The 55,081-nt window shown below is 51.1% G+C and carries 54 protein-coding genes; 24 read left to right on the top strand and 30 right to left on the bottom strand.

Annotated elements, in window-relative coordinates:
- The coding region (locus tag HN413_01280) for a sortase (protein ID MBT3389022.1) at positions 1–682 on the top strand (682 nt) is incomplete at its 5' end.
- Between the two features lie 60 nt (positions 683–742).
- On the opposite strand, the gene HN413_01275 is transcribed toward HN413_01280, so the two are convergent.
- Positions 743–919 carry a hypothetical protein gene (locus tag HN413_01275; protein ID MBT3389021.1) on the bottom strand — a complete coding sequence of 59 codons (177 nt, stop codon included), beginning with the start codon at positions 917–919 and terminating at the stop codon, positions 743–745.
- Positions 920–2,435: 1,516 nt separating this feature from the next.
- Between HN413_01275 and gndA the strand changes: the two genes are divergently transcribed.
- Positions 2,436–3,830 carry an NADP-dependent phosphogluconate dehydrogenase gene (gene gndA, locus HN413_01270; GenBank protein MBT3389020.1) on the top strand — a complete coding sequence of 465 codons (1,395 nt, stop codon included), beginning with the start codon at positions 2,436–2,438 and terminating at the stop codon, positions 3,828–3,830.
- A gap of 25 nt (positions 3,831–3,855) precedes the next feature.
- Positions 3,856–4,368 carry a gluconokinase gene (locus HN413_01265; protein MBT3389019.1) on the top strand — a complete coding sequence of 171 codons (513 nt, stop codon included), beginning with the start codon at positions 3,856–3,858 and terminating at the stop codon, positions 4,366–4,368.
- Between the two features lie 584 nt (positions 4,369–4,952).
- Here HN413_01265 and HN413_01260 read toward each other — a convergent pair.
- From HN413_01260 to HN413_01210, 11 genes are all read right to left on the bottom strand, one after another.
- Entirely contained in the window at positions 4,953–6,185 is a 1,233-nt protein-coding gene (locus tag HN413_01260) for a family 1 glycosylhydrolase (protein MBT3389018.1), read from the bottom strand.
- Positions 6,186–6,202: 17 nt separating this feature from the next.
- Positions 6,203–6,412, bottom strand: coding sequence for a hypothetical protein (locus HN413_01255; GenBank protein ID MBT3389017.1), 210 nt, complete (start codon positions 6,410–6,412; stop codon positions 6,203–6,205).
- 27 nt (positions 6,413–6,439) lie between these two features.
- On the bottom strand, positions 6,440–9,220 hold the full coding sequence (locus HN413_01250) for a family 78 glycoside hydrolase catalytic domain (protein ID MBT3389016.1): 2,781 nt from the start codon (positions 9,218–9,220) through the stop codon (positions 6,440–6,442).
- 12 nt (positions 9,221–9,232) lie between these two features.
- Positions 9,233–12,037 (bottom strand): family 78 glycoside hydrolase catalytic domain, encoded by a 2,805-nt coding sequence (locus HN413_01245; protein MBT3389015.1) that lies wholly within the window; start codon positions 12,035–12,037, stop codon positions 9,233–9,235.
- 56 nt (positions 12,038–12,093) lie between these two features.
- Positions 12,094–12,924, bottom strand: coding sequence for a carbohydrate ABC transporter permease (locus HN413_01240; GenBank protein ID MBT3389014.1), 831 nt, complete (start codon positions 12,922–12,924; stop codon positions 12,094–12,096).
- A complete protein-coding gene (locus HN413_01235; GenBank protein ID MBT3389013.1) occupies positions 12,921–13,829 on the bottom strand; it encodes a sugar ABC transporter permease in 909 nt (302 codons plus the stop codon). The genes HN413_01240 and HN413_01235 overlap by 4 nt, the downstream gene beginning before the upstream one ends.
- Before the next feature lie 239 nt (positions 13,830–14,068).
- The gene (locus tag HN413_01230; GenBank protein ID MBT3389012.1) at positions 14,069–15,406 is read right to left on the bottom strand and encodes an extracellular solute-binding protein; all 1,338 of its coding nucleotides are present in this window, start codon (positions 15,404–15,406) and stop codon (positions 14,069–14,071) included.
- Between the two features lie 354 nt (positions 15,407–15,760).
- The gene (locus tag HN413_01225) at positions 15,761–16,822 is read right to left on the bottom strand and encodes a LacI family DNA-binding transcriptional regulator (GenBank protein MBT3389011.1); all 1,062 of its coding nucleotides are present in this window, start codon (positions 16,820–16,822) and stop codon (positions 15,761–15,763) included.
- A gap of 186 nt (positions 16,823–17,008) precedes the next feature.
- The gene (locus HN413_01220) at positions 17,009–17,224 is read right to left on the bottom strand and encodes a hypothetical protein (protein ID MBT3389010.1); all 216 of its coding nucleotides are present in this window, start codon (positions 17,222–17,224) and stop codon (positions 17,009–17,011) included.
- A 186-nt stretch (positions 17,225–17,410) separates the two neighbouring features.
- Positions 17,411–18,076 (bottom strand): sugar ABC transporter ATP-binding protein, encoded by a 666-nt coding sequence (locus HN413_01215; protein MBT3389009.1) that lies wholly within the window; start codon positions 18,074–18,076, stop codon positions 17,411–17,413.
- A gap of 67 nt (positions 18,077–18,143) precedes the next feature.
- Positions 18,144–18,845 carry a TetR/AcrR family transcriptional regulator gene (locus HN413_01210; protein MBT3389008.1) on the bottom strand — a complete coding sequence of 234 codons (702 nt, stop codon included), beginning with the start codon at positions 18,843–18,845 and terminating at the stop codon, positions 18,144–18,146.
- Positions 18,846–18,972: 127 nt separating this feature from the next.
- Between HN413_01210 and HN413_01205 the strand changes: the two genes are divergently transcribed.
- The 21 genes from HN413_01205 to HN413_01105 all read left to right on the top strand — a co-directional run bounded on the left by HN413_01205 (position 18,973) and on the right by HN413_01105 (position 40,365).
- Positions 18,973–19,746 carry a DeoR/GlpR transcriptional regulator gene (locus HN413_01205; GenBank protein ID MBT3389007.1) on the top strand — a complete coding sequence of 258 codons (774 nt, stop codon included), beginning with the start codon at positions 18,973–18,975 and terminating at the stop codon, positions 19,744–19,746.
- Positions 19,747–19,751: 5 nt separating this feature from the next.
- A complete protein-coding gene (locus HN413_01200) occupies positions 19,752–21,215 on the top strand; it encodes a rhamnulokinase (protein MBT3389006.1) in 1,464 nt (487 codons plus the stop codon).
- A gap of 15 nt (positions 21,216–21,230) precedes the next feature.
- Positions 21,231–22,052: a rhamnulose-1-phosphate aldolase gene (locus HN413_01195; protein MBT3389005.1), complete on the top strand. Its 822-nt coding sequence runs from the start codon at positions 21,231–21,233 to the stop codon at positions 22,050–22,052.
- Positions 22,053–22,251: 199 nt separating this feature from the next.
- The gene (locus tag HN413_01190; protein MBT3389004.1) at positions 22,252–23,523 is read left to right on the top strand and encodes an L-rhamnose isomerase; all 1,272 of its coding nucleotides are present in this window, start codon (positions 22,252–22,254) and stop codon (positions 23,521–23,523) included.
- Positions 23,477–24,199 (top strand): HAD-IA family hydrolase, encoded by a 723-nt coding sequence (locus HN413_01185; protein ID MBT3389003.1) that lies wholly within the window; start codon positions 23,477–23,479, stop codon positions 24,197–24,199. The genes HN413_01190 and HN413_01185 overlap by 47 nt, the downstream gene beginning before the upstream one ends.
- A 6-nt stretch (positions 24,200–24,205) precedes the next feature.
- Positions 24,206–24,463: a hypothetical protein gene (locus tag HN413_01180; GenBank protein MBT3389002.1), complete on the top strand. Its 258-nt coding sequence runs from the start codon at positions 24,206–24,208 to the stop codon at positions 24,461–24,463.
- A 13-nt stretch (positions 24,464–24,476) separates the two neighbouring features.
- Positions 24,477–26,270, top strand: coding sequence for an aldehyde ferredoxin oxidoreductase family protein (locus HN413_01175; GenBank protein ID MBT3389001.1), 1,794 nt, complete (start codon positions 24,477–24,479; stop codon positions 26,268–26,270).
- A gap of 29 nt (positions 26,271–26,299) precedes the next feature.
- Complete coding sequence (locus HN413_01170; GenBank protein ID MBT3389000.1) at positions 26,300–26,911, top strand: fuculose phosphate aldolase; 612 nt, start codon at positions 26,300–26,302, stop codon at positions 26,909–26,911.
- Positions 26,912–27,130: 219 nt separating this feature from the next.
- Positions 27,131–27,868, top strand: a complete 738-nt coding sequence (locus HN413_01165) for a (Fe-S)-binding protein (GenBank protein MBT3388999.1) — start codon at positions 27,131–27,133, stop codon at positions 27,866–27,868.
- On the top strand, positions 27,865–29,268 hold the full coding sequence (locus HN413_01160; protein MBT3388998.1) for an iron-sulfur cluster-binding protein: 1,404 nt from the start codon (positions 27,865–27,867) through the stop codon (positions 29,266–29,268). The genes HN413_01165 and HN413_01160 overlap by 4 nt, the downstream gene beginning before the upstream one ends.
- Positions 29,265–29,897 (top strand): LUD domain-containing protein, encoded by a 633-nt coding sequence (locus HN413_01155; GenBank protein ID MBT3388997.1) that lies wholly within the window; start codon positions 29,265–29,267, stop codon positions 29,895–29,897. The genes HN413_01160 and HN413_01155 overlap by 4 nt, the downstream gene beginning before the upstream one ends.
- Positions 29,898–30,286: 389 nt before the next feature.
- Complete coding sequence (locus HN413_01150; GenBank protein MBT3388996.1) at positions 30,287–30,763, top strand: Lrp/AsnC family transcriptional regulator; 477 nt, start codon at positions 30,287–30,289, stop codon at positions 30,761–30,763.
- Positions 30,764–31,660: a 4Fe-4S binding protein gene (locus HN413_01145; protein MBT3388995.1), complete on the top strand. Its 897-nt coding sequence runs from the start codon at positions 30,764–30,766 to the stop codon at positions 31,658–31,660.
- Between the two features lie 83 nt (positions 31,661–31,743).
- Positions 31,744–33,342, top strand: coding sequence for an ABC transporter substrate-binding protein (locus HN413_01140; GenBank protein ID MBT3388994.1), 1,599 nt, complete (start codon positions 31,744–31,746; stop codon positions 33,340–33,342).
- Between the two features lie 73 nt (positions 33,343–33,415).
- Positions 33,416–34,438, top strand: a complete 1,023-nt coding sequence (locus tag HN413_01135) for an ABC transporter permease (GenBank protein ID MBT3388993.1) — start codon at positions 33,416–33,418, stop codon at positions 34,436–34,438.
- 90 nt (positions 34,439–34,528) lie between these two features.
- Complete coding sequence (locus tag HN413_01130; protein ID MBT3388992.1) at positions 34,529–35,377, top strand: ABC transporter permease; 849 nt, start codon at positions 34,529–34,531, stop codon at positions 35,375–35,377.
- 13 nt (positions 35,378–35,390) lie between these two features.
- On the top strand, positions 35,391–36,374 hold the full coding sequence (locus HN413_01125) for an ABC transporter ATP-binding protein (GenBank protein MBT3388991.1): 984 nt from the start codon (positions 35,391–35,393) through the stop codon (positions 36,372–36,374).
- Positions 36,352–37,326 carry an ATP-binding cassette domain-containing protein gene (locus HN413_01120; protein ID MBT3388990.1) on the top strand — a complete coding sequence of 325 codons (975 nt, stop codon included), beginning with the start codon at positions 36,352–36,354 and terminating at the stop codon, positions 37,324–37,326. Before HN413_01125 ends, HN413_01120 begins: the two co-directional genes overlap by 23 nt.
- A gap of 13 nt (positions 37,327–37,339) precedes the next feature.
- Positions 37,340–38,488 carry a DUF917 domain-containing protein gene (locus HN413_01115; protein ID MBT3388989.1) on the top strand — a complete coding sequence of 383 codons (1,149 nt, stop codon included), beginning with the start codon at positions 37,340–37,342 and terminating at the stop codon, positions 38,486–38,488.
- A gap of 127 nt (positions 38,489–38,615) precedes the next feature.
- Entirely contained in the window at positions 38,616–39,812 is a 1,197-nt protein-coding gene (locus tag HN413_01110) for an ornithine--oxo-acid transaminase (protein MBT3388988.1), read from the top strand.
- Positions 39,813–39,816: 4 nt separating this feature from the next.
- On the top strand, positions 39,817–40,365 hold the full coding sequence (locus HN413_01105; protein ID MBT3388987.1) for an ATP-binding protein: 549 nt from the start codon (positions 39,817–39,819) through the stop codon (positions 40,363–40,365).
- Between the two features lie 461 nt (positions 40,366–40,826).
- On the opposite strand, the gene HN413_01100 is transcribed toward HN413_01105, so the two are convergent.
- The 18 genes from HN413_01100 to HN413_01015 form a co-directional block, all read right to left on the bottom strand.
- Entirely contained in the window at positions 40,827–41,570 is a 744-nt protein-coding gene (locus HN413_01100; protein MBT3388986.1) for a hypothetical protein, read from the bottom strand.
- Between the two features lie 100 nt (positions 41,571–41,670).
- Positions 41,671–41,871, bottom strand: a complete 201-nt coding sequence (locus tag HN413_01095) for a hypothetical protein (protein MBT3388985.1) — start codon at positions 41,869–41,871, stop codon at positions 41,671–41,673.
- 219 nt (positions 41,872–42,090) lie between these two features.
- Complete coding sequence (locus HN413_01090) at positions 42,091–43,095, bottom strand: hypothetical protein (GenBank protein ID MBT3388984.1); 1,005 nt, start codon at positions 43,093–43,095, stop codon at positions 42,091–42,093.
- 5 nt (positions 43,096–43,100) lie between these two features.
- Positions 43,101–43,415: a hypothetical protein gene (locus HN413_01085; protein MBT3388983.1), complete on the bottom strand. Its 315-nt coding sequence runs from the start codon at positions 43,413–43,415 to the stop codon at positions 43,101–43,103.
- Positions 43,416–43,812: 397 nt separating this feature from the next.
- Positions 43,813–44,223 carry a hypothetical protein gene (locus tag HN413_01080; protein ID MBT3388982.1) on the bottom strand — a complete coding sequence of 137 codons (411 nt, stop codon included), beginning with the start codon at positions 44,221–44,223 and terminating at the stop codon, positions 43,813–43,815.
- Positions 44,224–44,560: 337 nt separating this feature from the next.
- Entirely contained in the window at positions 44,561–44,800 is a 240-nt protein-coding gene (locus HN413_01075) for a helix-turn-helix domain-containing protein (protein MBT3388981.1), read from the bottom strand.
- Between the two features lie 20 nt (positions 44,801–44,820).
- Entirely contained in the window at positions 44,821–45,057 is a 237-nt protein-coding gene (locus HN413_01070; GenBank protein MBT3388980.1) for a hypothetical protein, read from the bottom strand.
- Between the two features lie 175 nt (positions 45,058–45,232).
- On the bottom strand, positions 45,233–46,162 hold the full coding sequence (locus tag HN413_01065) for a hypothetical protein (GenBank protein ID MBT3388979.1): 930 nt from the start codon (positions 46,160–46,162) through the stop codon (positions 45,233–45,235).
- A gap of 11 nt (positions 46,163–46,173) precedes the next feature.
- Positions 46,174–48,480, bottom strand: coding sequence for a hypothetical protein (locus tag HN413_01060; GenBank protein ID MBT3388978.1), 2,307 nt, complete (start codon positions 48,478–48,480; stop codon positions 46,174–46,176).
- On the bottom strand, positions 48,477–48,842 hold the full coding sequence (locus HN413_01055) for a hypothetical protein (GenBank protein MBT3388977.1): 366 nt from the start codon (positions 48,840–48,842) through the stop codon (positions 48,477–48,479). The genes HN413_01060 and HN413_01055 overlap by 4 nt, the downstream gene beginning before the upstream one ends.
- A gap of 32 nt (positions 48,843–48,874) precedes the next feature.
- The gene (locus HN413_01050) at positions 48,875–49,114 is read right to left on the bottom strand and encodes a hypothetical protein (GenBank protein ID MBT3388976.1); all 240 of its coding nucleotides are present in this window, start codon (positions 49,112–49,114) and stop codon (positions 48,875–48,877) included.
- A complete protein-coding gene (locus tag HN413_01045; protein MBT3388975.1) occupies positions 49,107–49,802 on the bottom strand; it encodes a hypothetical protein in 696 nt (231 codons plus the stop codon). Before HN413_01045 ends, HN413_01050 begins: the two co-directional genes overlap by 8 nt.
- Before the next feature lie 67 nt (positions 49,803–49,869).
- A complete protein-coding gene (locus tag HN413_01040) occupies positions 49,870–50,640 on the bottom strand; it encodes a ParA family protein (GenBank protein MBT3388974.1) in 771 nt (256 codons plus the stop codon).
- A 5-nt stretch (positions 50,641–50,645) separates the two neighbouring features.
- On the bottom strand, positions 50,646–51,128 hold the full coding sequence (locus tag HN413_01035; GenBank protein MBT3388973.1) for a hypothetical protein: 483 nt from the start codon (positions 51,126–51,128) through the stop codon (positions 50,646–50,648).
- Positions 51,129–51,397: 269 nt separating this feature from the next.
- A complete protein-coding gene (locus HN413_01030; GenBank protein MBT3388972.1) occupies positions 51,398–51,658 on the bottom strand; it encodes a hypothetical protein in 261 nt (86 codons plus the stop codon).
- Positions 51,658–53,229 (bottom strand): hypothetical protein, encoded by a 1,572-nt coding sequence (locus HN413_01025; GenBank protein ID MBT3388971.1) that lies wholly within the window; start codon positions 53,227–53,229, stop codon positions 51,658–51,660. Before HN413_01025 ends, HN413_01030 begins: the two co-directional genes overlap by 1 nt.
- 9 nt (positions 53,230–53,238) lie before the next feature.
- On the bottom strand, positions 53,239–53,967 hold the full coding sequence (locus tag HN413_01020; protein ID MBT3388970.1) for a hypothetical protein: 729 nt from the start codon (positions 53,965–53,967) through the stop codon (positions 53,239–53,241).
- Between the two features lie 2 nt (positions 53,968–53,969).
- A complete protein-coding gene (locus HN413_01015) occupies positions 53,970–54,551 on the bottom strand; it encodes a hypothetical protein (GenBank protein MBT3388969.1) in 582 nt (193 codons plus the stop codon).
- Positions 54,552–55,081 lie beyond the last annotated feature (530 nt).

The raw sequence follows: 55,081 nt of genomic DNA, 5'->3' as shown, positions 1-55,081 counted from the left end.
TTTATTTGTTTGTGGAACGACATCGATAGAAGACCTCTCAGGCAATAAATTAAATAGTGGAACCAGCGATTCCCCGCTCAACTTCACCGTTCAGACAGCCGCACCGTCCTTGCCCTCAACTGGATTCCGTCATGGCGAAGTTACCCAGCTCCCCAAGCAGCCTGCCGCACCGTCCTTGCCCTCAACTGGATTCCGTCATGGCGAAGTTACCCAGCTCCCCAAGCAGCCTGCCGCCAAAGCCTACACCGCAACAGCGATGCTGCTCGAAATCCCCAAGCTCGGTGTGAATATACCCATTATCGGCGTGCCGCAATCAGAAGATGGCTGGGATGTGACTTGGCTCGGCAACAGTGCGGGCTATTTATCTGGCTCTGCTTTTCCCACTTGGGCAGGGAACACCGTCATTACCGGCCATGCTTGGGATGCGTACAACCAGCCCGGTTCTTTCGCTGAACTCAAAAGCCTGAAATACGGCGACCAAGTTCAAATCCGGGCGTGGAGCCAGATCTACACCTACGAAGTGCGCGAGTCCAAACTCGTCACAAAGAAAAATGTCAACACAACCTTTCAGTCTGAAGATTACGATTGGATTACACTCGTCACTTGCGAGTTCTATAACCCTTTCACAGGAGAGTATCTCTTCAGGCGGGCTGTAAGGGCTGTTTTGGTGAGTGTGAAATAAATTGGACGCAACTACAAAGAAGCCGCCCATAGTTGGGCGGCTTCTTCATTTAATGCAGCTCTACTTTTTATATGCGACGTAAATATCGGCTTCGAGCATGATATTGTCTTTGTAAAAATGGTGGGTGAAATAGATATTCCCTTCGTTATTGTCAAATGCTGCCATGAGCGGGTTCTGCCCACCTTGTGCTTGGACTTGGTGGATGAAATAGTGATGACGGTTGCCGCCACAGGACATAGATTTCTCCTTAGACTTAAAACAAAAGGGACAAGGAACGCAAAAGTTCCCTGCCCCTCCGCAGGTGAGATAAAGGCAGTGCTATTTGGTTGTCTTTAGGAGTTTACTAAGGGAATTTAGGTTTTACTAGAGGAATGTGTTCTCTCAATAAATGTTGTTTTTGAGGATCTAGGCTGTGCCCGTCGTCTTAATAAATATTGTGCGACATATATTTGCAGTAAAATAAGTTTCAAACTCAGATTGTGATAAATTTATATTCATCGTTGAACAAGTTTTGAGACCCCTTTACTTCAAGCAATAGGATAACTTATAAGTGCCTGAACCCCAAAATAACAAAATCTCATTTCAAAAATACCTTTTTGGGTATTTTTCTTTAGCATCATTGGGTGCTTTAGTTGGGTTAAATCACCTATTGACGATCCCATCTGACCCCAAAAACCAGATTCTTTTCGGGTACTCTTCATCGCGGCTTGGATTGATATTTTTTTTCATCGTCGCGATTATTAGCACAGCCTATTTCGCACTAAAATCTTGGCGTAATCTGCGATGGGCGCAAAAAATAGAGAGATTGCTCTTCGGCGAGATAAAAACTACTTTATGGGGATTAAGCATTTCAGGCATAGTCTTTTTTATATTTGGGCTATTTTTGCTAATTCCTTCTAACCAATTTGCAGGGTTTGTGGTCTTTGCTGAACGTCTGCGCCCCTTTGCGATTTATATTGCTCAAATCAGTTTTCAGACGATCATTTTCTTGCGTAGAAATCAATGCCTAGATTGGGAAGCTCTTAAGCGGGAATTAATCGCGCATCGTAGAACTCTGTGGATTGGCGGAGGCTGCCTGGCGGTTTTTGCGGGAATTTGGGGACTAATCTCACGCACGGGAATTGGTATCCAGCCCAATACACGGACGTATTGGTATGAGACCGGGGTGCCGGTTTTAGCCATCCAGATGCTTTTTGTTGGCATCATCGCGTCAGCAATCTCCCATCTGATTTCATGGATTTTGCGAAAATATTCTGTCATCCAGGAAAAACACTCAAAATGGCTAATAATCCTGTTGGGCGCAGGGATATGGGGGCTGGCAGCTTTTCTATGGAATCAAGCACCTATGCCTAGAAATACTTTTTGGGCACCGGGTCCTTTTCCTCCCGGTAATGCCTATCTCCCCTACTCTGATGCCGCCACTTTTGATATCTATGCCCAATTTGCGCTGATCGGACAAGGGATTGCAAATGGGGATGTCTCTGTGGGGCATAACGCCTATATAGGGTTTTTAGCCTTCCTGCATTTATTAGCGGGGCAAGATTACGCGCTTTTGGTGGGTTTGCAAGTTGCCTTATTTGCAATTTTCCCCGTGCTTGTATTTTTTATTGGAAAAATAATGCACGGTCGTTTTTTAGGCATTTTCCTGGCAGGGTTGGTCATTATTCAGGAATTAAATGCGATTGCTTCTGGGGGCTGGCTGAATTTATCTCATTCTAGATTTCTCCTGAGCGAATTCCCAACAAAAATAGGCATGGCTGCGCTGATATTGCTACTATTTCTCTGGTTGCGCGAGCATAGCGAGTCTGGCAAGAATTTCGCCTACGCTTTGCCTTTGGGCGGCATTCTTGGGGTTTTAATCATGGTCAGGTATAACACGCTCGCGATGCCCTTTGCAATCATCGCCGGGATTATGCTTATATTTGGAAAAGAATGGAGAAAATCTCTAAAGGCATCCCTGATATTGGTGCTTACTCTTTTTATCACGATAGCCCCCTGGATGTGGCGGAGTTGGAAACTCTCTGGCGACCTGCTGATCGACGGCGGGAACACTCATTTTATGGATACCGAACGCCGTTCGCAGGCGCTTGAAGCCAAAGGCATCATTTACATTGGCGCTGGTATTAGCGGCGGGGAACAAGGGGCGCTCTGGGGACCGTCCATCATGCCAGGCGGGCAGGCTGAAGCCTGGGCGCTCGTTAGACCCATCTTCGAGGCGATCAGCGCCCAGGTTGAGGGCGAGCCGTGTGTGGCGCATGTCGGTCCACGCGGGGCCGGGCATTACGTCAAAATGGTGCATAACGGTATCGAATATGGCGATATGCAGCTCATCGCCGAATCCTACGACATCCTCCATCGTGGGCTTGGCTTGGAGAACGCTCGCCTGCATGAAATCTTCGCCGAGTGGAATCGGGGCGAACTCGCATCCTATCTGATCGAGATCACCGCTGATATTTTTGCCAAAAAAGATCCCGAAACCAGTGCGGCTGTGGTTGACCTGATTCTGGACGAAGCCGCTCAAAAGGGGACGGGCAAGTGGACGAGCCAAAACGCCCTCGATCTGGGCGCTCCGACCTCGACGATCAACGCGGCGGTCGAAAGTCGTATTATCTCAGCCTATAAAGATGAGCGTGTGGCTGCATCTCAAATCTTGACAGGACCCGAAACCAAAATTTCTGGTGAACCAGAAAAAATTATCAACTTAGTGCGAGATGCTCTTTATGCCGCAAAAATCTGTTCTTATGCTCAAGGCTTTGGGCTAATGAAACTGGCGAGCGAAGAGTATGGCTACAAACTGAAATACGGCGAAATTGCAAAAATCTGGCGGGGCGGCTGCATTATCCGTGCCCGTTTTTTGAACGATATTCGAGATGCCTTCATACGCAACCCCGGTCTACCAAACCTGATGATCGACCCGGAATTTTCACAGCTGATGAATGCGAAACAGTCTGCCTTACGCAAAGTCGTGGCGATGGCTGCCGAAAATGGCATCCCTGCATTAGCGTTCAGTTCGGCGCTGGCGTATTTTGACGCCTATCGCAGCGCACGTCTGCCCGCTAATTTGACACAAGCGCAGCGAGATTATTTCGGCGCCCATACCTATCGGCGTGTGGATAAAGACGGCTCCTTCCACACAGAGTGGCAATAGCATGGACACCAAATTCTTCATCGTCATGGGCGTTTCTGGCTGTGGAAAGACGACCGTTGGTACAGCACTGGCAGAGCGCCTCGGCTGGAATTTCTACGATGCCGACGATTTTCATCCGCCCGAAAATGTCGCCAAGATGGCATCAGGGATACCGCTGAATGACGCTGACCGCTATCCCTGGCTGGTGGTTCTGCATGATTTGATTTCTACTTCTCTTGAAAAGGGAAAGCCTGGCGTTTTGGCGTGTTCGGCGCTCAAGGAAAGTTATCGTGAGATATTGCTGAAAAATAACGAAAACGTGCAGATTGTTTATCTAAAGGGAAGTTTCAATTTGATCTTGTCGCGGATGCAGGCACGCAGCAGTCACTATATGAAGCCAGAGATGCTCCAGAGTCAGTTCGACGCGCTTGAGGAGCCAGAGATGGCGATAACAGTTCCCATTTCAGTCAGCGTAAACGAAATTGTGAGTTATATCGTGAAGCGAAACAAGAGGATAAAAAAACACTACGCTACAGTCATGACAATCTCAATGCGTTAGCAATCGTGTATGTGGGTATAAATTCCCACCTTATTCCGTAATACAGTGATGTGCTTTTATAGTCACGCCCAAACAATATATGATGCTATTGTCCACGGTATTGAGATAGCAGGTACAATAACTCCATGCTCTCAATTGATAGAAAAGTATACCGGTTGTTGTCCCAACCATGCTAATGTTGTATCCGCCTGTTGATATTAGACAACGGACGTAATATCTAATCAAGATTTATATCCATTATCTCAAGCTCCAGTAGGCAAACAAGTTACAAAGTCGCCAAAATCAATCCGGTGCGGTAGTAATCGTGTATACGGGTATAAATTTCGTCCTCGGCTAGCGTTGGCGGCAACGTAGGCGGCAAAAAAGAGGCGTTTTCTCACCTACAGACGTAATTTGGAAACCGCTAGTCAGAAACCACCGGCGGTTTTTCTATGGAGAGTATCTTATTAGTTTCCCCCGTTTCTATTTCACGAACTTTGAAAGGGGGCAATTCCATATAAATCCACGAGACAAAAAGACACTCCCTGTTTCATTTTGAAGCGGGGAGTGTCTTTTCCTTAAACCGTTTGTTTCTTGTACCGATCTCAATATTGATAGCGATTCTCTTTTGCCATCTTCCCCAACCAATAGGCGCTCGGTTTGGGCGTGCGTTTTTGCGTTGCTCTATCTACAGCAACGATGCCGAATTTGGGTGTGTAGCCTGCGACCCACTCAAAATTATCAAAAGCAGACCAGGCAAAATAACCACGCACGTCGATGCCTTCTTGCAGGGTCTCAGTGACAGAACGCAGTGCCCGCTGGAAATACTCCAAACGACGGGTATCGTCTTCACTGGAGAAACCATTTTCGGTCACGATAACTGGTAGCCCCGTCACTTTGGCGGCGTGGCGGATAGTGCCACCCAGCGCTTCGGGATAGTATTCTTCGCCCATCTGGTTCTTTTCAATATCATCGCCGGGGTGGATGATGCCATCCGGACCCACGAGCATACGGGAGTAAGTCTGTACACCGATGAAATCATCGCCTTCGAGCTGCTCAAGGAAGATGTCGTTCATCTCATATTGATATTCGGCGGCTTTTTCTTCGCCGCCCTCGGCTGCCTGCACATCGACCAATGCCATTGTCAGCCCAACGGGAAAATCGCCAGGACCCGCTTTGATGACGTTCAGCGCCTTTTTGTGAGCAGCCAGGATCACATTCCGTGCTTCGGGCGTGCCTGCAAACTGGAAAAGACCGAGCCGTTCTGGGGACACGCCAAAGGCTTGAGCGGCATTTTGCCAGAAGGGCGTATCCTGCATTTTGAAGGGCAGTATCTTTGATAGCAAAACGGGGATATTCGGTTCGTTGACCGTGCAAGCCACGCCGATCAAATCGCCGAGATGATTGACGGCTTTTTCGCAGTAGCGGGCAAAACGATCTGGCGTGCCTTCGTCTACCCAACCACCGTAGGGCATCAGCCAGCGAGGGGTGGTAAAGTGGTGAAAGGTGACGACAGGTTGAATGCCGTTCTCGTGGCAGGTCGCCAACATGCGGCGGTAATGTTCGAGTTCAGCATAGGAGAATTCGCCTTCTTCGGGTTCGATGCGTGCCCAATCCAGCGAGAAGCGATAGGCATTGAACCCCAGCGAAGCCAGCAGGGCTATATCTTCGGGGTAACGATGGTAGTGATCGCAGGCATCACCTGATGGTTCGGCATAGACGGTTTCAGGTAAATGTTCCAGCACCCAGCTTTCGGTGTTGATGTTGTTGCCTTCGACCTGGTGGGCAGCGGTTGCGGTGCCCCATAAGAAGTTTTTCGGGAAGGTGAATGTAGTCATGCTCGTCTCCTAAAAGATTATTTTCTTTTATCCGTTTGTTTGAAATAGACAAATAAGCCCATAAAGCCGCCCATAAACCCGCTGATCAGTCCGCTTACCCCGTTACCGAGTGCATTTGCCAACACGGTTTCGGGCATGGGAATGAGAAAATAGTTGAGTAAAAAGCTGGGCAGTAACCCCATCACGCCGCCGATGATGGCAGCCTTGATAATTTCAGATTTGTTCATTTTGTCTTTTCCTATGTTGTTTTTGATTTAGACAGAGTAGGGGTATTCAAATCTATACGTTCCACTGCCGACTTCCACGAGCAGGTCGTTGCCAGATTGGGTTGTTGGAAGTTCACTGGCAACCAACTGTCCGTTGGCGCCGACCAAGCGCAAGGTGGCGGTCGTGTTCGGCGGGATTTTTGCATCCACTCGCAGCAGCCCGTCTTCCAGTTCCCATCCAGAAACGATCTCGCCATAGACGGATTGATAGGTCGCTTTGGTGTGCGTCAAGTGTTCATCGGGATGCGGGTGGATGACGATATGTTTGTAGCCTGCCTGCGCCTTGTCTAGCCCTGCGACATGGCGATAGAGCCAGTCGCCGACTGCGCCAAAGGCATAGTGATTGAAGGATGCCAGCGTGACTTCGCCGTTCGGGGCGATGGCATCCCAGGTTTCCCAGATGGTGGTGGCGCCCCGAACGACTTCGTAAAGCCAGGAGGGGCATTGGGTTTGGAAAAGCAGCTTGTAGGCAACATCCTGCCTGCCGTTTTCGCTGAGCACGTCCAAGAGATAGGGCACGGAGACAAAACCCGTGTCCAGCCGATAGCCGTTTTCGGCGATCAAGCCGACCAACTGTTCGGTGACGGGCAGTCGCATTTCGGCGGGCATCAACTTCATTTTGAGCGCCATCACATACATGCCCTGATAATGGGCGGGCAAACTGCCATCGTCGCCGAGATATTCTTTGGCAAAAGCGGAGCGGATTTTCTCGTTCAATTCAGCAAAGCGCTGTTCGTCATCTTCTTTGCCAAGCACGGCGGCAATCTGTGTCATCAGTTCCGTTGAGTAGGCATAAAAGGCGCTGGCGACGACTTCCTTGGTGGCGTTGGCGGCGTCGAAAGGATTGCTGTAACCGCCCGTCAGGCTGGGGATGAGCCAATCGCCAAAGTGAAAGCCCGTATTCCAGAGATGTTTTTGGCGCTCACGAGCGTCTGCGCTCAACTCGCCGAGCCGTTCGGGGATGCCGCTCTCGGCTTCCTGCCGCACATAATCCAACCAGCGCAGCATCGTGGCGTAATTTTCTGCCAGCACACGCTCGTCACCGTAGCTTTGATAGAGCGTCCACGGGATGATGATGCAGGCATCGCCCCATCCCGCCGACGTATGCGCCCCGCCCTGAATGGGCGTGAACATCTCGATATAACTCCGCCAATACGGCACGGTGGCGGGGACTTGCCCATCTTCCCGCTGTTCGATTTGCAGATTGCGCAGCCAGCGAGTGAAGAAGGCGTGGACGTCCATATTGAAGCAGGCGGTCGGGATGAAGACCTGCGCATCGCCCGTGAAACCAGCCCGCTCCCGTTGTGGACAATCGGTAGGGATAGAGACAAAGTTTCCCGTTTGACTCCAGCGAATATTTTCCTGTAATTGATTGATGCGTTCATCCGAGCAGGTGAAACTGCCCGATTCCCGCAAATCGGATGCGATCACCAAGCCAATAAAATCATCAACCGTTGGCTCGCCTGGATAGCCTGTGATGCGCACATAGCGAAAACCGTGCGTGGTGAAGAAGGGTTCGTAAACTTCAACGTCTTCGCCTTTGCAGACATAGACATCCCGCTGGTCTTTGTTGCGTCCCCGAATCTGCTGCATGAAGTTGCCATCGGCATCCAGCATTTCTGCGTGATCAAGCACGATCTCTGTTTTGGTTGTCCCTTGCACTGACATGCGAATTTTGCCATGAATGTTTTGTCCCAAATCAACAACAGTTTCGCCGTTGGGGGTTTTGATGATCGCTACGGGTTTGATTTCTTGAACGATTCGCAACGGTTCGCCATATTGAGCGACGAGATTGTTGTAGCCAAAATTAGCGGTGTTGACGTTTTTCCAGGCAGAATCTTCAAAACCAAGTCGATCCCAACCAGTGTTTTCGAGCGTGGCGTCATAACGCTCGCCGATGAAGAGATCGGCGTAGACCAATGCGCCCGTCGATGATTTGAAACTCTCATCGGAGATGATCGTTTCTCGGCTGCCGTCTTCGTATTCGATTTCGAGTTTGAGCAGGAGAGCGAGCTTGTCGCCGTACTGGCAGCTATCGCCAGGCAGACCAATGCGACCACGATACCAGCCGTCGCCGAGGATGGCGCCGAGCACGTTTTTGCCAGTGGCGAGCATTTTGGTCACATCGTAGGTTTGGTATTGCAGGTAGCTGTCGTAGGCGGTGATTTCAGGAGCGAGTTCAATATCGCCGATCCGTGCGCCGTTGAGGGAGAGTTGATAAATGCCATGCGCTGTGGCATAGATGCGGGCTTTGGCGACCGTTTTTTGCGCTGAAAATTCCTTGCGGAGATATTGGGCAGGGTTAAGGCGGGCATAATCGGCGTCAGGTTGCGGTGAGATCGTTCCCAGGTTTTGGAACATGTTGATGGGCGGCTCTGGTTTAGCGGCATCCTGTTCGGGTTCGATCCAGTGGGCAGCCCAATCGTTGGGGTTGAGCAATCCCATTTCCCAGAAGGCAACCATGCTCCAGCCTGAGGGCGAATCGTTCTCATCCCAGATGCGCACCCGCCAAAAATAACGCTGGCGGGATTCGAGCGCCTGTCCCACATATTTCACCGCAATCGAATTGTCGGAAAGCACCTTGCCCGAATCCCAGACAAATTCATCCCAGGTGATTGTTTTGGAGACCTGAACCTGATAGGCGCTTTGCAGCACGCCGTGACGTTTGGCGATGAGTTTCCATGAGAGTTGTGGTTGCTTCGTGTCGATGCCGATAGGATTTTGCAGACTTTCACAGCGTAGATCGTTGACGAGTATGTTTGCAGACATAAAAAACCTATCTTAGAGATTGGCGAGGGCGGCGTTCATGGTTTCAACGGCTTGGTCATAATTGGGCAGCATTTTGAGCGCTTCCCGCAAGGGCATATTGCGCTCGTTGGACAAAATCCCTTTGATGAAGCCCGGTGCGCCGAGTCGATCCAGCACACCAAAGATGATGCCCGTGGCTGTGGGGTCGTACATGATCTCGCCGACGATGTTGTCAACGGTGTAGGGCGTGGCAGCATCAGGGTCTTGCCAGGGTTGCGACCAATGCCATTGGCCTGAGCCGACTTCATGCTTTTCGCCGTTTGGCAGGGTGATTTCTGCGCTGGTGTTGGGCGGGATAACAATACCCAGCGTGAAGGTGTCGTTTTCAATAGTCCAGAAGACTTTCGCCAACCCGTAGGGGGTACGATGTTGGGTGTTGGCGTGCGTAAGTCCGGCACTGGGGTGGGGTGCAATTTCCATGCGGCGGTAGCCAGCCTCCACAGGAGCGATGCCGCCGATGGTGCGCTGCATCCAGTCGGCGACTGCGCCGAGGGCGTAATGGTTGAAGGAGGTCATCTCACCCGGGTTGATCGAGCCATCTGGCAGCATCGAGTCCCAGCGCTCCCAGATGGTGGTGGCGCCCATCGTGACGGGGTAAAGCCAGGATGGGTTTTCTTTCTGCATGAGCAGGCGATAGGCGGTGCGATACTGTCCCGTTTGACAAAGAGCATCGCAGATGAGCGGCGTGCCGACAAAACCCGTGCGGATACGATAGCCGCTATCCAGCACCAGCGCTGCTAGACGTTTGCCTGCATATTGGCGTTGTTCTACAGTGGGGAGTAAGTCGAAAACCAGGGCGAGCGCATAAGCGGTTTCGGCATCGCTCATCATGCGTCCTGTGGGGGTGACGTATTCACGGGCAAAGGCGTTTTTGGCTTTTTCTGCCAAAATACGGTACTTCTTTTCTGTGTCTTTGCGCCCCAGAATTTGAGCGCTGCGAGCGACCAGCTCGGCAGAATGCGCAAAATAGGCGTTGGCAACAATTGTTTTATCGGTGCGGGCTTGTGCGGGTTTGTCGGGCGGAGCGGTCGGGTCAAGCCAGTCGCCAAACTGGAAGCCCGTATCCCAGAGCTGGTTTTCTCCTGCCTGCGTGGCAATGAAATCGACCCAATTGCACATGCTCTCGAACTGATCTGCCAAAATGTGGGCGTCACCAAAGCGTTGGTATAAGACCCAGGGCACGACGGTTGCCGCATCGCCCCAGGCGGCTGCGCCAGCGCCAAAAGGCAGGATACTTGGCACAACAGCGGGGACGCTGCCGCCCAGCTTACGCTGTTCAATTGCCAGATCTTTGAGCCACGATTGCAAAAATCCACTGGCATCATATAAAAATGAAGCAGTCGGCGAAAAGACCTGAATATCACCTGTCCAGCCCATGCGCTCGTCACGCTGCGGGCAATCGGTCGGGACGTCGAGGAAGTTGCCACGCATGCCCCAAACTACATTTTGATGCAATTGGTTGAGCAGCGGGTCAGAGCATTCGAACCAGCCCGTGCGCTCCATATCCGAGTGGATGACGATGGCGCTTAGGTTTTCGAAGGTGAGTTCGCCATTCCAGCCGCTGATTTCGACATAACGGAAGCCGTGGAAGGTAAATCTCGGCTCCCAGATTTCCACGTCTTCGCCTTTGCAGATATAGCGGTCAGTGGCTTTTGCCATGCGCAGCGGACGGGTGCCGAGTTCACCGTTTTCGAGCACTTCTGCGTGGCGCAGGGTGATGACCTGCCCCGCTTCGCCCGTAACCTTGAGTTGGATTCTGCCTACGAGATTCTGCCCAAAGTCGACCAATGTCTTTCCAGATGGAGATGTGGTGATGGACACAGGTGCCAGGGTCTCGATACGGCGGACGGGAACCCCAAGCGGAGCAGACAGCGAATTCAGACTCTGCCTGAGCGTGGTCGTTGGCAGCCAGGCAGAATCGTCAAAGCCCGGCTTGGTCCAGTCAACGGGTTCGAGACGAACATCGTAGCTTTCACCGTCGTAGATGCTGCTCGTCAAGATAGCGCCTTTGGAGGCACGCCAGTTTTCGTCGGTGATAATGGTTTCTTTTGAGCCATCGGCATATTGGATTTCAAGCTGTGCAAGCAAAGCAAGTTTGTCCCCGTAGATATTGCGCTTGCCACCGCCAAACCCAAGCCGTCCACGATACCAGCCATCGCCCAAAATTGCACCGATGGCGTTTTTGCCTGATATGAGCAGGTCGGTGACATCGAAAGTTTGATAACGCAGGTGTTCGTCGTAGGCTGTCCAGCCGGGGGCGAGAACATGGTCGCTGACGAGTTGCCCGTTGATTTCGGCTTCGTAAACGCCGAGGGCGGTGATGTAGAGACGGGCGGATTTGATGTTAGAGCGCAGGTCAAATTCTCGGCGTAAGTAGGGGGATGGGTTTGATCGGTCGGGGTTTTCATCCCAGGTTGGGGTGATGAATTTGGCGTGCCAATCTTCGGGTTGAAATAAAGCCGCTTCAACGGAAACAAGTTCACTCCAGGGCGATTCGCTGCCGTCCTGTCCCCAGACACGCACCCGCACCGAGACACGTTCACGGGATTGGAGCGGGGCAAACATCCAATCCACAAGCAGGGATTGCTCTGAATTAATTCGTCCCGTTTTTTCGAGCAGTTTGCCATCAGCGGCGTATTTTTCGATCTCGTAGGCGTTTTGGCGCCAGTTTTGCAGGTCTGTTCCGACACGCCATGAAAGACGTGGGGCAGCCATGCCGATGCCGAAGGCTTCGCTGCGGTGTTCGACGGAGAGATTTACCGAAGGTATTTTTGACATTTTTATTCCTAAAGATGGGGTGATGAAATAAGAAAAGGAATGCTGCTAATAGCCATCTATCCTTTAACGGCTCCGCCCGCCATACCTTTGATAAAGTGCTTTTGGAGCAGCAGAAAGACCGTTATCATGGGCAGGATGGAGAGAATCACGGCTGCCATGACGAGATTTAGTTTGCTATTATATTGCCCTACAAAGGTAAAAATGGAAAGTTGCAGTGTGCGCATTTCTTTTTTGGGCAGGAAGAGTAAGACCATGAAAAAATCATTCCAGAGGGACATGATATTCATGATGATGACGGTGGATGTGACGGGTTTGAGCAGGGGGAAAATGATTTGCCAAAATATACGGAGTTTTCCCGCGCCATCGACCATTGCGGCTTCTTCTAACTCACGGTTGATGCCTTTGATGAATCCTGTATAGAGAAAAATTACCATTGGAAGCGATACTGCAACGTAAATGAAAATGATGCCTGTGTAGGTATTAATCAGGTCGAGCATTTTCATCAGACGGTAGAGTGGCAGCATGGCAAGCTGGAAGGGCACCATGATGCCTGATAGAAAAAAGTAGAAAATCGGCGTCCACTTGGTGCGGCGGGCAAGGGGATATGCGGCGGAAGCGCCAAAAACGATTAAAAAGAAAATCGAGACGGAGGTCAGGATGATACTGTTTTTCATGCCGCGAGTTAAATTGGCTTCGTTCCACGCTCTGCTGAAGGTGTCCCATTGAATATCTTGTGGGAATCCGAAGGGATTTTCCGCCAACTCTGCTGGGGATTTAATTGCGGCGGAAATCATCATTGCAAGAGGAATAATTGTGATGATTGTCCACGTTAAGACGATCAATAAAGAGACCGTTTTACCCCAAAGTTGCTGTCGCTTAAGGCTCATAGCTGCACCTCCCGCCGAGTGAGGTAAGTGAGTTGGATTAAGGATAAGATCAGAATAATGGCAAACATAACTACCGCAACGGCTGTGCCATAACCAAATTTGGTGAAGTCGAAGGCTTGCCGGAAAATAAAGGTGGTGATTGATTCGGTGGCGCGTCCGGGTCCTCCCTGCGTCATGATGTAGATTAGGTCGAACTCTTTTAGAGAGCCGATCATTGAGAGAACGACGTTAATGGTGAAGGCAGGCGCGATGAGGGGAAAGGTGATATACCAAAATCGCTGCCAGGCATTGGCGCCATCGATGCTGGCGGCTTCCTGAATGACTTCGGGGATGGCTTGCAGCCCGGCAAGGTAAATAATCATCGACATGCCAACCCAACGCCATATCGTGGTGGCAACGAGACTGTATAAGGCAATATCGGGGTTGCCAAGCCAGCTTTGTGTCCAAGTCTCCAGTCCAAAATTGGTCAAGAGTTGGTTAATTACCCCGTTGGGAGCAAACATATATTTCCAGATACTGCCAAGTGCAATACTGCTTAATAAAGGCGGAATAAGAAAGAGAACGCGAAAACCGCGGAAGGATTTATGTGAAACCGCGAGCGCCAGCACCATTCCAAGTATATTTTGAATGGTGGTCGCAAAAAAAGCGTATTTAAAAGTGTTGCCAAGCGCTTGCCAGAAATGTTTATCTTCCCAAATTTTGGCAAAGTTTTGCAAGCCGACAAAATCAAGCTGCGGATTGAGACCGTTCCACTTGGTCAGGCTGATGTAAAAACTGCTTGCGACGGGATAAATAAAAAAAACCGAGAAAATCACTACTGCAGGAAGGACAAAGAGGCTGTCTCCAAGGATAGCCCGCCACCGCGCTCGACCGACAAAAAAGCTTCGCCCTGATTTTGCTTGCATGGAATGCTCCGTCTACTAGTGAGAATAAATAAGCGTTGTAAAAGTAGAAGTGACTGTCATCTTTCAGAACCTGTAGACACAGCGAGCCGTTAAAGAAAAACAGTCACGATGATTCTTATGGCGTTTTCGCAGGTGACAGTCACTTCGCCAAGGTTTTGAAATTACATCTTCGGTGACGGGCACTTGCCGTGCCCGTCACCCAAATGAAGGAGTTTACTGTAAGGTGTAAAGCGCCAGAGTTAATTGGTTGCACTTGCCCAAGCGGCATCCATTTCCTGGAGCATTTCCTCAACAGTCATCTCGCCGGCAAAGACAGACTGTATCCCTGCCAGCATTACATCTTGCACGCCAGCGGGCCAGTTCTGGTCAAGGAAGGGGTATGAACCAACTTCAAGGTAAGGCAGCATTTCCCCTGCCGCTTCGTCAATGGTCGGGTTCATGCCTTCAGATGCCGGAAAAGCGCCTCTTTGGGTCAAATAGAGGTCCATAATCTCAGGGCGCGCCCAGAAGTCTAAATAAGCCTTCGCTTCTTCGGGATATTCGGTGTCGGCAGAAAGAGTGATCGTGATCCCGATCGCGGAAGATACCCAGACATCGCCGCCGGCATCATAAGGCAGTGGGAACATGCCCCATTCAGCATCGGGGGCTTTTTCACGCAAGGCGGCAATTGCCCAGTTGCCCTGAACCAACATGGCAGCTTCACCATTCGCCATCAGATCGTTTGCCAGCTCGTAGCCGGTGCCCAACGCATCTGCATTCACGTAGCCTTTGGCTTCAAGGTCAAGGTAATCCGCCATCATGCCTTCCCAGGCAGAGCCGACAAAGGTGGCTTCGCCTGCATACATTTGGGCATCAAAGTCGATATTATCGCGATAAATCGCAGAAGGCGCCATCGCATAAGGGATCAATTGTGTTACCCAGGCATCCTGCAAGCCAAGCGCTAGGGGCGCCACACCAGAAGCCTTGACCGTTTCACAGACCGCAAGGAATTCATCCCAGTTTGCGGGAACGTCTAAGCCCAAATCGGCAAAAATCTGCTTATTGTAGATCACACCGATCACATTGGCGTCTACCGGCATGGTCATCACTTTGCCATTGTAGGTGGAAACGAATTTGGCGCCATCAAACAGGCTGCCAACCCAGGGTTCGTTGCTCAGGTCCATCAAATATCCCGCTTCTGCCTGGGGATGGAACTTCGTGCCGGGGAAAACGCCAAATACATCAGGGGCATCATTTGCCGAAAGGCGCGTCGTCATTACTTGCTCATAGGTATCCGTATCTGCCGTCTCAAATTCAACGGTGATATTGGGGTATTCAGCATGGAAGCGATCATTAATTTCTTTGATAAGCGTTTCGCCAATATCCGCGCCAAACCAGTGATAAAACTCAAGGGTCACAGGTTCAGCTTCTTCAGCGGCGGGCGCTTCTTCGACCACTGTTTCTTCTTCAGCGGCAGTCTCTTCGGCTGCGGGTTGTGGCGCTTCTTCCACAACAGGCTCGGCGGCGGGTTGACATGCACTCAACACCATTGCCACAAGCAAAATAACCGCAAAAAGTAACTTGCTCTTCGTTTTCATCTTTTTACTCACTCCTATATCTTTGGTAGAATTGGAAAGGCTCCGGGCAGGGAAATTTGGCTGATATGCCAAAAGCTCTGCTCATCCTTTTTGAGAGATACCGCGTCCCGCCAGGTCTGTCGGTATCTCTTTTTTTGGGAACTTGAAATCAATTTAGCCACCTGATAGTTTTGTTTTAGGTGGTGGTTGAGTAGCCCCGAGTGCTTTTTCGGGGTGTATCGAAACCACAAAATAGTATTTTTCTGCCTGACTGTTGGTTTCGATACGGCGAAAAGCGTCGCCTACTCAACCAACGATGGTTCTTTTTAGCAAAGTGTCAGGTCGTTTGAAATCAACTTGCATTATTTTTTCTTATCACCTCCTTTCTTCCCATGTTGATGCAGGAAGCTGCGGAGCGGCTCCGGTTGATTCTCGAATTAACACTTCGTGAGGGATCGTCACTTTCTGATAATCTTCATTAGGATCCTCCAGCCGCCGCACCAAAAACCGAAATGCCTCCCGACTCCATTTAATCGTGTCCCATGAAACAGTCGTCAAGCTGGGAGTCATATATTCACCTAAATTAATCCCGTCATATCCTGAAATAGATATATCATCCGGCACGCGAAGGTTGTACTCATGCGCAGCCCTGATTGCCCCCATCGCCAACCAATCATTTACACACACTAATGCAGTGGGGGGAGAATCCACTGAAAAAATCCGGCATGCCGCTAAATAGCCATCTCGAATTGTAGGTCCACACTCAATAACAGATGTCTCTAATAATGGCAACTGATGCTCATTCAAGAAAGCTTTATATGGCTCCAAACGGTCAAGCGCTTCCTCATCCGGAGCAACGCCATACAATAAACTGATTTGACGATGCCCAAGACCATAAAGATAATGCAGCAACTCAGTGGTCGCGTGGCGATAATCAGAGTGCAAACAGTCGGTCTCGTAATCGAAATTGCCAAGCACGATCGGCAATTGTTGTTTCAACAGTTGATTGAGGATGATTTGTGCCTCTTTGGAATAAGTAACATAGGAACCAATGATGATAATCCCATCAATTCGGCGTCCAGCAAGCGCCCTCAAAATCGTGATTCCGCGTTCCCCGCTGAGTTCACTGCTATACATCATCACATGATAACCCCACTGACGCGCTTCAAGTTCAAACCCTTCCATCATCTCCCAATAATGTGGATTCCGCACATCGGGAATCAAAATACCGATTGTTTTTGTCGCCCCGCCGGAACGCAGCGAACGTGCTTGTGCGTGGGGTTCATACCCTAATTCTTCGATTGCATCCCAAACACGCTGCTGGGTCTCAGCGGAGATCGGTACGCCTTTGTTCGTGGCGCCATTGAGCACATACGAGACAGTCGCTCGTGATACGCCCGCTCGTTTGGCAACATCAACTTGTGTGGGACGATTCATGCGTAGGACCTTTGATGATAGGGTTACTCGTGTCAGCTTACACGTGTAAATGATGGTTCATATTATACAAAGATTTTTTCGATTGTCAATAAAAAACAACAAAGAACGGTATTTTAACTTGCCATTCCTTGTTGTTGCCTTTGCTTTTTTTGTGCGTTAGTAAGGCATCCCCCAGCCAGATAAAGATCAATCCACTTTACTTGTTTGCTTGAAATATATGAACAAGCCCATAAAGCCGCCCATGAAACCAATGATGAGACCGCTCACGCCGTTGCCGAGCGCATTTGCGAGCAGGGTTTCGGGCATTGGGGCAAGAAAATAGTTGATTAAAAAGCTGGGCACTAATCCCATGATGCCGCCGATGACGGCTGCTTTGGTGATTTCAGATTTATTCTTGTTCATGATGTAGCTTCCTATCTTCTTTCGTTATTTTACTGATGTTACGAAAAAAGAGGCTTTTGGCAAACCTTGGGGCTGCCCTCACCCCTTCGGCAGGCTCAGGGCAACGCCTCCGCCCTCTCCCAAAGGGAGAGGGGACTTAATCCCTTCTCCTCTTGGGAGAAGGTTAGGATGAGGGAAAATGACAGCCTATTGTTCATCACTGCGTAACATCAGCAATTCAGGCAAATCGTGAGTGATAAACAAGACCGCCTTATTTTCAGCTTTCATCTTCCGCATCACGTTATACAAAATTTCCTGCCCCTTATGCGAGAGCGCCGTTGTTGTCTCATCAACGATCAGCATCTCAGGTCGGGCATACATCACCTTCGCCAACTCGACCAATTTACGTTCCTGCATCCCCAAGCGGTCAATCGGCAGGTCAGGTGCAATATCAGAGCCAATTGCTTCTAAGGCATCCTTCGCAGCCTGATTCATTTGACGTTTACTGATCAAACCGAATTTTATAAACTTTTCTTCTTCCCCGATAAAGATATTCTCCGCAACGCTGATGCCCGGAACTGTTCCCATTTCCTGAACGATCATCCCGATCCCCGCCTTTGCACCGTCAATCATCGACCCGGGCTTGTGTGCCTGCCCCAAAAAGAACATCTCACCTCGGTTTGCTGGCTGCATCCCCGTCGCAATCGACGAAAGCGTCAATTGCCCGGAGCCGTTCTCGCCGATCAAGCCCGTGATCTCGCCACGATACACTAAAAGGTCAACCTGATCCAGCGCAACGGTTGGACCAAAGTTCTTGCAAATCCCTTTGGCTTCAAAAATCAATTCTTTTTTTTTGGATAAAACTTTTGCCATGCTTCTGCCTCGGTTTTTCAACGTCCTAAATCGGGTGCGGAATGTAGCGAGCGCTTAACGCTCCGCTCTATGCCTGGGCTTTCAGCCCATCCAAAAAGATACGGTAAATTTTCGTAAAAATTTCCTGAGAACTTTTCCCAAACTCTGCTTCCACCTTTTCCCCCATTTCACCAAAGCGACTGATCGTTCCTGAGATGAAATTGAAAAATGCCGCCAGCATCAGTGCCGATTCCATATCTGTGCGCAGCGAGCCATCGCTGATGCCTGCTTGAATACTGTCCAAAACAAATTGCTTGTCTTCTTCCAGATTTTCAAGCATCGTGCCCACAAACATATCTGTTGACCAGTGTTTTGCATATAGGTAGTTGAGTTCGGCAACAAAACTGGCTTCGCTCGGGTTTTCAAATAAATAATCAAAAAATGACGTAATAAATTTTTCCAACCGCTGATAACCGCTTCCCTGAAAAGACCAGACTTCACGTTCGTTGCGTTCTCGCCAGCCTTTGGTGATGGTCTTGAAAATCTCTTCAGCAATTTCTTCCTTATTGGAAAAATACTTATAGATCGTTGCACGGGTTAGGCGGGATTTTTTAGCAATTTCGCTCATCGTGACCTGGTCAATGCCCTTTTCAACAAAAAGGGACTCGGCAGCATCCAAAATCCCCTCTCGTTGGTTTTCTCGATGTGTGGTGTAGATCGTTGCCATAGGACTCCTAAAAATATACGAAGCGTCTAAATATACACAATGTGTATAAAAAAGATCATACAAAAAAACAAACAAGTGTCAATAACAAAATGACAAATTGCGCTATGAAATATGACTTAAATTTGTTGTTTTCATTAAATGTTGACAAAATTCAACAAATGGCTACAATAAACACAAAGGAATTAGACCTATGACCACACACGAACGCCGTCAAACCCTGATCGAATTGCTTCGCCGCCAGCCTGGAATGCGTGTCCCCGAAATTGCCGCTATGCTGGATGTTTCCGAAGGCACCGTGCGCAACGACCTAAACGCCCTCGAAGCGGACGGTCGCCTTGAACGGGTACATGGCGGGGCGGTATTAGCGGAGCGAATGCACATCGACAGCACCTCCTTTACCGAACGTCATCGGGAAAATGTTATCGCCAAGGAAGCTGTCGCTCGTCAGGCTGCCAAGCTCGTGCAGGATGGCGACTCGATCCTGCTCGATGCCAGCAGCACCATCTATTACTTGGGGCTTGCGCTCGAAACCCGCCAACGTCTGCGAGTCGTCACCAACGGCTTGGACGTTGCCCGTCTGCTGGCGAAAAACCCGTCCAATACCGTCATCCTGATCGGCGGCATTCTCAGTCAGGATGGCTCTTCTTTAACAGGTTTATTCAGCGAGCAAGCCATTCAAGACCTGCATGTGCAAAAAGCCTTCGTCTCAGCCAGCGGTTTTACCATCGAGCGGGGGCTGACCGAAGTACATCTCGAAGAAGCCCAACTCAAACGCAAAGCCATTCAAACCGCACAACAAGTTATCGCCCTAATGGATTCAAACAAGCTCGGTCACGAAGACCTGACCCCCGTCGCTCACCCCACACAGCTCGCATCGCTCTATACCGATTCGGAGATTTCGCCCGAATGGGTGCATAAGATCAACGAAGCAGGCATCAAACTGGTCGTCTGCGGATTGGAGTAGAGCGGATGTCAAACTACCTCGCCATCGATCTCGGCGCAGAAAGCGGACGGACGATCCTCGGAACGCTCTCGGCTGGAAAATTGGTACTACACGAGACGCATCGTTTTGCCAATCAACCTGTTCGGCTGCCCAATGCCCTCCACTGGGACATCCTCCGTTTGTGGGCAGAAATCAAGACCGGGATTGCTGCAACCGTCAAAGATGGGGTACAACTCGACAGCCTCGGCGTCGACACCTGGGGCGTGGACTTTGTCCTGCTCGATAAAGACGGCAACCTGCTCGCTAATCCCACCCACTATCGTGATGCCCGCACGGACGGGATGCTCGAAGAAGCCTTTGTTCTAATGCCTCGCAGCGAGATTTTCGCCAACACGGGCATCCAGTTCATGCAGTTGAATACCCTCTATCAACTTTTGGCGATGCTCAAAGCCGACTGCTCGCTTTTTGAAATCGCCAAAACCTTCCTCACTATTCCCGACCTGCTCAACTACTGGCTTTCGGGAAAACTGACCAACGAATTTACCAACGCCACTACCACCCAATGCTTTAATCCCCAAACCAAAGCATGGTCGTCCTCCTTGCTGGATGCGATGGGCATTCCGGAACATCTTTTTAATCCCATCTCCGAACCGGGGACGGTACTTGGCGGATTGCAGCCATCCGTTGCCGAAGAAACGGGCGCAGAGGGTGTGCAAGTTGTCGTGCCTGCCTGCCACGATACAGGCTCGGCGGTCGTCGCTGTCCCTGCTGAAAATCAGGACTTCGCCTGGCTCAGTTCGGGGACATGGTCGATTATGGGGGCAGAAGTGACAGAGCCTGTGCTTGGCGAAAAAGCGCTTGAATACAACTTTACCAACGAAGGCGGCGTTTTCGGTACCTGGCGTTTGTCGAAGAACATCATGGGGTTGTGGATCGTGCAGGAGTGCCGTAGAACGTGGCAAAGCTCGGGACAAGACTACTCTTATGATGCAATGACCAAGCTGGCGGCTGAGTCCGATCCGTTCATTGCGGTGATTAATCCCGACGATGACATCTTCTTCCATCCCGGCGACATGCCGCAGAAAATCCAATCCTATTGCAAAAAAACGGGACAGCGTGTGCCGCAATCGCACGGCGAAATTTTGCGGGTGGCGCTCGAAAGTCTGGCGCTCAAATATCGCTGGGCGCTGGGGCGGCTGGAAGAGCTGGCGGGCAGGGAGTTTGCGCCCATCCACATCATCGGCGGCGGGACTCAAAATCGCCTGCTAAACCAGTTTGCGGCAAATGCGACCGGTCGCATGGTCGTGACGGGTCCCATCGAAGCGACGGCAATCGGCAATGTGCTCATGCAAGCCATCGGCATGGGGCATCTTGAAAGTCTGGCGGATGCCCGTGAAGTGGTGCGCAATTCGTTCGATGTAGAGAAATATTATCCCGCAGAGCCTGAAGGCTGGGATGCTGCGTACGAAAAACTATTAACGCTTTTATAGCGAAAGAGAGAAAAAATGGTAAACACACCTTATCCACAATTGGATGATTTATTAGACATGATCGGTCAGGCTGGATTTCATCTGGCAGAGATCGAAGCCAGCGAAGGGGCGGCTGGGAATATTTCGGTCTGCCTGCGCTGGCAGATTGACCCACGCACCCGTTTTCCTGTGGAGAGCGAATTCGTGCTGCCGCAAGTCGTGCCGGAACTGGCTGGGGCGACCTTCATCGTCAGCGGCTCGGGACGACGTCTGCGGGAATTACGGGACGATCCGCCCGTGCATTTGGCTTGTTTGACCGTTAACGAAGGTGGCGAGACGGCGAAATTATTCACCGCCTACAACCGTCGCTTTGAGCAGGTGACCAGTGAATTTAATTCGCATTTGGCAGTGCACTATGACCAAATGACCACGACCGATACGAATTTCCATGCGGTCGTCCATGCCCAACCCCTGCACCTGACTTATTTGAGCCATATTCCCCGCTATCAGGATGAGATGTATCTCAATCGGCAGATTCTACGTTGGCAGCCTGAGACCATTGTTAACTTGCCTGAGGGCGTCGGTTTTCTGCCTTTTGAGATACCTGGTTCACAAGCGTTGATGGAAGCAAACGTACCTTGTTTAAGAGAACACCGCATTGTCATCTGGGCAAAACATGGTGTAATGTCCCGCTCGGATATTTCCGTCAAGCGGGCAGCGGATCGGGTTGAATATGCCGAGACAGCAGCGAAATATGAATATCTGAACCTGCAAATTGGCGAAGTTGGCGAAGGTTTGAGCGCTGACGAAATCCGCACGATTTGCGATACGTTTAGTGTGAAGCAGAATATCTTCTAATATAGCGCTGGTTGAGTAGGCCGACGGCACCATTCCTTCGACTAAGCTCAGGGCAAGCGTCAGCCGTATCGAAACCAAGCGGCGTTTTCAATAGCCCGCTTCGATTTCACCCATTCGGGTACAGGCGATACGCTACAGCACGGAAAAGCTGTGCTTTCGCTACTCAATCTCCGCTGAACCTTCTTTCTAAGGAGCAACTATGAGCACGACCGCAGCACAAGTACAGAAAGCCTATGAAGTCGCCAAAGAACGTTATGTTGCTCTTGGCGTGGATACCGATGCCATTTTGAAGAGTCTCGCTAAAGAAGCCATTTCCCTACATTGCTGGCAGGGCGATGATGTCGGAGGATTCGAGAACCCTGACAGTGGACTGAGCGGCGGCATCGCTGTGACGGGTAATTACCCTGGCAAGGCACGCACCCCTGACGAGTTGCGTGCTGACCTCGACAAAGCCTACAGCATGATCCCTGGCAATCACCGCCTGAACCTGCACGCTATCTATGGCGATAGCGACCGTAAGATGGATCGCAACGATTGGCAGCCGCAGCACTTTGATCGCTGGATCGAGTGGGCAAAGGCAAACAATCACGGCATCGACTATAACCCGACCTGCTTCTCGCACCCGATGGCAGACAGTGGTTTTACACTGGCGAGCCTCGATGCGAACGTGCGAGATTTTTGGGTACAGCACTGCATCAACTCTCGTGAGATCGGCGGATATATCGGTAAAGCGCTCGATAATCCTTGCGTGACGAATGTCTGGATCCCTGATGGATACAAGGACACACCCGTCGACCGTAGCAAGCACCGCGAACTGCTCAAAGAGAGCCTGGATAAAGTTTTTGCGGCAAAAATCAGTCACGCCGACTTCAATCTGGACGCAGTCGAAGCAAAGCTCTTTGGCATTGGTTCGGAAAGCTATGTCGTCGGTTCACATGAGTTCTACATGGGCTATGCTGTCCAAAACCAGACCCTGCTGACTTTGGATGCGGGTCATTTCCATCCGACCGAAGTGATCTCGGACAAGATTTCGTCGGCGTTACTCTTTGTCCCTGAAATTTTGTTGCATGTCAGTCGTGGTGTGCGCTGGGACAGCGACCATGTCGTCACCCTGACCGATGAGCTTCAAGCCATCATGCAGGAGATCGTACGGGGTGGTTATTTGAACCGCACACATATCGGGCTGGACTTCTTTGACGCCAGCATCAATCGTGTGGCGGCATGGGTGATCGGCACCCGTAATGCGCTGCGTGCCATGTTGATGGCAATGCTCGAACCCCTCGAGCAAATGAAAGCCTTCGAGCAGAGCAGCGACTTCACATCCCGTTTGGCGATGATGGAAGAATTGAAGGGTATGCCCTTCGGCGCTGTTTGGGACTATTACTGTATGCAGAATAACGTTCCCGTTGGTTTCGATTTCATGGATGAAATTCGAAATTATGAGAACGATGTACTCTCACAAAGAAGTTAAATTCATTATGATGTTTTCCCCTTCACTTGCATTTATTTTTGATATGGATGGCACCTTGGTCAACAACCTGTCTTACCACCTTCAAGCGTGGATGCAGATTGTGCGACCTTTGGGCTTGGACATTACCGAAGAAGAATTTCTCGAACGAACGAATGGCAAGACAAATCCGCTCATTTTCCGTGAACTCTTTGGCGACAAGCTAACTGTTGAAGAAGCTGAAGCTGCCGCATTGAGAAAAGAAGCGTTGTATCGAGAAATCTATGCTCCATATTTGGCATCCACACCTGGAGCAATCTCTTTGATGGACGAAGCCGCAGAAAAAGGAATCCCGCTTGCGGTGGCGACATCTGCCGACCCGCCCAATGTTGATTTCGTGTTGGGTGGCTTGAATCCGTTTTCCCGCCTTGGTGCGGTGGTCAGCGGGGATATGCCCAAGCACAGCAAGCCGCATCCCGATATTTTTCTCACGGCGGCGACGCATTTAGGCGTTCCTGCGGAGATTTGTGTTGTTTTTGAAGATTCATATTCGGGTTGTTTGGCGGCGCAGCGTGCAGGGATGCGTGTTGTCGCACTTGCGACGACCACAACGGATCGGGATATCTGCGCAGGATGGCCTGGTGTCATTCGGGTTGTGGGTGATTTCACCGACGTGCATGTCGCTGAGTTTTTGGTGTAAGAAATTATGCCTACGATCAAACTCTACGCTGGCTTGCGCAAAAAAGCGGGACAAACCGAAGTGTCCATAACGGGAGCAAGCCTCCGCACGAGCGTTTCGGCGCTTGTCGAGCAGATTCCAGCTTTGGAGGGCGTTATTGTCCAAGACGGGCAGATCCGTCCGCATTTTGTTATCAACATCAATGGACATGCTGCTACAGGTTTGGAAGTGGACATCCAGGAAGATGATGTAATCGCAATCTTTCCACCCATCGCTGGTGGATAACGAGGAGAATTTTATGAACGGTTGGAATAATAAAGTGCTGGATATTGACCTTTCGGCACAAACGTACGAAACCTATCCGCTGGATATGGAAATGGCTCGCCAGTTTATTGGTGGGCGTGGCTTGGGCGTGCGCCTGCTTTGGGACTTGGTCGGTCCCGATGTTGACCCGCTAGACCCCGAAAACGTACTCGTTTTTACGAACGGGCCCCTGACGGGCACGGGCTACCAGACCAGCAACCGTTTTTCGGTGACCACCAAAAGCCCGCTGACGGGCACCGTGCTGGACGCCAACTCTGGCGGCTGGTGGGGGATGCAGTTCAAAAAGGCAGGCTACGATGTGATGATTGTGCGTGGCAAAGCTGAGCAGCCGATTTGGATTGAAATTAAAAATGAAGAAATTACTTTCCACGATGCAAGTAATCTGTGGGGCATGCGGGTTTTTGACCTGACCGAAAAACTCGGACAGGATAATAACAAACGCAACGTGCTTTGCATTGGTCCTGCGGGAGAGAACTTGAGCCGTGTGGCGGCGATCATGAACGACCGTGAACGTGCGCTGGCGCGTGGCGGTCCTGGCGCTGTGATGGGCAGCAAGAACTTGAAGGCGATTGTCGTGGAGGGCAAAAAACGCACGGAGATCGAGAACAAGGATCGCTTCAAATTTCTACTCTACGAAACCCGCAAGCTGCTGGCAGCCAGCCCGCTCACCAGTCAGGCGCTGCCTGAGTTTGGCACCGTTGTGCTGATGAATATCATGAACAACATCGGCGCCCTGCCCACTCGCAACCACCAGCAGACCCAGTTTGAAGGCGCCGAAGCCATTTCTGGCGAAGCCCTCACCGAGAAATATCTCGTCAAAAATCAGGCTTGCTGGGCCTGCCCCATCGGCTGCACCCGCATCAGCCAAACCGAAAAGGTCGAGGGCGAGGGGCCTGAGTTCGAGTCTACCTGGGCGTTCGGTGCGCAGTGCGGCATCGACGATCTGCCCGCCATCATTGAAGCGAACGCCATTTGCAACGATCTGGGATTGGATACCATCTCCGCTGGCTCGACAATCGCCTGTGCGATGGAATTGAGCGAAAAAGGCTATATGGATTCAGAACTCCGCTTCGGACGTGCCGACCAACTTGCTTCCACGTTAGAAGCGATGGCAGTCCGAGAAGGGGTCGGCTCCGATCTCGCCGATGGCAGCCTCCGTTTAGCGAAGAAATACGGTCATCCCGAACTTTCGATGTCCGCCAAAGGGATGGAAATGCCCGCCTACGATCCGCGCGGTATGCAGGGACAGGGTTTGCTCTACGCCACGTCCAACCGTGGCGGCTGTCACATGCGTGGCAACATGGTCGGTCCCGAAGTGCTCGGCTTGCCGAAAATGATCGACCGCTTCCAGGTTCAGGGAAAGTCCAGTTTTGTGATCTTGCACCAAAATGGCTCGGCAGCGATCGACGCACTGGTAGTGTGTAAGTTCACCAATATGGGTGTCGCAGATGAGTATTTTGCTCGTGTCTTGAGTGCCGTAACAGGCATCCAGTATGATACGGGCGACCTGCATCGGGTTGGTGAGCGCATCTGGAATCTGGAGCGCATGTACAACCTGCGTGAAGGCTTCACCGCAGCCGATGACACCCTGCCGCCGCGCCTACTCGAAGACGCCCCGACCGAAGGTCCGTCTGCGGGCTGGGTCGTCAAACTCGAACCGATGCTGGCAGAATACTATCGCAGCCGTGGCTGGGACGAGAATGGTGTCCCGGCACAGGCAAAACTCGAAGAACTTGGCTTGGCTGATCTGGTTGCCGCAACCGCCTAACTGGACAACTGGATAAACTGGAGAATATTATGGTTGACGAACGAATTTACGAAATGTTTCGCGAGATCGGCGAAGACTTGTATAGCGCCCAAATGATCAGCTCGCACGGCGGCAATCTCAGCATCCGACTCGGCGACCGCATCATCATCAAACGACGTGGTGCCCAACTAGGCAGACTCAAACCGCATGACCTGATCGAAACCCGTCTCGACAAAAATGACAGTGGCGTGGTGCTTGCTTCGACTGAGCTGATCGTCCATCGTGCGATCTATCAACAGACGCCTGCGCTGGCGGTCTGTCACTGCCACCCCCGCACGGCGGTTGCTTTTTCCTTCTCTCGTGATGCACTTGTGCCGATTGATAACGAAGCATCCTATCTGCTGAAAAAGATTCCCGTCGTGACCGAAGAATTTGCCTCGGGTTCGCCCCAAATGGCAAATACCGTCGCTGGCGCATTGAAAGATTACAAGATTATCATGCTGCGTGGACACGGTAGCTTCGCCATCGGCTCGACATTGGAAGAAGCCTTTCACTGGTCTTCAACCCTCGAAGAATCCGCCCAAATGGAACTTGCCGCCAAGCTCATCAATGAACCCTTCATTGAGTATCGTGGTATGACGGAAGGGTATAAGACGTTCTAAGCATTACGAAATTGACATCAACTGGATAGCGCTGGTTGAGTAGCCTGACAGTCTTATCGTCAGGCGTATCGAAACCAAGCGGGTCTGTTTCATAAAACTCGCTCTGGTTTCGATACACTACAGCACGGTAAAACTGTGCTTTCGTTACTCAACCTCCGCTATAATAATTTTGCAAAACAAACTTACCACTCTCTATTCTCTCCTCTCTAAGGTCTCCCTATGCCAAAAGCCCAACTATTCATCACCTGCCTTGCAGATCAGTTCTACACCAAGACCCTCCAGAATATGACCGAACTGCTGGAGCGCCTCGGCGTGGAGTTGGTCTTCCCGCCCGAGCAAACCTGCTGCGGGCAGCCGCTTTTCAACAACGGCTTTGAAGACAAAACCCGTGCCGTTGCTCGTAACTTTCTGCGCTCCTTCGGACAAAGCGATGCGCCCATCGTGGGACCCTCTGGCTCCTGCGTCGGGATGGTCAAGCATCACTATCTCGAACTCTTCCCCGAAGGCACACCTGAACACGAACAGGCGCTCGATATCACATCTCGCATCTACGAGTTCACGGAATATGTCGTCAACGTGCTCAAGGAGACTGATTTGGGTGCTGTGTATCCGCACAAAGTCACTTATCACGCTTCCTGTCATTATCTGCGTGAGATGGGTTTGAAAACCGAAGCCAAGACTCTTATCAATGCCGTGCAAGGGTTGGAGTTTGTCCAACTTCACGAAGAAGAAACTTGCTGCGGATTTGGCGGCGCTTTCTCTGTCACCTATCCTGAAGTGAGTGGCTCAATGGTCGGCAACAAGGTCAAAAATATCATCGCCAGTGGCGCGGAAACGGTCATCACGACCGAACCAGGCTGCCTGATGAATATCGCTGGCGGCTTGCGCAAATCTGAGTCCCCGATCCGTGCCATGCACATTATTGACCTGCTGGCAACGAAAGAAGGTGCAGCATGAGCGGACGTCCAGTTTACGTTGATTTCGCAGGCTACACCGAAAACGTCCCGCCGAGCATCCCTGCCGCTGTCCAACTCGCCACCGCTCGCCTCGCAGGCGGACGCGCCGCCCGTGTTGCCGAACTCCCCGAATGGGAAGAACTGCGCCAGATCGCATCCGATATTCGTGCGCACACCATCCAGCACATGGATGCCTACCTGACGAAATTCGAGCAAAACTTCACCGCCGCAGGTGGACAAATCCATTTCGCCGCCACCGACAAAGACGCCTGCCAAATTGTCACCGACATCGCCAAAGAACACGGCGTCAAAACCGCTGTCAAATCCAAGTCAATGGCGACCGAAGAGATCGGCTTGAACGACGCCCTCGCAAAAGCGGGCATCCAAGCCATCGAGACCGACCTCGGCGAATACATCATCCAACTCGCAGGTACGGGACCCTCCCATATTCTTGCCCCCGCCGTCCATCTCAAAAAGGAAGAGATCGCTGATATTTTCACCGAAAAGCTCGGTGTGGATGCCCCGCCCGACCCGCAACAACTGACCCGCATTGCTCGTGAGACTCTGCGTGCCGAATTTCTGAAAGCAGATATGGGCATCTCTGGCGGCAATTTCCTGATCGCTGAAACAGGCACGCTCGTCATGGTCACCAACGAGGGCAACGGACGCATGGTCTCGACCATGCCCGAATTACAGGTCGCCATCGTTGGCTTCGACAAGATCATCCCCGATTGGGAATCGCTCACCATCTTCCTGAAGCTACTCGCCCGCTCTGCCACAGGGCAGAAAATGTCCACCTACACCCAATTCATCACAGGTCCCCGCCGCAGCGATGACGAAGGTGGCCCCAAAGAGTTCCACATCGTCATCATCGACAACGGACGTTCCAAAATTCTCAAAGACCCCGTTGGACGGGATGTACTCAAGTGCATCCGTTGCAGCGCCTGCGCCAACAACTGCCCCGTTTACCAAAATGTCGGCGGCTTTGCCTATGGCTGGTTTATTTCGGGTCCCATCGGCGCCATTTACACGCCCCAAATTCTCGATACCCAAGCCGCCCGTGAGCTGCCCTTCGCATCCACGCTCTGCGGCGCTTGCGGCGATGTCTGCCCCGTCAAAATCCCCATTCCCGACATTCTGCGTCATCTGCGCCGCCGAGTTGCAGAAGGCGACGAGTTCGCCGAGCCGAGTATGCCAGCCTCCATACGGGCAGCCGCTGGGGTCACATCCTTTGCCCTTTCTCAAGCGTGGCTCTATCGTTTGGGGTCAAAAATCCTGCTAACGGTCACATCCATTATCCAACCCTATCCCCTCACTCGTTGGACAAAAATCCGCCCGCTGCCTGCCTTCTCTGCAAAATTCAGGGGATGGTGGAAATCCCGAAAGGATGGCGCAAAATGACCAATCCCGTACTCGAAAATATTCGCCGCTCCCTCGGCAGAACGGATCGCTCTCCTGTCGGCTTGCGTCCCGCTATCTATACCCCTCGGCAGCCCCAAACAGTGGACGCAGAACTCTCGCTCTTCTTCGACGAGTTGCAAAAACTGGCTGGCGTAGGCGCAGTAGTCAACCCTGCTGACATTGCTGCCAAACTAAAAGAACTGGTCGAAACCCAAGAAATCAAAAAGGCAACTCTCTGGCACACCCCGCTGATCGGAAAACTCGGCATCGAAGAGATGCTCCGCTCCCTCGGCGTGGAGCTCGTCCCCGAAAATGCCCCTAAAACCGAACTTGCTCACTGCGACCTCGGCGTCACCGAAGCGGACTACATCCTGCCCGAAACGGGCACCATCGTCCTGCACGCCTCTGCCGAAATGCCGAGAGCCACATCTTTGTTGCCGCGCGTGCATCTCGCCCTCACTACCCCCGACATGCTGCGCCCCGACCTTCATCAGGTTTTTGCTGAAGGGAAGGGGAATAGCTACATGGTCTTCATCTCCGGCCCCAGCCGCACAGCGGACATTGAGCTGACGACTGCCCTCGGTGTGCATGGGCCGAAGGATCTGTATGTTTGGATGGTGAGGAAATAATAGCCACAACACTTTACGACATCACAGTTACTAGTTCAGTGCGGTATAAATCAAATATACGGGTATAAATTTCGTCCGATCGGATTGATACCCACAACATAAAGGATGAAATAAACGTATAGCGTACTTTTCCCTAGATACAGAGGTGATTTTATTGCTCTGTTCCGATAAATTACCATGCCACACTCCTCACATCATGCGATATGGGGAGTTTTTGCTTTAAAGGCAGATCAGCGAAGAAGCTTCTTTTGATATCCGTCAAAAACGAAAACTCATATTTTTTTGCTAAAAACAACGAAAAAGGAATGTTTTGCTTCTGAAACGGAATAGTTTTGATAAAATAAAGAAAATAACGGAAATTTTCAAGTATGATGTAAAGGAGAAAAATCATGAAGCCAAGAATAGACGACCTCGACCGAGAAATTTTTGATTGCCTGCGAGAAGATGCCAGAATGCCCGCATCTGAAATTGCTCGCCGCCTGGGTCACATCACCGCACGAGCGGTTCGCAACAGAATTGACCGGCTTGTTGAAGAAGGATTCATCGCCATTACCGCTGGTGCTGTCCCCGAAAGGCTGGGCTTCCCCATCAGCGCCGACATTTATATTGACGTTGAGCCGGGCGAAATTGAGCATGTTGCCAATAAAATGGCTGAACTCGATGAAGTCTTCTATGTCGCCATGACGACCGGCGATACCGACATATCGGCATCTACGGTTGCCGTCAGCATGGGCGCTTTGCAGGAATTTATTTCCACCAAGCTGCACACCATTCCAGGCGTCACGAAAACAAAAACCTACGTCCTCACAAAAATCCTCAAACAAAGCTGCGATTGGGCTTTCCCTGAAAAATTACCAAAGGTCTAAATGTATAAGCAGGAATTTATCCCCACTATCAAAATCGATCCCGAACGCTGTGACAAAGAGGGGCTATGTGTTCTTGCCTGTGTAGAAGATATTTTCGAGCAAAAAGAAAAAAAAGCATTTCCCAATATCGTCCATCCCGAAGCCTGTTTTTCCTGTGGGCAGTGCTTGGCAATTTGCCCCTCCGATGCCATCACGCATACCGGGCTTGAGCCTTTGGAAACATTCACCCGCCCCAGCCCGGAAACCAAACTCAACCCTGAGCACTTGATCGGCTTCATGAGATCACGCCGCTCCATCCGCCTTTACAACCAAAAACGCAGCGTGCGCAGGGAACTGATCGAAAAAATCATCGACTCTGCCCGCTATGCGCCGACCGGCTCCAATGCCCAAAGCCTTGAGCATATTGTCATCACAGATCGGGATTTGATGGATCGGCTTGCCGCCCTTGGGGTTGATCTCTTTCGAGAAAAAGCAGCTCGCTTCGAGGAAGAGGGGGCGCTATCGCACCTGGACCCGAGGTTTGCTCGGCGTATAGAAGCGGATATCCCCTTTTACAAAGGGGTGGTCTCGGATTATGAAGCAGGCAAGGATCCCTTTTTCTATCAAGCGCCTGTTTTGGTCATCACCCACGCTGACATGACCATTACCTCCTGCCCGACGGAAGACGCCACCATCGCCTCCTACCAAATGATCTTGGTCGCCCTAAGTCTGGGATTAGGCTCTTGTTATGTTGGCAACCTCTATGAGTTCGGGAATGAATCTCCTGAAATTCGAGAACTCCTTGATATTCCCCCTGATAACGACATTTTGATGTCCTTTGTGCTGGGTTACCCCGCAATCCGCTTTCGCAGGTTGGTGGGGCGTAAAGAGGCAAAAGTTCGCTGGATTGATGAGTAAGGTTACTGACCAAAGGAGGCGCGCTCGTAAAACAAAAACAGTTCTTATAAAAATTGTCTTTTAAAAGAAGCAAGGAGAAGAAAATGAAAAAAAGAAAAACTATCCTCATCATCTTAGTGCTGGCTTTGGCGCTAACCGCCTGTGGTGGTGCAAATACCACCCCCGAAGCTGCCGCCCCGGAAGCGGAAGCAGAACCGGCTGCCGCTGAAAACAACGTCTTTATCTACGCCCACAATACCGGCTTCCCCGACCTAAACCCGGCAAGCAGCTTTTCTGATGATCTGCTCATCATGGCAAACTGCTACGAAACGCTAACTTTCTACAACACCCCCGGCAGTGAAGAAACCCTCAGCCCCAAACTGGCAACCGCTTGGGAAAGCGATGCCGATAGCATGGTCTGGACCTTTACACTGCGAGAAGGGGTCACCTTCCAGGATGGCGAGCCTTTTAATGCTGAAGCGGTAAAAGCTGCCATTGATAACACCATTGCTCTCGAAGCAGGCGCATCCTATATCTGGGCACCGGTTGAGACCATCGAAGTTGTGGATGAATACACCGTGCAGTTCAACCTGATGTGGCCCGCTCCGCTGGACATCATTGCAGCAGCAGGTTACGCAGCATGGATATATAGCCCGAAAGCTTATGCTGAAAAAGGGCATGAATGGTTCAATGAAGGCAATTGTGCTGGCACAGGTCCATACACCATTCAAAGTTACGAACGTGGTTCACGCATTGTGATGGCGCAAAACGAAAATTATTGGGGGGAGTGGTCAGATAATCAATATCAAACCGCCGTATTCCAGATCGTTGAAGACCCGGTCGTGCGCCAGCAAATGATCGAAGCGGGCACTGCGAGCTTCACCCACGATGTCCCTGCCGACAACTTGGCAACGTTAGATGCCCGTGATGACGTCGTTGTCTACGCCAATCCTGCTTTCCAAAACCTGGTTGGGCTTTTCAACACTCAAAAAGAACCCTTGAACGATCCCTTGGTGCGCCAGGCGATTTCCTACGCCTTCCCCTACGACCAATTCATGCAGGGCGTCATTGGTGAGCGCGGCACCCAATCGCACGGTCCCATCCCCGCAGGGATTTGGGGACACAGCGACGATCTCTTCCAATATAGCTATGATCTGGATAAAGCAAAAGAGTTGCTGACTGAAGCAGGCTATCCCGATGGCGGCTTTGAATTGGTCTACACTTTCGCAACGGGCGACCTCGATGAGCAGCAAGCTGGCGAATTATGGAAAGCTGAGTTAGCGAAATTGGGCATCACGCTGGAGCTGCGCCCGATGACCTGGGAAGCGCAATGGGATTTGGGCATGTCTGGTTCCGAAAACGCACAAGACATTTTTGCGATTTACTGGTGGCCCGACTACGTATCCCCGATTAGTTGGCTGTACGGTATGTATCATTCCGAAGAGGAAACGCTCTTCAATCTTGGGTACTACAACAATCCCGAGTTTGACGAGTTGATCGACATCGCAGATGCGATTTCGAGCACTGATCGTGAAGAAGCAACGGCGATGTTTATCGAAGCGCAGGAAATCCTCGTCAATGATGCGGTCTCGCTTTTCCTCTACGATATGAGAAATACACATCTCGCACGCACAGATGTCAAAGGTTATGTTGATAACCCTGCCTATCCCCATGTTGTATTCGTGTACGATCTGCACAAATAATTTCCAAGATAAAGGTCGCTGTCTCTTGAGCAGGCAGCGACCTTTATAAAAAACTGAAGGCATTTAGAAAATCATGCAACGCTTCGACTACATCCTGAAACGACTGGTGATGGCGCTCTTCGTGCTATTGAGCGTTTCCTTTTTTACCTTCATCATTGCACGGGTTGTGCCGTCTGACCCAGCCGCCGCCTGGGTTGGTCCCCATCCAACCAGAGAGCAGATCGAAAAAGCCACCATCGAACTTGGTTTGGATAAGCCGCTTACTACCCAATACCTGCGCTACATGGATGGAATCATCAAAGGCGATCTGGGCACTTCGATCACCACCCGCCAACCCATTTTGACAGATGTGCGTACATTCCTGCCAGCGACCCTGGAACTCGTGATTGCTGGCATGTTGATTGCGATTGTGATTGGCATTCCACTGGGGGTCTTTTCTGGGGCATATCGGGGTAGCTGGCTCGATCATCTGACACGTCTTGTGTCAATTGCTGGCGTTTCCATGCCTGCATTCCTTTTTGGCTTATTACTTCAGCTATTATTCTTCCGTTATTTGGGTCTTTTACCGTTGGGGGCACGCATTTCGACCGAAGTCTCTTTGTTCAATCCAATAGAAACCATCACGGGCATCTATCTGCTCGATTCAGCCTTGACGGGGAATTGGGTTGCTTTCCAGGATGCGCTAAAACATATCATTTTGCCTGCCGTTGCCCTCGCGACGTACCCTGTCGGTTTGGCAATCCGCATGACCCGCTCCACGATCATCGAAGTACTCAGCGAAAAATATATTATGGCGGCGAAGGTAAGCGGCATCCGTCAGCGAACGATTTTCTTCGTGTTGGCGCTAAAGAACGCCATTGTGCCGACCCTGAACGCTCTGGGCTTGGCTTTTGTCTACTCGCTTACGGGAGCCATTTTGATCGAAATCATCTTCTCGTGGCCCGGACTGGGCACCTATATTACCAATGCCGTGCTCAGTGTCGATTTTCCCGTGATCGTTTCGGTGACCTTGGTCATGACCGTTTTTTATATCCTGATCAATCTCCTGCTGGATATTATTCAAGCAATCATTGATCCACGCGTGACGCTACAATAGGCAAGTTTACTGATGACCACAACTTTTTCTGAACTGGAAATTACCGCTGACGAAATCCCGCATGACGGGCATATTTCAGAGTTATCTCTCATGTGGCGCGCCTTTCGGAGCGATCCGCTGGCCGTGTTGAGTTTGGTTATTCTGTTGATCTTTATTTTTGGTGCGATCTTCGCACCTTTCCTGACTCCCTACGCCGCACAGGGGCAGGGCGATCCGAACATCCTTGAAAAATTCAACCCGCCCAGCAAAGCCCACCTTTTGGGAACAGATTATCTGGGCAGGGATGTTTTAGCCCGCATCTTTTATGGCGGCAGAAGCTCCCTTTCGATTGGCTTTTTGGTCGTCTTTGTTGCGGTGCTGATCGGCGTTCCGCTGGGGGCGATAGCAGGCTTTTACGGTGGCTGGATCGACAATTTGCTGATGCGTATCACAGATATTTTCCTCGCCTTTCCACCACTCTTGCTCGCCATCGCTCTTGCGGCTGCGCTGGGTCCCAGCTTCACCAATACGATGATCGCCATCTCCTTCACTTGGTGGCCCTGGTATGCTCGCCTTGTTCGCGCCCAAACCATCTCACTGAAAGAACGCAGCTTCATCGAGGCAGCCCGTAGCATCGGCGTTCCCAGTTGGAAAATCATTCTCACGCACGTTTTACCTAACGTGATGACGCCCGTGATGGTGCAAGCTACGATGGATCTCGGCTCGGCAATTCTGGTCGGAGCATCAATCAGTTTTATCGGGCTGGGGGTGCAACCGCCCACTGCGGATTGGGGCACCATGATCAGCGTTGGCAGGATTTACTTTCTGGAGCGTCCCTGGTACGCTGGCTCGGCGGGCGCGGCAATCTTCCTCGTCGTTTTGGCTTTCAATTTGCTAGGGGATGCGCTTCGGGATGCCGCCGATCCGCGTACGCGCCGCTCTGTGAGTGCAGGACGATAGGATGGGTGACGCGATGACTGACACGATCCTGCAAGTTGACGATTTGCACATCCGCTTTGAAACTTACGCCGGAACCGTCCACGCGGTAAACGGGATCTCGTTCGAGATACAGAGGGGCGAGATGTTTGGCTTGGTCGGCGAATCCGGCTGCGGTAAGTCGGTGACTGGGATGGCGCTCATGAACGCTATCCCCTCGCCAGGTAAAATTGAAAACGGACGTGTGCTTTTTAATGGGGAAGATATTCTCCAGAAAAATGAAGCCCAGATGCAATCGCTGCGCGGCGGTCGGATTGCGATGATTTTTCAGGATCCAACTGCCTCGCTGAATCCTGTGTTTACGATCGGCAACCAAATTCTTCGTCAGGTGCGCCAACACAGCGCCCGGAGCAGGAAGGAAGCCGAGGAACACGCATTCGACTTTTTTGAGCGGGTCGGTTTACCTGATCCAAAAAGAATATTTAGCGCATACCCGCACGAACTCAGCGGCGGCATGAAACAGCGGGTGATGATTGCCATGGGGCTGGCATCCGGCGCAGAATTTTTGATCGCCGACGAGCCAACCACCGCTTTGGATGTGACCATTCAGGCGCAAATTTTGGCTCTGCTGGCGGAGTTGCGCGAAAAAGAGAATTTATCTATCTTGTTGATAACACACGACTTGGGCGTGGTTGCCGAAACTTGTGAGCGAGTGGCGGTCGCGTATGCTGGCAGAGTGGTGGAAACGGGGCAGGTGGACAGCGTGCTTTATGCGCCCAAGCACCCCTACACACGGGGGTTGTTGGCGGCTTTGCCCGATTCGGTTCAGCATGGTCAGCCTCTGCAAATGATCAAAGGCGCCGTGCCTGATGGCTTGCGCCCTATCGCTGGCTGTCCGTTTCATCCCCGTTGTAGCGATGCGATGGAGATTTGCAGTATCAAGGAACCTGCACAAGTTCAAATGGAAGATGATGGGCATATTGTCGCCTGTCATTTGTATGGGGAGGGCGCCAATGTCTAATCCGTCTTCATTGCTTGAAGTTAAAAACCTCAGCAAGGTTTTCGTCTCGCGTCAGGGTTGGCTGCGTCCGCAAGAAATCAGGGTTCATGCGCTAAATGGTGTTAGCCTGAATATTCCCGAACAAAGCACTTTGGGAGTTGTTGGCGAATCGGGCTGTGGCAAAACCACGCTCGGACGAGCGATCTTGTGGCTGACGCCGCCTACTGCTGGTCAGGTTTTCTTTGATGGGCAGGATACGGCTACTGCGGATAAAAAGACCATAAAGCGTCTTTATCATGAGACGCAGATGGTTTTCCAGAACCCGTATACATCTTTTGACCCGCGTTTTACCGTTTTGCAATGCGTGGCGGAACCGCTGGTCACGCACACCAAGCTGCGAGGCGATCCCCTCCGCAAACGGGTGCGGGAACTTTTGGAACAGGTCGGGATGCCTGGCAATATCCTGAATCGCTACGCACACGAGTTTAGCGGGGGACAATTACAGCGAATCGCTGTCGCTCGTGCGCTGGCGACTAACCCGCGCTTCATCGTCCTCGATGAGCCAACCTCGGCGCTGGATGTCTCCGTGCAGGCGCAAATTCTCAATCTGCTTCAGGCTTTGCAGCGCGAACTAAAACTAACCTATCTCTTCATCTCCCACGATCTGAGCGTTGTCCAGCATATCAGCGATCAGGTGGCGGTCATGTATCTGGGCAAAGTCGTCGAGATTAACGATGCCAAAACCATTTTCAGTGGCGGGGCGAAACATCCCTACACTCAGGCGTTGCTCAGCGCCATGCCAACGGTTGCCAAAGAAAGGCAGCGCGAGCAAATCATCCTGCAAGGCAGTGTTCCGAATTCGGCTAATCCGCCATCGGGTTGTGCTTTTCATCCGCGCTGTCCTGTTGCGCAACCCGTATGCAGCCAAAGCGAACCGCCCGTGAAAGATTCTGTTGCCTGTCATCTTGTCTAAAAAAGGAAAAAACATGTCTCACAAAGAAGCACAAAAAACTGTTTTGCGCACCATCGAAGATTGCGAAGACCTGCTCGAAGGTGCCGTATGGCTCGGTACGGGCGGCGGTGGCAGCTATCAGGAGGGCATTGAGCTTCTTGCCGAAGTCATCAACGAAGGACGAACCATAGAATGGATTAATGCCGAGAACATCCCTGACGATGCGTGGACATTCACCATCGGCTTGCATGGCTCAATTGCGCCGATGTCTGCGGAAGCTTTGGATGAGATTAGCGCCCAAAATCTGGTCGAAGTGGATGATGAATGGTATCTGGTCAAAGCTGCCAAGGAACTCGGGAACGCTCTTGGACGTGAGTTTGGTTGCGTGGTCCCGGCAGAATTGGGACCCGATAGTGTTGCTATTCCCCTCGCCGTTGGCGCTCGGCTGGGTATCTCGGTCGTAGATGGCGACTATATCGGGCGCGCCGTCCCCGAAGAGTTACAATCCACCTACTGTCTGTATGGAAAACAGAGCAATCTTTTTGCGGGTGTAGATATGTGGGGCAACAGTGTTTTCGTCAAACATGCTGTCAGCACTTACATGCTTGAACGGATGGCAAAAATGCTCGCCCTCGCTTCCTACGGCAATATCGCAGTCGCTACAACCCCCTTGATCGCCTCCGAAATGAAAGATATCGTCGTGCGTGGCACACTAACTCGTTGCTTGCAGATCGGGAAATCTTTGCGGGAAGCCCGCGAAAAAGGTGTTGATCCAATCGATGCTACGCTCGAAACCGCACAAGCCTGGCGGCTGTTTGACGGTACAGTTTCTGCCCTTGAGACAGAAGACCGGGGCGGCTATTACTACGGAACTGTCGAGATCACTGGCAAGGGGAAGAATGCAGGCGACACCTTGAAGGTTTGGTTCAAAAACGAAAACCATATCAGTTGGCTGAATGATAAACCCTGGATCACCAGCCCTGATTTGATTACATTCCTTTATACCGATGGGGGGAAAGGAATCTACAATTCCAATTTACAGATGGGCGATGAAATCACCGTCATTGGCAATAAAGGCGTCGAAGCCTTTCGCTCGGAGTATGGTCTCTCTTTGGGAGGTCCAGAACATTTTGGATTTGATATGGATTACACGCCAATAGAAGAGCTTGTTTCAATGTTGTGAAGTATTTCCTGTTTTCTGAAAAGATGACCTGCGACAGGAAGCTGAAACGTCGTTGTAGTCTGAGCAAAGCCTGATTTTATAAAAAATCGGGCTTTTTTTAACTTTTTTCATGCCAAGGAGCTGTTGAATGAAAACGCAAGATTATATCGATCTCGAAAATCAGTACGGCGCAAACAACTACGCCCCCCTCGATGTTGTCCTGACCAAAGGCGATGGCGCTTGGGTCGAAGATGTGGAAGGCAAACGCTATCTCGACTGCCTGAGTGCCTACTCTGCCGTCAACCAGGGACACTGTCACCCCAAGATCATGGCGACGATGCAGGAGCAGATGGAAAAGCTGACCCTGACCTCGCGCGCCTTTCGCAATGACCAGTTAGGGTTCTTCTACAAAGAACTCTGCGAACTGACTAATTCCCACAAAGTCCTGCCGATGAACAGCGGCGCGGAAGCGGTTGAGAGCGCTATCAAAGTTGTGCGCAAGTGGGGCTACACGGTCAAGGGTGTGCCGGAAGACAAAGCCGAAATTATTGTTTGTGATGAGAACTTCCATGGGCGTACCATCGCCATCGTCGGTTTTAGCTCCGACCCCGATTCTCGCAATGGCTTTGGGCCTTTCCCGGCGGGCTTTGTGAAAGTGCCTTTTGGCGATGCCCAAGCCTTGCGCAATGCCATCACGCCCAATACCGTCGCCTTTATGGTCGAACCCATTCAGGGCGAAGCGGGTGTCAACATCCCGCCCGATGGCTACTTAAAGGAAGTCCGCGAAATTTGTACTGAAAACAATGTTATGCTCATCCTCGACGAGATCCAAACCGGCTTGGGGCGCACGGGCAAACTGCTCGCCGAAGAGCATGAAGGCATCGAAGCCGACCTGACCTTGATCGGCAAAGCCCTCTCCGGCGGTTTTTACCCCGTCTCTGCCGTTCTCTCCAACTCTGAAGTGATGGACGTGCTCAACCCCGGCGAACACGGCTCCACCTTTGGCGGCAATCCGCTCGCCGCGGCGGTAGCGCGCACCTCGCTCAAGGTTTTGGTCGAAGAGAATTTGGTCGAGAACGCCGCGAAGATGGGGGAACGTTTCCTCGACGGTTTGAAAACCATTGAAAATGAACACATCAAGGAAATTCGCGGACGCGGGCTGATGATCGCTGTCGAGTTCGAGCCGGAAGCGGGCGGCGCGAAGCCGTTCGTCAAAGCCCTCGCAAAAAAGGGCTTGCTCTGCAAAGAAACCCACACTCACACCATCCGCTTCGCTCCGCCGCTCGTCATCACGCAAGATGAAGTTGATTGGGCTGTGAATACGATCAAGGAAGTTTTGGAATAATCTCATGTTTTCCTTTAGAAAACATGCCAGTTGTATGTATCCCTGTCCGTGCGGCTACGCGGGCGATTCCATCAAAGAGTGTACCTGCTCGAACCAGATCATCACCCGTTACCAGAAGCGCATCTCCGGGCCGATGCTCGACCGCATTGACATCCACATCGAGGTGCCGCGTGTCGAGTACGAAAAACTCAGCGACGATCGTCTGGGGGAAGATTCGGCGACGATCCAGGCGCGTGTAGAGGCAGCGCGGGAACACCAAAGGGTGCGATTCAACGAGTCGACGGGGGGGATTTTGTGTAACGCAGATATGCGCCCGGCGGATTTGCGCCTGTATTGCCAACTCGACGCGGCAGGCAGCGCGCTGCTGAAAACGGCCATGCAGCAATTACAGCTTTCGGCGCGCGCGTATCATCGCGTACTCAAGCTGGCGCGCACGATTGCTGATCTGGCCGGGGAAGCGAATATCCAGACTACAAATTTGGCCGAGGCGCTGCAATACCGCATGAAGTTTACCGGCGAAAAGCGATGCCCGATCATGGTGCTGCAAATTTAGCGCCACATATCGCTTCAAGGGTGTTGCGGCCAATATAGCACCTGCAGGGGGATTTGTGTCTATTTCCAACTTCACTGCCAATACTTCGGATTTATGCGCCGAAAGCCCAAGCTCATATAGCAGACCGCGGAAGCGCACAAAAGCTTTTTGCACAATTCCTTTGTCACTCACCTTGAAATCAAGCGCGTAGGCTTCTGGTGTGAAGTCTTGCTCGATTTGGTGGAGATACTTGCGAAAATCATAGCTAGTGACGGCACGTTCCAAAGTAAAGTCCAGGTCTTCAGAATAACGCGGGATCTCGTAAAGAAATCGCAATGCCGTTCCCCCGTGAAAGGCAATGCTTTGCATCGCCCCAACACGCTGAAGACTCTGCAAAATACGTGCCTGCAAGTATTCTCGCACAAGATGTTGTGCAATCAAAGGCGTATCCGCATTGACACAAAGATTTCGTAAATAGGCTTTCATAGCAACTCGTATTCCTGTAGTTCGCGTTCGGCTAATTCAACAATAGTTGCTGTTGCTCGGTGGATTTTTGGTTTATTGAAACGCCTTGCAAGCTGTTGCAACCGCTTCAAATTGAGCGTTTCAAGGTTTTGCAGACGTAAAGATTGAATAAATTCCGGTACATCCCCCCCCTTTCGGAAGTAGATCAGGTCAAGCAAGGCTTTCTCTGGATAAGCGATAAACGCATGTTGCCGCCCAAGCACCAAGCGATATTCGACTCCAAAGAAATACCGAGGTTGGATGTGCCGATAGAAAAATCTGCCAAATTCATTCTCCCACTCTCTTGGGCGACCAGTCGTAACCGATGTGATAGCAGCAACGTGTTCGGGGATGAGATTGTGATAACGTAATGCGCTTTCCAGGCTAACATATGACCCCGCCATCAAGCGATTTGCAACTCGGAAAGGGTGTGGCTCAATCTTTCGTTTTTCCCTTGGAAGCACATACAACCCCCGGCGCAATGGCGTAATTTTTTCTGTATTTGTCCAATCGGTCAATCGCCGCTGGGCTTGATAGAGAGAGGTAGCTCCGACGGCAAATAGGGAAGTTTCAAAAAGCGTCTCGTCGCCAAGTGTGTCTAAAATTTGTGAATATCGCATAGTTCGATTATGACACACAACGTAAGTAATTGCAATGTTTTTTATAGATGTCTTTTTTTTCCACAAAAACACAAGCCCACCGAGGGAGCGGCGGGCTTGCATTCGTTAGGCGTGCAAACTGAGGGGGGCAGCCTGCACACAGCTATTCTAGCAAATATATTCTGGTTGCGTCAAGGTTTTTCCGGCAAACAAAACCGACAGGTCAATCAGGTTTTTCCACAACTGGTTTCTGGAGCAGCGACCTCATATGTCCAGCCTGACATTTTGGACATTCCCAGCCGATAAACCGCTGACCAGGGGCTTGCTCGTAGACAGTCACCGTTGCCATGCCCTGATAATCACAGCGATTGCAAGTGATGTGGCGGTCAGATTTAGAAATTTGTTTTTGCGATGATGAGGTCATAGGGATTCACCATCCGCCGTTCTCGATCGGCCAAATACATCCGTTTTTTTTATTTTCATCTTTCCTCCACTTTTGCAAAACCCGTGACAGTGTATCGCCCGATCCAGCGCGGGCCTGCGGCTATCTTGTCACGAAAAACTTGTCTACCCAATCGCCAATACAGTACACCTGGGGGCTACTCTGTCGTGACAGAGCGGAGCTGGATATTGCGCAGGATTGTCACGAAACGTCACCGGAAGCCGTAAGCGAATGAATATGCTCTACAAAATGCCGCCAATGCCACGGGCTATTGCGATCAATATTCATTAGTGCTGTTTTGCATTTTTCGACCAGTACGTCATCCGGGTACATGTAAATACCCGGATTAATCACTTCGATTACTGATTTCTGGTATTCATGCATATCAGCCAACGAGCCGTCAGCAATTCTGCCTCGAATAATTTCAACCCGCGCAGTGAGCATTTTGACAATTTTTTCTTGATGGTATTCCACCCATTCAGGCATCCAGAATGTTTCTTCCTGGGCATAATAACTCATCGGGAAACCGTATGGTTGCATTCCCGCTTGTTGCTGCCGTAGCGCCAGAAAATAATCAACCAGGTCAACAAAGCGTTCTGCCACAAACTCAACCGACTTTTTCTTTGTGTTCCTGACCGCGCTTAGGGCTGGGGTTGCGTCCTGGTCAATCGCATATCGCACGAATTTAGCAATTTCAGCTTGCGGAAGCTGGAATATATCAACATTCTGGAGACTGGCATTAAACCCATTGAGAGTAACGAGCGGGGACATGATTGCTTCTTCAAAAAACAATCGCTCTAATGTGTCAGCCTCACCCAACCAGTCACCCGATACGCCGTTGATAATCCACACGGATCTGTGTATCCACGGGACAAACGCCTTCCGCTTCGAAAATACTGGCAAAAACTGTTCCGGGGTTGGTGCGGCTTCAGTATCCAGAGCGTGCAGAAATTCGTGCATCAACGACACGTTTATCCCGGCATCCCCGGTGTAGACCGCATGGGAAGACCATAGGTATGCACCCCTGCCCTCTGCTTTTACATACCCGGATTCATTCTCTGGATCGTAGACAATCCTCAGGCCGATGGCATCGAAGATTTCCTCGATGTCGGCGATCCCCGCGAACCTGAAAATATCCAGGACTTGGTCACAGGCATCAAATATCCGATCTTCTACCGGCTTCTTGGTGCAGTTGATGATCTCCAAGATTGTTAGTTTTTGACCTTGTCATCGGGTTCGGTCAGAGAACCCAGGAAAACCGATGAGCATAACGCGCGGACCTCGGCAGGGGTCAGCGACGGGGATTGGTTGATAAGCACAGAGCGCAAGGATTTGTCTATGAAGTACTTGCGTGAGTCGCGGAACATTTCGTCATACGCTGCTTGTATGGCTTGCTCCGTGGCAAGTTCCCTTGCCAGAGTTTCGGGATCAAAGCGTTTCAAGTACGCACGCCGTACACGGCGACGCATTTGTGCTAAGCGCCAACGAAATTCTATGCGTGCATCTGCGATTCCTGGTTTCTTCATCCGGCCTCACCACCTGTACCCAATGGGTTCACATTCGCTCGTAGCTGTTTGCTGAATTTCATGTGATTTTTCTCCGTTGTTCTTCTTCTGCATAATAATTTTGATTTTCTCTACCGAGCCGCAGGGCGAAAGGCTTTTGCTTCGCTCCCATGAGCAAGTACGGCACGAAGCAGCTTGTGGCCGCTTCGCTTGTGTGTTTATCTGGCCTACGGAGGCCGTACGCGCTTGCCACGCAGTCCTGCAGGGGACAAGAGGTAGTCAGAAATGACTGCCGGATGGCGGGCGCAAGGCCATGAGGCCATCGCGTCGAGCCGCAGGGCGTAGCGCCTGTTCGAGGCCTGAAGAGGCCCCCGGCCCATTTTTACGCCGCAAGATAAGCCAGGAAAGGGCTGTCGTCTTAACTGCCAGTGGAAATATCCATGAAGTCCACGAACTTGACCTCGATGACGGTTTCCTGGCAGGTCCCGTTCCGAAAGTGCTTCAGCGGCCCCCGAATGACAACTCTGGGGAGCGTTTTGCTTTTGTCCAATCCTCGTAGGCCGCGCATCTCATCGTCCTGTCGTATTTTGTCCAGAAATGCCAACATCGTACCGCCAGCCAAGATCGCACGATACCCAAGTGCAAGATGCCGGGGTGTAATCTTGCTGATCTCTGGCGGGCGCTTGGTGAACAGTATACAACTCAGCGCCTTCTGTTCGCCCTTACCTTTCATGGGGACATCCACCACGCTTTCCACGTAAATCCAGCCAGAAAGCTGTGCCGAATTCCCGCCATCCTCACCGGCAACCGCATAAACATTCAATGCCATATTTCACCATCCAATCCAGTAGCAATCCAAATCCTGCGTAGTATTTACCATAGATTCGTCAATACGGAGTGCCTAGCGCAAACGTGAATGATAAAATGCGATGTTTTGCATTTTTTCAACTATTCACCAATATTGCAAGCCTCACAACGAATAGAGTAACGAACAGCATATAAGGCAAATCGGTACAATCATAGCCCATGCGAGTATCTTGAATAGGCTCATTGGCTCTTTTGGAGCCGGTCGCGGGGGTGGTTGCGGCTTCGGCACATACGGAGTTCTGCGCGCGGGCTTGTACCTGGCCGGGCCGGGATCAGGGCGTGGTCCTAATAGTCTGCGGTTATTCATCGGCAGCCGTTTGTCCTGCTGCAATCGCGACAGCTTGGCCGATCTGCGGCACCGGGTTTGTCACGGCGCTTTCTCGCAGCCATTCGTCAAGAATGGTGCGCGAGATACGCCAGCTGCCGCCAATCTTCCGGGCGGGCAAATCCCCATTCGTCAACAGTTTGTAAATGGTGGATTGGCCGATACGCAGGTATTCGGCGGCTTCAGAGGGTTTGAGTACATCGTGTTGTGTCATGTTGTCTTTTTCTCGCTATATTATTCAATCGCTGCTTGTGCGGCTCGATAGTATCTAAATTTGCTATATGTGCGATATTCTTCTGGGCTTTCAGGCCAAAACTGCTCTACCAGTCCCTTGCGTTCCAGCGCGCAGATCGTACTGGCTGGGCCTTTGTCTACATGCCAAATTAGAATCCTGTTACCGCCAACCATGGCAATTTGCTTACCCAAAAGCATGAAGTCGAAAATATAAGTTTGTTTTTCGGAAAATTTCATCGGCATAACTCAAAGACCAAACGGGAAGCATTCACTATGAGCAGCGGGTTTCCACCAGTGCGGCTTGTCACAATCCGGGCAAATCCGAAATACCTTCCGAAACCATATTCGCATCAGGGAGCAAACACAGTTCTGTATGCCGAGAGCAAGGCAGTAATCTTGGTAGCTCATGGTGCTAACTTGTAGGGCTGAACTGCCCAGGATATACAAGGGGGAAAGATTCAGCTAACGCTTGTTTGCAATGGCCACAGAGACACAATAGTGGTCTACGCAAGAGCGGAAGATCTTCGGCATAACCGAAATAGGCAGATGGCTCTAACCACCATAGAGCTTCATGAGCATAATCAACATTGTCGTTGGTGAGCATTTTTCCAACAGTCCCATCTCGCCCCATGCCCCCCCAGAAAAAATGTTCTTTTTCCGCATCGTGTGATACCAAACAAAGCGCTATCGGCTCAGAGCCACAAACCATACAGCCCGAATATTTCGCCTGCCGCATCTGAAAAAGTGCGTTTGATCGTTGTCCAAAAACCCACCACTGACCAAAACTACGGATATGCTTTTTGTACTCAACAATATCCCACAAGTCTTGTTTTTCCAGGCAAGCTATGAAAATCAATCTCGCCGTAGCCTGATAAGGGGCAAACTCTTTCAGCATTTGTTCGCGCCAAAAAGCTCTTTCTTGTTCCCATTCAAAATCGGCTTTGTTATCTTCTGCTTTGGCTTGTTCTTGAAGTTCTTTTTCACAAGCTACGCAGTGCATTATGTGAAAGCCATTCCGTAACCAGGTGTGTGGTTGTTTATTAGGCATGAGTTCACGCGTAAATTCCGCTTCGCATCTGGGGCATTTACAAGGACGCTCGCGCCGTAAAGCAAGGCGTAAATCACCTATCCGCAGCCCTAACAATTCTGCTAAATGATTCGCGTTGTAGCTCATGTACAATTCATCAGCCACATCCAATATTTCATCGGTGACCAAGCCGTCAGAATCTTCAAGCAACCCAGAAAAAAGTTCAGTAACCAATATGCGTGCTTTTACTCTGTCGTTGTTCGAACCAGTAACGTCTTGGATTTCTCGAATCTTTTCTTGAATTTTTGTATCCATGATGACCATCCTTAGCTATTTTGAGTCAACAACAATCGTTCAGCCAAATCTTCAAGTTGGCTTTGCTTGATCGATTGCATAGCGCCATTCCAAACTGGATTTTCAGTGATCCCGCCAAACTCGTAGGCTTCTTGGATCAACTTCGCTAATTTACCGGGATGCAGGTTTGCCAAGTCACGGTAACTCTGATCCAATTGCACTCCATCAGGATTTGTCAAAACGCTGGCCAACAACCCACTTACGGAATCATCTGACTGAGCCACAGCATAAAGTGTGGCAGCAACAAACTCAACTGCCGAAATCGTTTCCCGAATCTGGTTGCGCATTTTTGTGCTTTTTATTCCAGATTTACGCAATAAATCACCCAACCCCCAAGATGAAATCTCACCACCACCCATTATCGCAATCTTGTCATTCTGATGCTGTTTAGCGTCAGCTAAAAAGGCTTGAATTTGTGGGGTGGTAATACCATAGTATTTAAAGGTGGTTTTAAGGTATTTAAAGAGTGTTAATATTGTTCCATTCGCGCCGGGTTTTGTTCCATTCGCGCCGGATTTTGTTCCATTCGCGCCGGATTTTCGGGGGTTTTGTTCCATTCGCGCCGGATTTTGTTCAATTCGTCTCGCTGCTTGTTCCATTCGCGCCGGAAATCCTGGGTACTCATGAATGCGCTCAACAAGGCTTTCTATTTTGTCGTCCTGCATCAACAAAGTCAGTAAATCACCCGCCTTGTGAGTGACAAAGATTTCCACAAACTCCGTCATCATTGCACATTTATGGGCATCATCTGGTGAAAGAATTTCCAAATCTTGCGGGACAACAGAATACCATTCTCCCCCTTTGTGGCTGACAAATTGCTTCAGGTAATCTTTTCCACGAGCGCTATCAGACAACCATTCTGTTACCCGGTTTTTATAACCCCGATCTACGGCAAAACCTAACCATTGCGCTAACGCCTTCGCTCCACCGATAACAAAAAAGGGATTTTTGTAACCTTCAGTCCTGCTAATAAAACTCTCGTCTCGGAGTAACGCGACAAGCCAACCGGGACCACTCCTCAGTTGCTTCAAGTGTGACCTGATGAAATACAATGGGATATGCAACTCGTCAGGTACCGGCATCAAATGAGCTACTAGCAGTTCTGCTAATGTCTTTATCTCTACCGCATCAGAAGCAGGATAAGGGCGACAAATATCAAGGATCGTTTCTACCGGTGGACGCGGATTGGGTGACATTTCAAGATGCATTTGTTTTGGTGTAGAAACCGGAAAGGGTAGTATGTCTCGACGGTGCACCATGAGCGCCTTTTCGAGAGCATTTACAGGATTATCCTTGACACCAAGTTCAGAGAGAAATTCTTCAATCAATTCAATATCGCCGGGTGTGAAAGGCATATAAGCTAACATGCTGTAGTGCATATCTTCAGCCGACCTAAGAAACCATTCTGCTTGATGGCTATTCAGTTGTCGCATAACTGTTTGGGGGCCCAATCCTGACCACAAGGCAATATTGCGCAGCGTCGCCTTGAATGATTCGCCAGTACTCACGCGGCTAAAAAATGCAATTTGTGCCAAACCTACATACATCCAGCTAAGTGATGGCCCCCAATAGGGTATCCAGCGCCGCATGTAGCCAGGAACACGCACGGCTGTTCTGGGCTTTGTGATTACCTTCTGGAAACTCTCGTAAATAACTTCGACATTGATGACTGCGTCCGCTTCTGGTGTAGTTCCATCAGGTGGGCAATCGTGATCTTGTGCAAAAATAACAGTAACGCTTTGACCAAGCACCGCAGAAAGTGCATCATCCAGTTTCCCCCCGAGATGCATTTCGAGCCATTTCCGCCCATAGCTGTGTGTTTGCTCAACAACGAACACACCATCATCCCCCAAATTCCTAAACCGCGTATCGCTGATCCAGGTTTCAAATTCCGCTCTCCTGACCGTCTTTTGCAGTGTGCTTAGAATAATCTCCCAGGCTGTCTCTGGATCATCGGTTCGCTCATCGGGTATCGCCATCTGGTAATCGTCCATCGAGAAACCAAGTCCCCCCGGAGGTTGCGGTGCAGTTTCCGCAACCACAAATTTGACTCTAACGTCTCCGTTCATGATCCCGGATAACAACTTCTGTACCGTACTGGTCAGCCGATCTTCGAGCCAGTCGCGGGCATAGGCGTTCCTTGTGCAAACGGTAAATATGCCGGTTACATCGTCAAATCGGATGAACTCGGTATCACGTACCCAGGTATCGAAGGCGGCTTTCGGCATCTCCAACTGGAGTTGGCCGAGGGCGGCTTGCCAGGCTTGTGTGGCTTTCATGGTGTATTCCTCGATGTTCGTTTTGAAGCGGATTTCAAAATGGTGGATAAGAACTTGATGCCGCCCATCGGCCCATTCGGGTGAGCATTGATGACACGGCGGTAAACGCTGATCTTGGTACGGCGCAAGCCGACATCAGCCTCCGGTGCGAATTGCTCGACCGCATGATCCCACCCTAGCCTGGCATCCACCACCTGGCCGGTGATCGTTGCCAGGTCAAGGCCGTTGCGCAAGACCAGCAGCGCCAGCCGGTCGCCGGTGGCAACGTAATAGCGGCGGTGATCGATAGCGATGATCTCACCGGGAGTTTCGTGGATGAGGCTAAACTGAGCAGCCGATTTTGGGTCAATTTTGAGCAGCATTTGAATTTCCTAAAACTTTCTCATACAAATCGTCAGGAGCGTTTCTGCGGGGCGATATTTTCCAGACATCCGAGCATATCTGTGGGGGCAAATAAATCGCTCTCCGGACATTTTGAAAGGTCAACGTGAGCGTCAACGTGAGCGGCAACGTGAGCGGTGCGTGAGCGGTGCGTGAGCGGTGCGTGAGCGTCAACGTGAGCGGCACGATTTTTTGGCTCAAAAAAAGTTGAAATTTGCACCAAATTCACAGGTTCGATTTTTGGACTACTCATTTTCAGCGTCCCGCAAGGCCAATTTTCCGCTGTTGTAGGCTTCAATGGCGAAGGTCAAAAAACGCGCCACAACCTCACCGTCATGGTATTTGCGACTGATGATGTTTCCATCCGGGAAGCGGCGCGTCTCACATACCGCGTCAATTTCGGCGACAATGTGCGGGGTGAGGCGATAGCCGACAAACATTTTATACAGTGGCGTTTCGTCTTTCTTCTTCCGCTTTTTCTTCTGGGGAGGCTGCTTACCCCAGGCATTCTCCGCCCAGATGGGTTTTTTCTCGTCCGACCAACCTCCTGGCATAAGCGTCAAACCGTGCCGGGAATCGAGTTCCAGTTCCAGCGCAAAATCCGCCCGGCGATAGCACATCAAGGCATACTCCAGAAACGCCTGCGCAATTTGGCTGGCATTGTAGTTATAGTCGATGGCAATATCATTGATCGCATCGCGAATATCGCTGTGTACCTTGCGATAGGTTTTGGTTGGATTGCCTTCCTCCCAAGAGCGATCGCGCACCACCTTTTTCTTGGGTGTTGCCACGCGCAGCTGATCCAGAATCGAGGCCGGGCGTTCCGGCTGGATACCTGGCGCGGGTGCATCATTACCAAACCCAAAGCCGTTGCTATCCGATGACTGACTGTTTTCAGTCGGTTCTAGTTCATCATCAAAAAATGCGCTGCGGCGTCCCATAACTACTCCTGTTCAGACTGAGAACCAGTGTTTATCTTCCGTCACCAGTCCCCGGTCTTCTGTCTTTCTAATACCGTAAAACTTCCTTCACAAATGCACCGTACTCCTCAGCGGCGCGTGAAGTCGGGTCTTTCTCAAAGATGGTCTGGGCCATCCCCGGACATTCGCTCAGCGTAGCCGCCCGGTGGATCGGCATCAGAACCTTTCCAGGAAAAGCCTGCTCCAGGTCGCCCAGGGAGGCCGACTGTTCCCGAATGCGCTCCATGAACATTGTGGGCAGCACACCCAGCAAAGAGCCTCGCCATCCCAGATTTTTTTGCAGCTTGACCAACATTTGGGAAATATTCCGCACGCCATCTGTTCCTAAAAACTCAGCCGAAGTCGGGATCACCAGCAGGTCAGCGGCCCACAATGCCCGCTCCTGAATACCGCCAACGCTGGGAGCCGTGTCCAGGATGATATAGTCCAACCCATTGCCGGTGAAGCGTTCCAGAGTTTCCCGTATCCACGAAACCGGATAGCTGGCGGAATTGATCGTTGTCTGGGCGTGATTGGTGCTCACATCGCCCGGAATGAGCCAGAGATTTTTACGGTTGGTGTTACGAACCTGTTGTTTGATGAATTCGGTCTCGGCTTGCCCCAGGCCCATCGAAAGCAGGTAGTTTGCGCCACCCTCGGATTTCACACCCAGCGACCGGGCGCAATGCCCTTGCGGGTCAAGGTCGATTACCAGTACGCTTTTACCGTTCAGCGTCAGACCATGCGCCAAGTTGATAACCGTGGTGGTTTTGCCTACGCCGCCTTTTTGATTGGCGATTGTGATAATTTTCGTTGCCATATTGTTTATCCTTTCTGGGGTTCATATTTCCCCGCCTGATAACGGCGGCGGATTTCGTTTTCTTTTTCTTTGCGGAACGCGGCAGCAGCTTCCAGCGCGTCCTCGCGCGTGTCAAAATGATGGAAGTAAAATCGCTTTGTCCTGCGTTTGCCTCTCCGAGGCGTCCAAAAGACAGAAAAACAAAGCAGCTTTGCTCCACTCGATGACCGGTGAAAGGTTTCCGAGACGCCCTGTATGCCGGTCGTGTTGGAGCGCATCGGGTGTGTGCGGAAGGGGACATCTTCGACTGGATGCTGGATATACATCGCGTCACGCCACGTCAGGGCAGCTTCCAGAGCGGCTTCCTTGCCGCCGTGCGGATTGTCGCTAAAGAACTTCCGAAATACCTCCCCTCGCCGATAAATGCGCACCAACCACCCGTAGGTACATTTTGGCTTATTGTCGATTCGGGTGATATTTTTCATATCGTTGTGTCCATTGTCTGTCATGCTGATTCCTTTTGTGAGTCAAAGACGACTTTCAAATGCCGCGAGAGGACATCTTTTCGCACTTCGCGGTCGCGGCGCTGGGTGTTGATAAGCTTTCCTGGATAGATTCACCAAAAAAACCAGCGTAGCCGCTACAGGTAGAGCAAGCATCAGGGTTACGATACTGGCCCCTGAGCCACTATTCGTTAGCGACATTACGCCCACCCAGATTGCGCCCAGCATGGTGAAGCTCATAAAAAATGCCAGGGTTAGTAGAAAATGGTTATATTTCATGGTTTCACCTGACCGGCTGAATCGGCGGGGCTTCCAGCTTCGCCATACAGTTCTTTCCACAAATACTCAGCCGCATAGCGGATGTCTTTGGCAAGATTTGAGCAGCCAACAATACGTTCAATTGCCATCTCCAAAAACTCAGGGGTATATCCTTTCAGAATATTCTTCCGTAGCTCCGCTGCTAATTCGGGTTCATCGCGCTTCAAGCGGCCCCATTTAGCCCGGTTCCAATCGTGGCGCGTAAGAATAGCCGTCATTACTTGCCATCCTTGCCGTAGTTCTGGATACGCGCCAGGTTCTCCCATTTGTTCCCATTCAGCAGCGAGGCAATTCGCTCGATGGGCGCACCACACTCAACATGGAGGTAGCGCACCAGATCGATTTCATCGGAACTGCCCGGATCGGGACGTTTGGGCAATTCGGTTCGTTCAGCCAACGCGAGGTTGGCAATCTGGCGGGCATCATCGTTTGCAAAAGGCAGGAAGTTCGCAATCTTGCGAATTCCAAATCCATATTGGGCAAGGTAAGCGGCCAGCGAATGCGTCGCGTCAGAATCACGTCCGAATCGGGTCGAAAACCCTGTGCCTGGGGTGTGCCCAGCATCAGGCACACGCTGAAAACCGTTCTCAGGCACACACTCAGGCACACGTTGGGCTTTGTCAGGCACATGCTCAGGCACACCCTTTTCCAACTCAGGCACACGCTCCAGCAGGAATTGAGGCAGACCAAAATAGGGCGTTCCGGTGTAGACCGGGGGAGGCGGGACAACAAAGTAACCTAAATTCTGGCTGGCCTTATTTTTCGGCGGCCCAAGCGTGACTTTTACAATTCTTGGAAGGCGCTTGAGATTATCAGGTACACTCCGGGCGGCGATGAAGGCAAAATTTTCACGAACCTGACCTTTGCCCTCCAGCCCCATTGCAGATACCTGCTCCCCGTGGGGCGTTATGATGACAAAGATACGCGCCTTGCGCCCTTCTTGCGCCAAAGCCGTGATTCCAATCATTACGTCCGGCTCATTGGATGCAATGGCGCTTAGTTCATCCGTGACAAAATAGATCGTTTGCGCATCTTGCAAAACAAGCTCCCCGCGGGCAGCAGCAGCGTAACGCCGGGCCATCTCCGTTACCAGCGCGTCAACTGTGGACGCAATTTCGCCAAAATTCCGACCAGCGCCAACTACATACGCGCGGGAAGGCCAGTTGCCGGGTTCATAGTGCGGATCACCGATGATGACGACAGCATCCTGATGGTGGCGCACCATAATCTTGATGATGGTTGACTTGCCGCTGTCTGTGGGGCCAAAAATAGCGACGTGTCTACCGGGAAGCGCGGGCAGTTCATTTAGCCGTTTATATGCCTGCGTCAGGGCGCGCACCGAATTCACCGGTTCGAACGATACGGTCTGCGCTGCCATATCCCTGGCATACACCGATTCGATATGCGCTTCCGTTTGTGGTTGCACATGAATCGGATGGGTGTCATTCACCGAGGTGGGGCGAGGCGCAGGCGCAGGGGGCTGAACATTATTGGGCGGGTCTTCCCGCAATACGGGCAAAACCACATCCCGGAATTCTCCAATCAAGATATCAGGCTGATTAATGAGGTTGTAAATCAGTCGCCCCGTGGCTGGAAGAATCGGCGTTTTCCGCAGAACCGTAACGCTTGCAATTGCCCCAGACCAGAGTACGAGGCCAGAAATACCACCCGCGGCATAGGAGAATGGATAGCCGACCATGACCATAATTGTGTCAATCGCGTCAATTTCGGCCAGTCCGCGCACCCAATTCGGCATTTCGGTGTCATATACGATCATGTTGTCTTTCATGTTGATCCTCTACCGTCCAAAACGATTGTTTCTACGCAGGCTGAATGAGTGCCGCACCAGCAAGACCGTCGCCACCAGGAAGCTGAGAAATAAAATCTCAACAATAATCGTTGCCAGCGCCAACACGGGGATAGCCACGAGGCCAGACAAGATCAAGGATGCGGCAGTACCATCAGGCAGGAAAAAGCGTACAATGGCTTGCGCAATCGAGAACGCCATCGGGGAGTCCGTGGCTGCATCAAACAGCAACGTGGCTTTGATCGCAATATCCACCACAATATTGCCGTGCGCAGCCAATCCGACCGCAAATAATTCCATCAGGTTGGGCATAATGCTGAACAAGAAAACGACCATGACTAAAATACGCTGGCTGGTCCATTCGCTAACAAGCTGTGTTGCCAGGTGCTGACCAAAGATCAGGCTGGGATTGATGTCCAGCCCCCAGGTCAGGAAGCCAGCCCCAACCGTGAGCAAAGCCATCCCGCCTGCATAGAACGCTGTCGTACCCGGATCGGTCAGGTTCGTAATCCATATCTCCGCCATCCGGTATAGCGTACCCAGGTCGGACATGCTCCAAATCCAGTAGGATGCCGATGTACGGCGGCGCAACGCCGGAACAGGTGTTTGTGACTGTGGCTGTCGCTGGCCTTGTGGCCGGGAAGCGGCTTGCCACTTAACAGGCCGCTGTGCTTTTCGGTTTTCGGCTTGTGAATTTCGATGTGTCCTGGTGGATTTCACGCTTACCTCCAACGAGCAATCATGAGATTATTCCGATATAAAAAGTATTGACGCTCCCGCACGGATCGCCCGAATGTATACAGTGACGGCAACACGATCCTCAACGCCTCAATCATTTGCGTGACCTTGCCCCATTCGTCTTTTGTGGGGTAGCGGTCAGGTTTCAACAGACCGATGTCGAGATAATATGTATGATGCACTTTGAAGTAGACGCGCGCACCAAGCGAGGGCAGATCGCGAAAAACCCGTTTGCTGTCGTTCTGCATGGCGGTATCGTGCAATTTCAACAAAACCAGGTGGTCAGGTGTCATTGGAGGTTCTTCTGCGGGCAATTTTGCGGGGAATATTTCGCCGGTAGTATCCAAAATACAAACCCGCATCCCTCGATCAGCAAAGTTACTCACCATTGTGTCTAACTCTGCCATCGAAACCGGCCTGCCACTGAGTGTAAACAGGTGATCGCCAATGCCAGCCAGGTAATGACGCCCTTGGCTAGTTGCATTGGGCTCGCGCAGGACGTTACTGACGCGGTTCGTGATATTCATTACGACATTCATTGGTGGCGGTGCAGTAGTTGTAGTCATGGTTGTGTCTCCGCTGCTCATTACCGGGCCTGTGTAGAGGTGCTTGCGAACATCCCTACACAGGCGCAGCGATCAAAAGCGGAAAGTCTAAACTTGTCTAAGTGCGTTCATGATCAGATTTGTCACGCTGGAGGCCGTTTTTATACTTGTGCGAAACTCCTGGCCTCGCTGGTTTCTTACAACCAAAAGCGTTCCGTACAAACTGTCAGGTCGCTCCTCTACCGATAAGCCTGCCTGCCTCGCAAGGCTCAAGGCATCCGCGTAATTTTCTTCAGGGTTAAGGCTGGCAGGGATCGGGAAAACCTCATTAATTAGCTGTAGAGTAGTTTTTGCGCTCATCATGCGTATTTTTTAGGTATCACTGGGTTTCTTGCGATTTTTCACAACGGACAGCGACACAGCAGCACGAAAGGGCGTATTATCCAGGATTCCAAACTCAGCGCGGAGTTGCTTGTAAACGGCTTGTCTGGCAGAACGGTTCATTATTTCTCGTCCATTTACCAATTCAGCGGCTCGTCTTTGAATATCGG

The organism is Chloroflexota bacterium (genome assembly GCA_018648225.1).
Classification (GTDB): domain Bacteria; phylum Chloroflexota; class Anaerolineae; order Anaerolineales; family UBA11858; genus NIOZ-UU35.
Note: the sequence above shows the minus strand (reverse complement) of the source record. Positions and strands in the feature narration are given on the sequence as shown.

Coding starts and splice junctions, on each gene's coding strand:
- HN413_01120 (MBT3388990.1), top strand. CDS start 36,352: ATGGGGAGGGCGCCAATGTCTAATCCGTCTTCATTGCTTGAAGTTAAA.
- HN413_01220 (MBT3389010.1), bottom strand. CDS start 17,224: ATGAACAAGAATAAATCTGAAATCACCAAAGCAGCCGTCATCGGCGGC.
- HN413_01235 (MBT3389013.1), bottom strand. CDS start 13,829: ATGCAAGCAAAATCAGGGCGAAGCTTTTTTGTCGGTCGAGCGCGGTGG.
- HN413_01200 (MBT3389006.1), top strand. CDS start 19,752: ATGTCAAACTACCTCGCCATCGATCTCGGCGCAGAAAGCGGACGGACG.
- HN413_01160 (MBT3388998.1), top strand. CDS start 27,865: ATGAGCGGACGTCCAGTTTACGTTGATTTCGCAGGCTACACCGAAAAC.
- HN413_01180 (MBT3389002.1), top strand. CDS start 24,206: ATGCCTACGATCAAACTCTACGCTGGCTTGCGCAAAAAAGCGGGACAA.
- HN413_01215 (MBT3389009.1), bottom strand. CDS start 18,076: ATGGCAAAAGTTTTATCCAAAAAAAAAGAATTGATTTTTGAAGCCAAA.
- HN413_01255 (MBT3389017.1), bottom strand. CDS start 6,412: ATGAACAAATCTGAAATTATCAAGGCTGCCATCATCGGCGGCGTGATG.
- HN413_01165 (MBT3388999.1), top strand. CDS start 27,131: ATGCCAAAAGCCCAACTATTCATCACCTGCCTTGCAGATCAGTTCTAC.
- HN413_01225 (MBT3389011.1), bottom strand. CDS start 16,822: ATGAATCGTCCCACACAAGTTGATGTTGCCAAACGAGCGGGCGTATCA.
- HN413_01190 (MBT3389004.1), top strand. CDS start 22,252: ATGAGCACGACCGCAGCACAAGTACAGAAAGCCTATGAAGTCGCCAAA.
- HN413_01040 (MBT3388974.1), bottom strand. CDS start 50,640: ATGGCAACGAAAATTATCACAATCGCCAATCAAAAAGGCGGCGTAGGC.
- HN413_01115 (MBT3388989.1), top strand. CDS start 37,340: ATGTCTCACAAAGAAGCACAAAAAACTGTTTTGCGCACCATCGAAGAT.
- HN413_01045 (MBT3388975.1), bottom strand. CDS start 49,802: ATGGGACGCCGCAGCGCATTTTTTGATGATGAACTAGAACCGACTGAA.
- HN413_01185 (MBT3389003.1), top strand. CDS start 23,477: ATGAAATTCGAAATTATGAGAACGATGTACTCTCACAAAGAAGTTAAA.
- HN413_01030 (MBT3388972.1), bottom strand. CDS start 51,658: ATGACGGCTATTCTTACGCGCCACGATTGGAACCGGGCTAAATGGGGC.
- HN413_01125 (MBT3388991.1), top strand. CDS start 35,391: ATGACTGACACGATCCTGCAAGTTGACGATTTGCACATCCGCTTTGAA.
- HN413_01195 (MBT3389005.1), top strand. CDS start 21,231: ATGGTAAACACACCTTATCCACAATTGGATGATTTATTAGACATGATC.
- gndA (MBT3389020.1), top strand. CDS start 2,436: ATGGCTGCGCTGATATTGCTACTATTTCTCTGGTTGCGCGAGCATAGC.
- HN413_01140 (MBT3388994.1), top strand. CDS start 31,744: ATGAAAAAAAGAAAAACTATCCTCATCATCTTAGTGCTGGCTTTGGCG.
- HN413_01060 (MBT3388978.1), bottom strand. CDS start 48,480: ATGAAAGCCACACAAGCCTGGCAAGCCGCCCTCGGCCAACTCCAGTTG.
- HN413_01135 (MBT3388993.1), top strand. CDS start 33,416: ATGCAACGCTTCGACTACATCCTGAAACGACTGGTGATGGCGCTCTTC.
- HN413_01055 (MBT3388977.1), bottom strand. CDS start 48,842: ATGCTGCTCAAAATTGACCCAAAATCGGCTGCTCAGTTTAGCCTCATC.
- HN413_01150 (MBT3388996.1), top strand. CDS start 30,287: ATGAAGCCAAGAATAGACGACCTCGACCGAGAAATTTTTGATTGCCTG.
- HN413_01205 (MBT3389007.1), top strand. CDS start 18,973: ATGACCACACACGAACGCCGTCAAACCCTGATCGAATTGCTTCGCCGC.
- HN413_01095 (MBT3388985.1), bottom strand. CDS start 41,871: ATGACCTCATCATCGCAAAAACAAATTTCTAAATCTGACCGCCACATC.
- HN413_01070 (MBT3388980.1), bottom strand. CDS start 45,057: ATGAAATTTTCCGAAAAACAAACTTATATTTTCGACTTCATGCTTTTG.
- HN413_01155 (MBT3388997.1), top strand. CDS start 29,265: ATGACCAATCCCGTACTCGAAAATATTCGCCGCTCCCTCGGCAGAACG.
- HN413_01260 (MBT3389018.1), bottom strand. CDS start 6,185: ATGACTACATTCACCTTCCCGAAAAACTTCTTATGGGGCACCGCAACC.
- HN413_01230 (MBT3389012.1), bottom strand. CDS start 15,406: ATGAAAACGAAGAGCAAGTTACTTTTTGCGGTTATTTTGCTTGTGGCA.
- HN413_01245 (MBT3389015.1), bottom strand. CDS start 12,037: ATGTCAAAAATACCTTCGGTAAATCTCTCCGTCGAACACCGCAGCGAA.
- HN413_01265 (MBT3389019.1), top strand. CDS start 3,856: ATGGGCGTTTCTGGCTGTGGAAAGACGACCGTTGGTACAGCACTGGCA.
- HN413_01175 (MBT3389001.1), top strand. CDS start 24,477: ATGAACGGTTGGAATAATAAAGTGCTGGATATTGACCTTTCGGCACAA.
- HN413_01085 (MBT3388983.1), bottom strand. CDS start 43,415: ATGAAGAAACCAGGAATCGCAGATGCACGCATAGAATTTCGTTGGCGC.
- HN413_01025 (MBT3388971.1), bottom strand. CDS start 53,229: ATGAAAGACAACATGATCGTATATGACACCGAAATGCCGAATTGGGTG.
- HN413_01075 (MBT3388981.1), bottom strand. CDS start 44,800: ATGACACAACACGATGTACTCAAACCCTCTGAAGCCGCCGAATACCTG.
- HN413_01065 (MBT3388979.1), bottom strand. CDS start 46,162: ATGGATACAAAAATTCAAGAAAAGATTCGAGAAATCCAAGACGTTACT.
- HN413_01035 (MBT3388973.1), bottom strand. CDS start 51,128: ATGACAGACAATGGACACAACGATATGAAAAATATCACCCGAATCGAC.
- HN413_01015 (MBT3388969.1), bottom strand. CDS start 54,551: ATGACTACAACTACTGCACCGCCACCAATGAATGTCGTAATGAATATC.
- HN413_01050 (MBT3388976.1), bottom strand. CDS start 49,114: ATGAGTAGTCCAAAAATCGAACCTGTGAATTTGGTGCAAATTTCAACT.
- HN413_01100 (MBT3388986.1), bottom strand. CDS start 41,570: ATGCAAGCCCGCCGCTCCCTCGGTGGGCTTGTGTTTTTGTGGAAAAAA.
- HN413_01110 (MBT3388988.1), top strand. CDS start 38,616: ATGAAAACGCAAGATTATATCGATCTCGAAAATCAGTACGGCGCAAAC.
- HN413_01130 (MBT3388992.1), top strand. CDS start 34,529: ATGTGGCGCGCCTTTCGGAGCGATCCGCTGGCCGTGTTGAGTTTGGTT.
- HN413_01250 (MBT3389016.1), bottom strand. CDS start 9,220: ATGTCTGCAAACATACTCGTCAACGATCTACGCTGTGAAAGTCTGCAA.
- HN413_01105 (MBT3388987.1), top strand. CDS start 39,817: ATGTTTTCCTTTAGAAAACATGCCAGTTGTATGTATCCCTGTCCGTGC.
- HN413_01080 (MBT3388982.1), bottom strand. CDS start 44,223: ATGGCATTGAATGTTTATGCGGTTGCCGGTGAGGATGGCGGGAATTCG.
- HN413_01275 (MBT3389021.1), bottom strand. CDS start 919: ATGTCCTGTGGCGGCAACCGTCATCACTATTTCATCCACCAAGTCCAA.
- HN413_01240 (MBT3389014.1), bottom strand. CDS start 12,924: ATGAGCCTTAAGCGACAGCAACTTTGGGGTAAAACGGTCTCTTTATTG.
- HN413_01145 (MBT3388995.1), top strand. CDS start 30,764: ATGTATAAGCAGGAATTTATCCCCACTATCAAAATCGATCCCGAACGC.
- HN413_01170 (MBT3389000.1), top strand. CDS start 26,300: ATGGTTGACGAACGAATTTACGAAATGTTTCGCGAGATCGGCGAAGAC.